Origin of the sequence: Curtobacterium sp. MCPF17_046, assembly GCF_003224295.1 — a bacterium.
Lineage (GTDB): Bacteria > Actinomycetota > Actinomycetes > Actinomycetales > Microbacteriaceae > Curtobacterium.
The window spans coordinates 1-55,391 of the sequence record NZ_QKLB01000019.1; the positions used below are offsets into that span (position 1 = coordinate 1).

Genomic DNA, 55,391 nt, shown 5'->3' on the forward strand with positions numbered 1-55,391 from the left:
CCCCCGCCCCGCCGGTGCTCGACCCGAACGCCGTCGTCCCCGACTTCCCGCCGACCCCCGAGCTGCTGCCGCCGGCTCCGACGTCGCCGAACGTCGACACGGTCCCCTTCTCGGCCGTCGCGGAGGCGCGTGCGACCGTCGCCGGGCTCGGACCGGCCGAGGCGACCGCCACACCGGCAGGCACCCCGGACCCTGCTGCGGACGGCACCGCCGCCGGCGGTCCCCGCGCCACAGCACGACACGGTGCAGCGCGTCGGAGCGCGACGGATGGCCAGGCCTCCGCCGGGGCGATGGCGATGCCCGCGGCTCCCGTGGTCGGCGCGGCGCACGCGTCCGCAGCGCCCGTCGGACCGCTCGCGGACACCGGCGACACCCGGTCCGCGGCGCCCGTGCCTGCCCCGGCAGGACCGGCCCCCACACAGTCCTGGTCGGCGACCCCCGATGCCGGGATCCTGACCGCTCCGACGGCCGGGCCGGCAGCGCGCTCCGCCGGACGTGGCGCGACCACCGCGACCCCGGCCGCCCCGCCGGCGCCCGCGTTCCCCGTCGTGCCGGCAGCAGGACAGCCGCGGTTCTCGGTGCCCGGGCTCGAACACGTCGTCGTCGAGGGCGGCGAGCCCGAGGCCGTCGGACCCATCGGGTACCGCACGCCCGCCCGCTTCGCCCGACAGCAGGCGCGCGTGATCCCGCCGGCGGTCACCGCTCCGCCGACGTTCGAGGCCGTGCTCGCCACCCCGGCGCCCACCACCGCCGCACCCTTCCCCGGTCCGGCGTCCGAGCCGCACGCCGTGGCGCCGGCCGTCCCCGCGGTCACGCGGGCCCTGCCGTCCGTCGCGCCGGCCGCAGCGGAACCGGCGAAGGCTGCTGCGTCCGACGGCGAGGCGGCCCACGCCCCGACCCCTGCCCGGGAGCACCGGAACGCCGACCGCAGCCGCGGCGCGAACACCCGTCGGGGCTTCCTGCCGAAGCGTCGTCCGGCCCAGCCGACGAAGGCGCGGTCCACCGCGGTCCCCGTCGCCGCCGGGACGACCGCGCAGCCGCAAGCCGCTCCGCCGGTGACGCCGGTGACGGGAGCCGACACGGGCCTCCAGGCCGGAACCGGTGCGTCCGCCACGCGCGCTCGACGTCCGATCGGCGCGACGCCGGGTGCCGTGCTCGGTGCCCTGGCCGGTCTCGCCACGCTCGGTCTCGCCGCCTGGTGGTTCACAGCCCCGGCGACCGTGCACGCCGTCGGCGTCCTGCTCGGTGTGCTCGCGGTCGTGGTGTCCGTGGTGACGATGCGGAACCCCGCGTCCACCTGGCAGCGGCCGGTCGCCCTGCTCGGCACCGTGCTCGGCGCGGTCGGGACCCTCGTGTTGCTCTGGGCCGTCGCGTCCGCACTCGGTGCGCCGCTGCCTGACCTGACGGGCACGGGGGCCACGCCGACGATCGCGCCCTGACCCTCCCGCTGACGGCGGGGACGACCCCCGTCACACCGCGCGGACGACGCCCCGGGAGAGGATCGCGTTCGTCAGCGCCTCGATCGGCTCGCGTTGCACGGTCGGGTTCGCGATGAGGACGTAGTCGACCGCGGGCAGGTCCGGCAGCGACAGCCGCTGCGACACCTTCACCAGGTCGGCCGGGATGAGCGAGTGCGGGAACACCGCGACGCCGATCCCCGCCCGCACCGCGGCGAGCACACCGTTCACGTCACGGGTGTTGCAGGTGATCCGCCACGTGCGCCCGGCGGCCTCGAGCGCGTCGATCGCCATCTGCCGGCTGATGCTCGGCGCCTGGTACGCGATCAGCGGCACCGGGTCGTCGGACTCGAGGGCGATGCCGTCCTGCGCCATCCACACCATCTGGTCCGAGGCGACCCTGGTGCCCTCTGCGGACTCCCCCGCCGTCCGCTTGATGAACACGAGGTCGAGCTGACCCGCGTGCACCCGTCGGAGGAGCGGCGCGGACTGGTTCACCGTCAGCTCGAGGTCGACCTGCGGGTGCAGCTTCCGGAAGTCCCGGAGGATGCGCGGCAGCTGCGTGATCGCGAGGTCGTCGGCCGCGCCGAACCGGAGGCGACCACGAGCCGCCACCCCGGAGAAGTACGCGTCCGCGGTCGCGTGCGCCGCCAGGATCGTCCGGGCGAACCCCGCCATCGCGTCGCCGTTGTCGGTGAGCCGGACCCCGCGGGTGTCCCGTGCGACGAGGGTCCGGGCGACCGCTGACTCGAGCCGGCGAACGTGTTGCGAGACGGTCGGTTGGCTGATGCCGAGACGGACGCCGGCCTGCGTGAAGCTGCTCGTCTCGGCGACGGCGAGGAAGGTCCGGAGCAGGACGGGATCGAGCACGGCGGGCCCTTCATTCGACATCGCAATGGAGTGATGCCGATCATAGGAGGATCGAATGGACCGGGAGCGGATAGTTTCGACCGGGTACCGTTCCCGCCCTCGACAGCCGGAGTCCCCCACACCGTGCGTCCGTCCCCGACGACCGTCCACCCGCCCACTGAGCCGCTCCCGATCAGCACGACACCGCCCCCGTGGCGGCGGTCCTTCATCGCGCTGTCGGTGCCGAACTTCCGGCTCTTCACCGCCACCAACCTGGTGGCGATGACGGCAGGGTGGATGCAGCGCATCGCGCAGGACTGGCTCGTGCTGCAGCTCACCGGCTCGGTCGCGCAGGTCGGCATCACGGTCGCCTGTCAGTTCGCCCCGATGCTGCTGTTCGGGCTGCTCGGCGGGGTCTTCGTCGACCGGTACTCGAAGCGCGCGCTGATGATGATCACGCAGGGCGCCTTCGCGGTGCTGTCCCTGCTGCTCGCCGTCCTCACCCTGGCCGGGGTCGTGGAGGCGTGGCACATCTGGGTGATCGCGTTCCTGGTCGGCATGGTCACCGTGATCGACAACCCGGCGCGGCAGGTGTTCGTCACCGAGATCGTCGGTCACCAGCACCTCCGCAACGCGATCAGCGTCAACTCGTCGGTGTTCCAGCTCGGCGGCATGATCGGTCCGGCGCTGTCCGGCATCCTGCTCGTCGCCGTCGGGGCCGGGTGGTCGTTCGGCATCAACGCCGCCGCCTGTGTCGCGGTGGTCGTGACGCTCGGGTTCCTCCGCGTCTCCGAACTCCACCGCACACCGCCGGCCGCGCGGGCGAAGGGGCAGCTCGTCGAGGGGCTGCGGTACGCCGCCGCGAAGCCGACGATCATCGTGCCCGTCGTCCTGCTCGCGTTCTTCTCCGTCTTCGCGCTGACGATGCCCGTGCTGTTGTCCGCCTTCGCGTCCGACGTGTACGGCGTCGGCGCCGGCGGCTACGGCCTGTTCAACTCCGCCGTCGCGGTGGGAGCGTTGACCGGCGCGGTCCTCTCCACACGACGGGCGGTGGTCCGACTTCGCACCATCGTCGGCGGGGTGTTCTGGACCGGGCTGTTGCTCGTGGTGGCCGGGTCGGCGCCGACGATCGCGCCGTTCACCGTCCTGCTCGTCGTGGTCGGCCTGTCGCAGCTGCTCTTCATGACGGCGTCGAACTCGCTCGTCCAGCTGTCCTCGAACGTCGCGATCCGCGGGCGGGTGTTGTCGCTCTACGTGCTCGTGCTGCTCGGTGGTCAGGCGATCGGCGGCCCCGTCATGGGTCAGGTCGTCGACCACTTCGGCGCGCACGTCGGGATGATGGTCGCGGGCGGCGTGCCCGCCGCGGCCGCCACGGTGATCGCGTTCGTCCTCGCCCGACGCGGCGGCCTGCACCTGGAGATGCGGATGCGTCACCACCTGCCGCTGCCGACCATCGTCGGCAACCGCTGACACCACGGGCGGCGTGCCCGCGCCGCCGGAACCGGACCGGCGCGCCAGCGGCCGGGCCGCCGTGACGGACGGGAGGCCCGTGACCAGCTGGTCACGGGCCTCCCGTCCGTCACGTGGTGACGTGGACAGCTGCGCTCAGTAGGCGACGCCGAACCGCGCCTGGTGGTGCTTCGGCTGTTCGATCTCGTCGACGACCGCGATCGCGTAGTCGGCGCCCGAGATGTCCGAGTTGCCGTCGGCGTCGGTGAGGAGCACGTCGTCCGAGGTGCGGTACGTGCCACGACGCTCCCCCGGGTTGTAGCTGCCGAAGGCGGCGGCGGGGCTGACGTAGAACCAGTCGACGTCGGTGCCACCGGCGCGGAGTGCCTCGAGGACCTGGCCGTGGCTCTTCGCCTCGCCCTTGAAGGCGTCGGGGAACTCGGCCGTGTCGTAGAGGGCCGGGCCGCCCTCGGCGACGAGCAGCGAGCCGGCGCCGCCGACGATGCCGAGGCGCGCACCGGCAGCGGCCGCGGCGTCGACGAAGTGCTGGAACCGGTCCTTCAACTCGGTGCCGTCCGACTGGACCGCGTGCAGGGCGACGATGACGACGTCCGCGTCCTTCGTGACCTCGGTGACGAAGCCGGCGTCGAACGCGTCCCCCTGCGCGAGCGTGAGGTGCTCGGCGGCGTCGAGCTTCGTGGTGTCACGCGCGACGGCGACGACCTCGTGCCCGCGGGAGAGGGCTTCGCGGACGATGGCGGACCCGGCGTACCCGGTGCCTCCGAAGACGACGATGGTGGACATGCGAGCTCCTTCGTGGTGGTGGTGCCGACGCGGTGGCGCGCCGTGCCACTCACTGTACGGGTGTTACTCTCTCCGAGTAAGTAGGCACCTCGTGGTGCGTGACGGAGGTCGGGATGAGCGCGCTCGAGTACAGCCCCTACGCGGCGGACTGCCCCTCGCGGCAGCTCCTCGACCGGATCGGGGACCGCTGGAGCGTGCTGACGATCGGCGCCCTCGCGGACGGGCCTCGTCGGTACTCCGCCATCGCCACCCGGGTGCAGGGTGTGTCGCAGAAGATGCTCACGCAGACGCTCCGGGCCCTCGAACGTGACGGCTTCGTCACCCGGACGGTCTTCCCCGAGATCCCGCCGCACGTGGAGTACGAGCTCACCGACACCGGCCGGTCGCTCCGCGCCGTGCTCGTGCCGCTCGAACAGTGGGCGATCGACCACATGGACGGCGTCGCCGAAGCGCGCTCGGGGTACGACTCCCGCTCCTGACCACACCCGGTCTGGAATCCTCGCCGACCGCGGGTGGTTGCGTGGAGGCATGCGATCGATCGTCTACTCCCAGCCCGGAACGTCCGCCGTCCTCTCCCTCGCCGACCGTCCGGTCCCCGAGCCCGGTGCCGGTGAGGTCCGCGTCCGCGTCGTCGTCTCCGGGGTGAACCCCACCGACTGGAAGGCCCGACAGGGCGGCACGTACGGCGACGGCCTGCCGTTCCCGGAGATCACGCCGAACCAGGACGGTGCCGGCGTCGTCGACGCGGTCGGCGACGGCGTCGAGGGCCTGTCCGTCGGTGACCGCGTCTGGCTGTTCATGGCCGCCGCGTCCCGCCCGACCGGCACCGCGCAGGAGCTCACCGTCGTGCCAGCCGCCCGCGTCGTCCCGCTCCCGGAGGGCGTCTCGTTCGACGTCGGTGCCAGCCTCGGCGTGCCGGCGATGACCGCGCACCGTGCGCTCACCGTGCACGAGGACGGCCCGACCCGCCTCTCGCCGGGTGCCCTGTCCGGCAAGGCCGTGCTCGTCGCCGGCGGCGCGGGGGCCGTCGGACACGCCGCGATCCAGCTCGCCAGCTGGGCCGGCGCCACCGTCGTCGCCACGGTCAGCTCGGAGGACAAGGCGGCCCTCGCCGCGGCGGCCGGGGCCCACCACACGGTGAACTACCGCGAGGACGGCGCCGCCGACCGGATCCGCTCGATCGCCCCGGACGGCGTGGACATCGTCGTCGAGGTGTCGATCCCGGCGAACGCCGACCTCGACGCTGCGGTCCTGGCGAACCACGGCGTCGTCTCGATGTACGCGGACAACGGCGGAGACGCGGCATCGATCCCGGTGCGGCCGAACATGGGCATCAACGCGCGCTACCAGTTCCTGCTGCTGTACACGATCGGCGACGCCGCCCTCGCCGCCGCTGCCGAGGACATCACCGCCGCGCTGCGCGACGGTGTACTGCCGGTCGGCGAGGAGGCCGGGCTCGCGCTGATCCGCTTCCCGCTCGAGGAGACCGCAGCAGCCCATGACGCGGTGCAGGGCGACGCGGTCGGCAAGGTGCTCATCGACGTGCAGTCGGCGGAGTAGGTCGCGCTGCGCGGTGCTCTTCGGCGCCCCGCTCCGTGGTGCGCTTCGGCACCGCACAACAGGGACCGGCTCGAACCACCGGAATCGGCGGTTCGGGCCGGTTCTCGTTGTGCCGGTCCGAGCGGCGCCGGGAGGCGCGGGGCGGCGGCGATCCGCGCCTCCCGTCCGGCGCGGGGCCGGGAAGCGCGGGGCCGTCCGAGCAGCGCCAGGAGGCGCGGGGCCGGTCCGAGCGCCACCGGGAGGCGCGGGGCGGCGGCGATCCGAGCCTCCCGTCCGGCGCGTGGTCGGGTCCGGCAGGACCGACGCAGTACGCGTTCATCGGCGGGGTTGGTAAGCAGGAGGCATGACCGACGCCGCAGCGCCCCTCCCCACACCCACGCCCGGAACCAGAGCAGTCGTCCTCGGAGGTGGTGGCGTCGCCGGCATCGCCTGGGAGCTCGGCGTCCTGTCGGCCCTCGAGGACGCCGGGGTCGACCTCGGTGCGGCGGACCTGGTGGTCGGCACGAGCGCCGGCAGCGTCGTCGGCACCTTCCTCCGCAGCGGCGGCGTGCGCGGTGCCTACGAGCAGCAGCTGAGCCCGCTCCCGACCACGTACGAAGAGCCGGCGCGCGTCGATGCCGCCGAGTTCGAGCAGCGCTTCGCGGCGGCACTGCAGGGAGCCACCTCGGAGCAGGACGCCCGTGCGCGTCTCGGAGCCGCCGCGCAGCAGATCACCTCCGGACAGAGCGACGACGAACGCGTTGCGACCTTCCGCGACACGCTGCCCACGACCGCGTGGCCGGACCGGCCCTACGCGGTGACCGCGGTGGACGCCGTCGACGGGACCTTCCGGGTGCTCCGCGCCGAGGACGGCGTGCCGCTCGAACGTGCCGTCGCCGCGAGCTGCTCCGTCCCGCTGGTCTGGTCTCCGGTGCGGATCGACGAGCATCCGTACATCGACGGCGGCATGCGCTCGTCGACCAACGCGGACGTCGCGGCCGGGTACGAGCGGGTGCTCGTGATCGCCTGCAGCCCCGAGGGGCCGTCACCGCTCGGGCCGTGGCTCGACCGTGCGGTCACCTCGTTGCGGGACGCCGGTTCGCGGGTCGAGGTCCTCGTCGCGGACGAGGCGTCGCAGCGGGCCTTCGGAACGAACTCACTGGCGCTGTCGACGCAGCGGCCGTCGGCGGAGGCCGGACGCGCGCAGGCCGAGCCGGTGGCGGAGCGCATCGGCGCGTTCTGGGCCTGAGCTGACGACCGGGCGACGAGCGACCGACGCCGGGCCGACGACCGGGCGGCGGCGGTCCTCCGCTGCCGCCCGGACCCGCCGGTCAGACGAATGCGGCCTGTCCGGTGACGGCGCGGCCGACGATGAGCGTGTTGACCTCGCGGGTGCCCTCGTACGAGTAGATGGCCTCGGCGTCGGCGAAGAACCGGGCGACGCCCTTGTCGAGGACGATGCCGTTGCCGCCCTGGACCTCGCGGCACCAGCCGACGGTCTCGCGCATCTTCGCCGTGGCGAACGCCTTCGCCATCGCCGAGTGCTCGTCGCCGCCGAGGCCCTGGTCCTGCAGCGCGGACGCCTGGGTGCACAGGGCGATCGACGCGGTGATGTTCATGAGGGACTTCACGAGCAGGTCCTGGATGAGCTGGTGCGACGCGATCGGCTTGCCGAACTGCTCGCGCTCCCGGGCGTAGCGCAGGGCGGCCTCGTAGGCGCCGACCGAGATGCCGACGGCCTGCCAGGCGACCTCGGTGCGGGTCAGGCGGAGCACCGCAGCGGTGGACCGGAACGAGTCGGCGCGCTGCAGGCGACGGGCCTCCGGGACGCGGACGTCCTCGAGGGTGATGTCGGCGTTCTGCACCGACCGGAGTGCGATCTTGTCCTCGATCTTCGTCGCGGTGAACCCCGGGGTGTCGGAGGTGACCAGGAAGCCCTTGACCTGGTTGTCCGCCTCGTCCTTCGCCCAGATGACGACGACGTCCGCGAAGGTGGCGTTGCCGATCCAGCGCTTCGAGCCGTTGAGCACCCAGGTGTCCCCCTCGCGCCGGGCGGTGGTGCGGAGGCCGCGGGCGGAGTCGCTGCCGGAGAGCGGTTCGGTCAGTCCGAACGCCCCGACGACCTCCCCGGAGGCCATGCGCGGCAACCACTCACGCTGCTGCTCGTCGCTGCCCGCGACCGCGATCGAGTTCATCGCGAGACCGGACTGCACGCCGATGAAGGTCGCGACGCCGGCGTCGACCCGACCGAGTTCGAGGGCCGCCCAGCCGCGGTACACCGCGGAGTTCTCGAACTGCCGGACGAGCGGCACGCCGGGGCCGTACATGCCGAGCTCGGCGAGCGGCGCGATGACCTGCGTCGGGAACTCGGCGCGGGCCCAGTACTCGTCCGCGATCGGCGCGACGTCGCGCTCGAGGTACTCGCGGAGCTCGCCGAGGGAGGCGCGTTCCTGGTCGGTCAGCTGCTCCTGGAACCGGTAGAAGTCGGATTCCAGCAGGGGCGTCTGCGCAGCCGTCATTGACATGACCCCAACGATGCATCATTCTCAGAAACGTTGCAAGACGACGTCGACGACTCGGGGGGAACGGTGAGCAGGCAGGCGCTCGGCGCACTGGGCTCGGCGCTCGTCCCGAGCGCGCTCGCCACCCGCCTGGAGGCCCACCCCGACGCCCAGCGCGCCTTCCGTGCCGCACGCCATGCCTTCATCGACGGGGCGCGCGTCGACATGGGTGCCCTGGCGGCGTCCCTCGGCGTCGACCGGACCTCGCTGTTCCGGTGGGTCGGCAACCGCGACCAACTGCTGTCCGAGATCCTCTGGTCGCTCGCCGTCCCGACGCTCGACGCCGCGGGCCGTGCGGCGGCACCGTCGGGAGCGGCACGCATCGTCGACGTCCTCGACCACTTCACCGCGGACCTGATCCGGGCGCCGTACTTCCGCGCGTTCCTGACCCGCGAGCCGGCCCGGGCCCTGCGACTCCTGACGACGACCGACAGCGACGTGCAGCGGCGCTTCGTCGCCGTGGTCTCGACCCTGGTCGCCGCCGAGCAGGAGTCGGGGACGTTCGACCCGGCGCCGCTCTCCCCCGACGAACTCGGTCGACTGCTCGTCCGCGTCTCGGAGTCCTTCACCTACGCGGACCTGATCTCCGGCGACACGCCCGACCCCGAGCGGGCACGCACGACGTTCGAGTACATCCTGCGCCCTGTGCGGTGACCGCCGCGGGTGGTCAGCTGCGGACGGCCGCCAGTTCCAGGTTGATGTCGTCCGGGTCCTGCACGGACAGGATCACCATGCCGGCGTCACCGAGGTCGGTCACCTCGCCGTGCTCGACACCGGCGGCGTCGAGCCGCGCGGCCGCCTCGTGCAGCTCGTCGACCGATCCGACCATGAAGCTCACGTGGTCGAGACCGACCGTGTCCGGGTCGAACCGCTGGCCGCTCGGAGCGACGGGGCGGAGGCCGAAGAGCTGGTCCCCGACGGGGAAGATGCAGCCGCCGTAGAGCCGCTCACGGTCCTCGGTGATCCCGGGCTCACCGGCGTGCTCGCTGAAGTCCATCGCGGGCTCGACGCCGAACAGCTGCTGGTAGAACGCCTTGCTGCGGGCGATGTCGGTCACGGTCACGCGGACGTGCGCCAGTGCGATGGGGCGGGCGATCGGGTCGGTCATGTGGGGCTCCTCGGGTGTCACCGGCAGGGTGGCCGGGTCGTCGTCGCTGTACGACGTGGATCCGAGGCAACGCCGGACACCTGACCGCGAGCACCGACCGTGCGGCGAGCGGACAGGTCGGGCCGACGGGCCGGTACAGCAGCGGGTCAGCGGCTCAGCGGAACCCGTCGTCGTCGGGGAAGGAGCGCGGCACACCGTGGCCCGCGCACCGGTCACGACGACGGACGCCGCGGAAGACCTCACGGACGTGCTCACCGCACCCGGTCCATGTCGCCTTCCCACACACCAGGCACTGCACCGATTCACACATGAACCTGTTGTACCGAGGGGTCGCCGAAGGCCGATCCGGACAGCGCTCACCGGCTGGCCGGGCATCATCCGCCACACTGCAGGACGGACACGGCACCGCGTGGAAGCGAGGGGCCGTGTCCGCCCGGAGGGGTCGTACTGGCGAGCAGCCGTCAGATGAGGTCGTCCGACAGGTGGTTCGGCGTCCCGAAGCGGTGCGCCGTGATGGACACCGCCTGCTCCCGGAGGAACGGCAGCATCTCGATGCGCCCGGCCTCGGTCACGGGCTCCGCGTAGACGGCGACGTCCGGCCGCCCGTCCGTCCCGACGGCGAGCGCGGCAGCGTCCCCGGCGATGAGTCGGACGCGCGTGGACGGGCCGGCAGCGATCCGGGCGGCGAACGTCTCGTCCGACTCGGTCTGCCGCACGGACTCGACGAGCGAGAGGCCTCGGAGCGCGGTGGCCACCGCTTCCGGGAGCGCGACGGCCGTGGAGACCTGGACGGCGGTGCCCGCACGGAGCGCCGCGGCGACGACCCGCACGAGGTCGTCGGTCGTGCCCTCGGCAGCCAAGCGGACGTGTACCCCCGGGAACGGCAGGTAGCGGAAGACGTTGCGCTCGGCGGAGAGTGCGGACACGTCGGCCGCGGTCCCGAACTCCGAGGTCCACGCGAGCTCGTCGGACGCGATCGCACGGTCGACCGACTCGGACTCCACACCGGTCGCCCGGACGAAGGCCGACACGTCCGACGACGGCGTCGAGCCAGCGCGGGCCACGGCGGGCTCCCAGGAGCCGAGACCGACCAGGTAGTTCACGCCGCCGGCCTTGGTGCCCGCGCCGACTGCGGACTTCTTCCACCCGCCGAACGGCTGGCGGCGGACGATCGCGCCCGTGATGCTGCGGTTCACGTAGAGGTTGCCCGCCTGGATGCGACGGAGCCACGTCCCGATCTCGCCCGGGTCGAGCGAGTGCAGGCCGGAGGTCAGGCCGTAGTCGACCTCGTTGACGATGTCGATCGCCTCGTCCAGGGTCTCCGCCACCATCACGCCGAGGATCGGGCCGAAGTACTCCGTGCGGTGGTACTCCGAACCGCGCCGGACGCCCTGCCGGACACCGGGGCTCCAGAGCTTGCCGGTCTCGTCGAGCTGCTTCGGTGCGATCGCCCAGGACTCCCCCGCGCCGAGCGTCGTCAGGCCGTCGAGCAGCTTGCCCGATGCCGGTTCGATGATCGGTCCCATCTGGGTCGTCGGGTCGGTCGGGTAGCCGACGGTCAGCGAGGACACCGCGTCGAGGAGCTGGTTGCGGAAGCGCTTGGACTTCGCGACCGAGCCGACCATGACGACCAGCGACGCGGCCGAGCACTTCTGCCCCGCGTGGCCGAAGGCCGAGGCGACGACGTCCTTCACCGCCAGGTCGAGGTCCGCCGACGGGGTCACGATGACCGCGTTCTTGCCGGAGGTCTCGGCGAGCAGCGGCAGATCCGGGCGGAAGGACCGGAACAGCTCGGCGGTCTCGTACGCGCCGGTCAGGATCACGCGGTCGACGAGCGGCGACGCGATGAGGTCCTTCCCGAGCTCGGACTCCTCGACGTCGAGGAACGCCAGGACGTCGGCCGGTGCACCGTGCGCGTCGAGGGCGGTCTCGATGACCGACGCCAGGACGGCACCACTGCGGGCGGCCGGCGGCGCGGGCTTCAGCACGACGGCGGACCCGGCGGCGAGGGCGGCCAGAGTCGAGCCAGCGGGGATCGCCACGGGGAAGTTCCACGGCGGCGTGACGAGCGTCAGCGCGGCCGGGGTGAACGACGCACCGTCGACGGTGTCGAGCGATGCGGCCAGTTCGCCGTAGAAGTGCGCGAAGTCGATCGCCTCGGAGACCTCGGGGTCGGCCTGGTCGATCGTCTTGCCGGTCTCCGACGCCATGACCTCGATGAGGGCGGCGCGGTTCGCTTCGAGGGCGTCGCCGACGGCGTGCAGGACCGCGCCGCGGGCGGCACCCGACCACGAACCCCAGGTCGTGCCCGCGGCGCGGACGCGCTGCAGGGCGGACTCGAGGGTCGTGGCGGAGGTGATCCGGGCCTCCCGGACGGCGGAGACGCCGAGCGTCGAGGTGGCGATCCGCTCGGTGATGGCGGCACCCCACTCGCGGACGGCACCGACGGACGGGTCGCTGTCCGGCGTGTTCTCGAAGTGGCCGGGGACGGGACGGTCGACGGCCGCGTACCGGTCGGCGACACGGTGCGGTGCCGGGGCGTCCAGCCCGCCGGGCAGCGCGAGCGGGGCGAGGGAGTCGCGGAACCGGGCTTCCTCGCGGGCGAAGAGCGTCGGGGACGAGGCGAGGGAGAACACCGCGGACATGAAGTTGTCCTGCGACGCGCCCTCCTCGAGGCGACGGATGAGGTAGGCGATGGCGACGTCGAACTCCCCCGGGTGCACGACCGGCGTGTAGAGGAGCAGCGAGCCGACGGTCTTCTTCACCGCGGCGGCCTGGCCCTGCGCCATGCCGAGGAGCATCTCGAACTCGATGCCGTTCCGCACACCGCGCTCACCGGCGAGGAGCCAGGCGTGTGCCACGTCGAACAGGTTGTGACCGGCGACGCCGACCCGCACGTTGGCGATGCGCTCGGGCGTGAGCGCCCAGTCGAGCACGCGCTTGTAGTTCGTGTCCGAGTCCTGCTTGGTGTGCCAGGTCGCGAGCGGCCAGCCGTGCACCGAGGCCTCGACCTGCTCCATCGGCAGGTTCGCGCCCTTGACCAGGCGCACCTTGATGTCGGCGCCCCCGCGGGCACGGCGGGCGGCGGACCACTCCTGCAGGTGCTCCATCGCGGCGAGCGCGTCGGGCAGGTACGCCTGCAGCACGATCCCCGCCTCGAGGTCGGTGAACTGCGGCTCGTCGAGGAGCTTCGTGAACACCGCGATCGTCAGGTCGAGGTCCTTGTACTCCTCCATGTCGAGGTTGATGAACTTCTTCGGCGTCGACGCTGCCGCGCGCTCGAACAGCGGCCGGAGCTGCCCGACGATGTCCTCGACGGCGTGGTCGAACGCCCACGGCGAGTGTGGGTGCACGGTCGAGGAGACCTTGATCGACACGTAGTCGACGTCGCCGCGGCTCAGCAGCGCGTGCGTGCCGGCGAGGCGGCGCGCAGCCTCGCGCTCACCGAGCACGGCCTCGCCGAGCAGGTTCACGTTGAGGCGGATGCCGTCCTGCTTGATCTTCGCGATCGCCGGACCGAGCTTCGCGTCGGTGGCGTCGACGATGAGGTGCCCGACCATGTTCCGCAGCACGCGTCGGGCAACGGGGACGACGACGCCCGGGAGGCCCGGTGCCATCCCGCCACCGAGGCGCACCAGGCCGCGGAGCGCGGCCGGCAGGAAGCCGGGTGCGTCCGGCGCGATGGCGCGGAGCTTGCGCGCGGCGACGCCGAGGTCCTCGGGGCGGACGACGCCGTCGACGAACCCGACGGCGAAGGCCAGGCCCTTCGGGTCGGCGAGGACGCCGGCGAGCTGCTTCGCGGACCCGTCGACCGGGTACGTCTCGGCCTCGGCGAGCCACTGTCGGACGAGCGCGACGGACTCGTCGGCGAGTCCGGCGGAGTCGGTGGTGGTCACATCGTCGGTCGTGGTCGCTGCGTCGTCGCGCGGCTGGACGTCGGTCATGGGTTCAGTGTGGGGCTCGCGCTTCCGGTAGCGGAAGCAACTCTTCCTGATGCATTCCGTTCAGCTGCACTACTGTTTCCCCATGCTCGACGTCCGGCGCCTCGTGCTCCTGCGGGAGCTGTCGATCCGGGGCACCGTGGCCGCCGTCGCCGAGGCGATGAACTTCACCCCGTCGGCGGTCTCGCAACAGCTGGCGGTCCTCGAGCGCGAGGCCGGTGTGCAGCTCCTCCGGAGGGCCGGACGGCGACTCCAGCTCACGCCGCAGGCCGAGGTGCTCGTGGCCGCGGCGGGCGACGTGCTCGACACGCTCGAACGGGCGCAGTCCGCCGTCGAGGCGACGCTGACCAGCGTGCAGGGACGCGTCCGGGTCGCGGTCTTCCAGTCTGCTGCGCTCGCCCTCATGCCGAACGCGCTGCGCATCATGGTCACCGAACACCCGGGCGTCCGCGTCGAGATGGTCCAGCGCGAGCCGGAGACCGCACTCAACGAGACGTGGGCGCGGGACTTCGACATGGTGATCGCTGAGCAGTACCCGGCGCACGCGGCCCCGCGCTTCCCGGGCCTGGACCGACGTGAGCTGACGACGGACGCCGTCCGGCTCGCGCTGCCGCCGGTGGACACGTCGCTGTGGCCGGTCGACTCCCTCACCGGCGCGGCCGACCTGCCGTGGGTGATGGAGCCACGAGGAACGGCGTCGCGGCACTTCGCGGAGCAGCTCTGCCGGCGCTCGGGCTTCGAACCCGACGTCCGGTACGAGACCGCCGACCTGCAGGCGCAGATCCGGTTGATCGAGTCCGGCAACGCGGTCGCGCTCATGCCGGACCTGGTCTGGGCCGGCCGGTCGACCACCTGTCGGCTGCTCGACCTGCCCGGGGACGCCGAGCGGACGATCTTCACGGCGCAGCGGACGGCGAGTTCGCTGTCCCCCGCCGTGGCAGCACTCCGGGACGCCCTGGAACGGGCTGCGGCGACCTCCCGTTCCTGAGACCATCGGAGCCGACGAGTCGGGCCCGATCGCGTGAGCATGCGTGCTGCTCGCCGCCCGGGCCGTGGTCCTGACGGCCCGTCTGCGCCGTCGTCGCGCCTGACTTCCGGAGACGAGGGCGCACCTGCAGCGGCCCGCCCTCATCTGTACGAACGCAGAGGAACCGGTGCGGGAAACCGCACGATCCGGCACGCGCACCCCCAGCTCGGGGCACTTCTGCTGTTGCGCTGCCCTCTACACCTCTCCGTCCCAATACGCTCCGATCACCCGAGGACTCTCGGCCAACTCTTGTGTTCCGGCACCCGTCCGGACTCGAAATATGGGGGAACAACCCGTGCATCGCAGCACCTCCTTCGTCCGACGCGCGTGCGCCGTCGGTACTGCCACAGCACTCATCGGCCTCACGACCGGTCTCGGCGTCATGACCGCGACGACCGCCTACGCCGACGAGGCACCGACGACCGACACGTCGGTCACCACTCCCGCCGCTCCGGGCACCGACGCCACGCCGGGCACCGACGCGACGACCACGCCGGGAGAGGCGACCGCGCCCGCCGAGCCGAGCCTCCCGACCGACGGCGCGACCAGCGCCCCCGGTGGCACCGGCGCGACCACGGGTGGTGCCGCCGCCGGGACCGGCGCCGTCACGCCGACCGCTCCGGCCACCGGCAGCGCGATGCCGACACCGACCAGCCCGAGCACCGCGAAGCCGAGCGACACCGGCCCGGCCGAGGCCGCGCCCACGGCGGCGGCATCCGCAACCGTGACGATCTCCGGCACCGCGAAGGTCGGCCAGACGCTCCGCGCGAAGCCCAAGGGCTTCACGGACCCATCCGAGCTCTCCTACAGCTGGTCGGTCGGCGGTGTCGCCACCGGCGACCAGGGCCAGTTGTACGACGTCGTCGCCGACGACGCGGGCAAGGTCGTCACCGTCACTGTTCGGAACAATCTCGAGGGACACACGGACGAGACCGCGACGGCGGACTCCGCCGTGGTCACCCAGGACCCGGTGTTCGTGGACGAGAACGGCGAGCCCGTCGAGGGCGGCACCGCCGCCGACGAGGACAGCCTGCCCCTCGAGGCAACCGCCGGTGAGGCGTTCTCGTACACGTTCCGTGCGACCGGCAGCCCCGCACCGACGTACTCGCTCGCCTGGTACTACGACGGCTACGAGGCCGACCCCGAGTACCCGGAGGACACCCCCGAGGGCCAGCTGCCCGACGGCATCACCTTCGACGCGACCACCGGCGTCCTGTCCGGCACGACCGAGTGGGCGAGCTACTACGACTTCGCCGTGACCGCGACCAGTGGGACGGCCACGACGACCCAGTACGTCGAGTTGTCGGTCGACGCCGCAGCACCCGCGGGCGTGCAGGTCATCGCCACGGACCGCGCTGACTACGAAGCGCTGTTCGGCGACGGGATGTCCATCGGCTTCCAGCTCCGAGCTGCCGCAGCAGAGGAAGAGGACTCGGGCACCATCCGGAGCTGGATCATCGGCGAGGACGGCGACATCGACACCGTCGACCTGAACTGGAGCACCGGCGCGGACGGCGGGGACCTCGACGTCGTCTTCACGCCTGGTGGTCGCCCCACCGTCGAGCAGGACGGCACGCTGCTGGTCGACGGCGGGATCGTCGACCGGTTCGGCAACGAGGTCACCGATGACGAGGGCACGCCGTCCGCGCTCACCGTCACCTCCGACGTCGCCTCCGACGTGATCACCATCGACGAGGAGTTCGGCGGCTACAACGCGGTCGACGTGACCTTCCCCGAGGCCTCGACGCACACCCTGACGGCCACCGGCGACGCGTTCGCCACGTCGTTCCCGGTCGTGGTCACCCCGACCGCGACCACCCCGGGCACCACGCCCCCGGTGTCGGCTCCCCCGGTGCTGACCCAGCCGGCAGCCGCGCCGATCGGCACCGTCCCGGTCCGCACCGCCGCGCACGGCCGACTCGCCTACACCGGTACCGACAGCACCGACGCCCTGCCCTGGGCGCTCGCCATGCTCGCCGCCGGTGCGGCACTGGTGGGCCTGCGTACCGTCCGCCGTCGCGCCCGTCGCTGACCCGGACGGGAGGCTCCTCCCGCGGCCCCGTCGATCCCTCCACGGATCGGCGGGGCCGTTCCGTTCCCGCCCCGCCCGACGGGGACGATGCGCCGGTCGTCAGGCGCCGCGGATCTCCTCGGCGCGACCGAGCAGGTCGGCGTGGAACGCGGTCTGGCTGAGGGCACTCGCGAGCAGGAAGCCCGACATCGACTCGATCCCACCGCTGAACGGCACGCGGGACGCGACCTCGAAGAGCGTCGGCCGGTCGAGTGCATCGAGCGCGTCCGCGACGTGCCGGGTCCGCTCGTCCCGGTGGTCGATGAGGACACGGGCTCGGGACACGACGTCGCGGAACCGGTACTCGTGCCCGGGGCAGACCTCGAGGTGCCCGTGGCCATCGAGCCTCGCCAGCGAGTCGAGCGCGTCACGCAGCGGGTTCGTCCTGGTCCGGCCGCCGAGTCCGACGCCGGGGTTGATCCGCGGCAGGACGTGGTCCCCGGTGAACAGGAGCCCGTCCGGCTCGTCGACGAAGCAGACGTGGCCGCCCGTGTGTCCCGGTGTCCACAGTGTGCTGATCGTCCGCCCCGGGATCGGCAACACGTCCCCGTCCGCGAGCAGCAGGTCGGCGAACGGTGCCTCCGCCGTCCCCTGCCCGATGCGGCGGCCGGTCCCCCACGCGGCCAGGACCCCGTCGAGCAGCGCGGCCGGCACGCCCCAGGTCCGCACGTCGCGGTCGTTCTGCTCGGCGTCGGTTCGCTCGTGCTCGAGCGCGCGCACCTCCGCGGCGTGCATCGCGACCGGGGCGCCGGAGCGTCGCCGCAGTGCGGCCGCGGCACCGAGGTGGTCGGCGTGCAGGTGGGTGACGGCGACGAGGGTGACGTCCTCGAGCCGGCGGCCGACGGTCCGGAACCCGTCGGACAGCACGTCGAGGGAGCCGCCGTCGGACCACCCGGGGTCGATGACCGCGAGCGCCCCGTCGCTCCCCTCGATGACGTACGCGAGCGTGGCGTCGGGCACACCGCCCCGGAAGGGGACGGCGATGGTCCAGATGCCGGGCCGGACCTCCTCGACGGGCGGGAGGGCGCCGGCGGCGAGCGCCTCGGCCTGCGCGGTGCTGACGGGCGGCGGGATCGACACGCGACAACCCTAACCAGGCGGTGCCGGCGGACCGGGCCGTGACGGGCCTCCGGGCCGGTCCCGCAGCGGGCGGGTAGACAGGCCGCATGGAGACCATCGCGCCCATGCTCGCCAAGGCCGTCGCCACCGTGCCGGACCCCGACAGCATCGCGGGCGGCCTGCGGTACGAGCCGAAGTGGGACGGCTTCCGGGGCATCGTGACGATCGACGGCGACGACGTCGAGATCGGCAGCCGCGGCGCCAAGCCGCTGACCCGGTACTTCCCGGAGCTCGTCGAGGCGTTCCGCGCCCGGTTCGGCGGCCGGGAGCACCCCGTCGTCCTCGACGGTGAGGTCGTCGTCCGCTCCGGGGTGCCGGGCAACGAGCGGCTCGACTGGGAAGCCCTGTCGCAGCGGATCCACCCCGCGGCCTCGCGGATCGCGAAGCTCTCGGTCGAGACGCCGGCGCAGTTCGTCGCCTTCGACCTGCTGCACCTCGACGGCGAGGACCTGACCGGCCGGCCGTTCGACGAGCGCCGTGCCGCGCTCGAGGAACTCGGGGCCGACCTCGCAGCCCCGCTCTTCGTCACCCGCACCACGCTCGACGTCGAGGTCGCCCGCGAGTGGCTCACGACGTTCGAGGGTGCCGGTCTCGACGGGGTCGTGGCGAAGCCGCGGTCGAAGCCGTACGAGCCGAACAAGCGCACGATGCTCAAGGTGAAGCACCACCGCGAGGCGGACGTCGTCGCCGTCGGGTACCGGGTCCACAAGAGCGGGACCGGTGTCGGGTCGCTGCTGCTCGGGCTGTACGACGACGAGGGCGAGCTGCGGATGGTCGGTGGGGTCTCCGCCTTCACGGACAAGCGGCGCCGGGAACTCGTCGACGAGTTGGAACCGCTCGTCGAGCGGGACGCGGACGGGAGGCCCGTCACCGGTGACGGGGAGCGCTCACGGTTCTCGTCCGGTCGCGACACGTCGTTCGTCCGGCTGGCACCGGAGCGCGTCCTGGAGGTCCGGTACGACCAGATGGAGGGTGACCGGTTCCGGCACACCGTGCAGTTCGCGCGGTGGCGTCCGGACCGCGAGGCGCGCTCGTGCGGGTTCGACCAGCTCGAGGTCCCGACGGCGTACGACCTCAGCGACGTCCTGTCCTGATCCGACCCTGGTCTGACAGACCGGATGTCCAATCCGCGCTCCAGAGTGATCAGTAGTTAGTCGAACTAGTGAAACTGTGGAAACATCTGAGGCACCAGGGAAACGGTGGTCGGACACCGTCTCGACACCACGGATCGGAGTGGACATGAGCAACGAGATCCTCATTCGCCGGGCGCAGCGCAGCCCCTTCAGCGAGGTCCGCGAAGCACGTCATCTGCGTGCGCTCCAGACCAGCGCGATCATCAGCGGCATCGCCGGTGTGACCGCCGCCGCGCTCGCCTTCGTCACGATCGGACTCGGCGCATGATCGTCCTGGACGGCGTGACGCAGGGCAACCGCCGCACGTGGTCGCGCCTCACCCGCCTGCACACCGCCACGGTCGGTCTGCCGCTGCAGACCTCGCGCGTCGAGGACGACGGGCTCCGCTCCGAGGACGCCTCCTCGCTCGTCTGAGGCCCCGTCCGAGCGGGCGCCGTCCCAGGGGGCGCCGTCCCAGAGGGCGCCTCAGCGGTCCGGTCAGCCCTTCTTCGCCCGGGACGGCTGGACGCGCGGCGGCTCGCCGGGCATCTTCGGGAAGTCCGGCGGGAACGGCAGCTCCCCCTCACCACGCTCCAGGTCGCGAGCCCACCACTCCAGTAGTGGATCGATGCTCCGCGACGCGGCGGACATCGTCTCCCACGGATCGCCGGTGGCAGCGAGCCGACCGGGGACGGTGCGGATCGTGAAGACGGTCGGGTCCGCGGTGTCGAGCTCCTCCCACGCGAGCGGGGTCGACACGGCAGCGTGCGGGAGCGCACGGGGGCTGTAGGCGCCGGCCATCGTCCGGTCGCGGTTCGCCTGGTTGAAGTCGACGAAGACGCGTTGCCCGCGCTCCTCCTTCCACCACGCGGTCGTCACCTGCTCGGGCATCCGCCGCTCGAGTTCCCGGGCTGCCGCGATCACGGCGTGCCGGACGTCGAGGAACTCGTACGCCGGCTCAATCGGCGCGAAGACGTGCAGGCCGCGGTTGCCGCTCGTCTTCACCCACGCCTCGAGCCCGACGTCGGCCAGGACCTTCCGCAGCTCGTGGGCCGCGGGCACCGCGTCGGAGAAGTCCGTGCCCGGTTGCGGGTCCAGGTCGATCCGGAGCTGGTCCGGGTGGTCGCTGTCCTCGGCACGGGATGCCCACGGGTGGAAGACGACGGTGTTCATCTGCGCCGCCCAGACCGCGACGGCCGGCTCGTCGACCACCAGCTGCGGGTGGCTCCGGGCGCTCGGGTAGGTGACCGTCACCGCGCGGACGTAGTCGGGCGCACCCTTCGGCGGGTTCTTCGAGAAGAACTGCTCGCCGTCGACACCGTCGGGGAAGCGCTGCAGCGAGATCGGTCGGTCGCCGTTCGCCCGGACGAAGGGCTCCCCCACGTCGACGAGGTACTGCGCCAGGTCGAGTTTCGTGATGCCGAGGTCCGGCCACAGCACGCGTGCCGGGCTGGAGATCCGGACCTCCCGGTCGCCCTCGGGTCCGGGTACGGTCAACGTCGTCGCCGGTGTCGCCATGCTGCGGAACCTACTCCCCCGCACCCGCGGAGTGCGTGCCGCGCGTCCGCACGGGCAGGATGGCACCGTGAACGCGTACCTCGGGGTCGACTTGGCGTGGGGCCTCGGGACCGAGCGTCGGGCGCCGAACGAGACCGGCCTCGCCGCCGTCGACGACGCGGGACGGGTGGTCGACGCCGGCTGGGCCCGCGGGGTCGACGCGGTCACCGCCTGGATCGCCGAGCGGCTCGGCCCCCGCACGCTCGTCGCCGTGGACGCCTCCCTCGTCGTCACGAACCCGACGGGCATGCGCCAGGTGGAACGGCAGGTCGGCCAGCGCTACGGCCCATGGAGGGTCGCCGCGAACCCGACGAGCCTCGCCTCGGCCGCGAGCGCGGGCGCCCGCCTGCTCGACCGGCTCACCGCGCTGGGCATCACCTACGTCAGCGACACCGCGAGCATGCACGACCGCAGCGGCCCGGCGGTCTTCGAGTGCTACCCGTACACGACCCTCGTCGGCGTCGAGGAGTTCGGCTACGACGACGAACGCCCCCGGTACAAGCGGCTCGACCCGTCGGTGCCCCCGGCGGTCGCCCGTCAGCGCCGCGCCGAGGCGTTCGACGAACTGGTCCGGCGCGTCCGCACGAGGCCGCTCGATCCGCCGCTCGACCTCGACGGCGATCCGCGTACCCGGGCGCTGGCGGAGCCGTCGGTGCTGCACGGACCGACGCACAAGCACCGGGAGGACCTGCTGGACGGCGTCCTCTGCGCCTGGACGGCGGCGTTCTGGGAGCGGCACGGCGACCGACGGGTGCAGGTGCTCGGAGGCGATGACTCCTTCCCGTCCGACCCGCGCGACACCGCCGGACGGCTGCCGGCCCTCGTCGCACCGGCGCGGGAGGCGCAGCGTCCCGCTCGCTAGGCTGGCCCGGTGAGCACGACGACCGAACCGCTGCGCATCGGGCTCGTCTCGCTGCACACCTCCCCCGGCGACGAACCCGGTTCCGGCGAGGTCGGCGGCATGAACGTCGTCGTCCGGCACCAGGCCGAGGCCCTGGCCGACCGCGGCCACCAGGTGGACATCATCACGCGACGCTCGTCGCCGACGCAGCCGGACTCGGTCGCGCTCGTCCCCGGCGTGTGCCTCCGGTTCCTCTCCGCCGGGCCCGCCCAGCCCGTGCCGAAGGGCGAACACGACGCCTTCATCGAACCGTTCCGACACGGGCTCGCCGCACTCGGACCGTTCGACGTGTTCCACTCGCACCACTGGTTCTCCGGTGCCGCAGCGCTCCCCGTCGCCCGTGACCGCGGCGTCCCGCACGTCCAGTCCTTCCACTCGATCGCCGCCGACGCGGAGACGCCGCTGTCCGAGGGCGAACGCCCCGAGTCCGCCGGCCGGATGGCCGGCGAGCAGCGCCTGGCCCGGGAGTCCGACGCCGTCGTCGTCGTGAGCGAGGCCGAGGCCGAGACCGTCCGCACGCGGCTCGGCGGTGATGCGTCGCGCGTGTGGATCGTCCCGCCGGGCGTGGACGGGTCGGTCTTCCGTCCGGCCGGCGTCGGTGCCCGCCGGGCGACCGTGCCGTACGTGGTCGCCGCTGCACGCGTGCAACCGCTCAAGGGCCTGGACCTGGCGATCGAGGCCCTCGCCGGCATCGACCGGGAGGCCCGTCCCACCCTCGTCATCGCCGGGGACGCGTCGAGCGAGGCCGGCGACCACGTGGCCGAACTGCGTCGGCTCGCCGAGTCGCTGGGCATCGCCGACCGGGTCACCTTCATCGGGCCGCAGTCGCGCGCCGACCTCGCCTTCCTGTTCCGTGGGGCGGCGGCCGTGCTCGTCCCGTCGCACTCGGAGACGTACGGGCTCGTGGCGCTCGAGGGATCGGCGTCCGGTGTCCCGGTCGTCGCGGCCGCTGCCGGGGGGCTGCGCGAAGCGGTGCTCGACGGCGAGACCGGGGTCGTGCTCGAGTCCCGCGACCCGGCGGTGTGGGCCGCGGAGATCCAGCGGGTGCTGACCGAGCCGGAGTACGCCGCCGCACTGTCCTCCGCGGGTCGTGAGCACGCCGAGCGGCTGAGCTGGGACCGATCGGCGGTCGGCCTGGAGCGCGTGTACCTGCGGGTGCTCGGGCGCTGAGGACGACGTGACGCCCGAGCCTGCACCGATCGACCTGGCCGCGTTCTGGACGGCGCTCGACGCGGTGCCGGCAGCGGCGGACGCCGAGCGGTTGTTCGACGGCGGCACCGGGGCTGCCGTGGGCGGGGGCGACCGCGTCGGCGCTGGTGCCGGTGCAGGCGGGGCTGGGGTGCTGCGTCGGGCGAACCTCGACCGCTACCTCCGGCGGTTCGGCCCGGCGGCCGACACGATCCTGGTCGCCGAGGCACCCGGGTGGCGCGGCATGACGAACACCGGCGTGCCCTTCACGAGCATGCGCGAACTGCAGGACCCGGACGGGCTCTTCGCCGACGTCCCGTTCGCGGTGCCCGAGGACCCGACCGCACCGTGGGAGGCGTCATCCCGCGTGGTGCACGCAGCCCTGCGCGGGTGGCACGGCCCCCTGCCGGTGCTCTGGGCGGTGTTCCCGCACCACCCGTTCGTCGCACCGGACCGGCTGACGAACCGCACACCGCGTCCGGCCGAGGTGCGGGACGGTGCTCCGGTCGCACTGGCCCTGGCCGAGGCCGTCGGGGCGCGACGCTTCGTGGCGGTCGGGCGGAAGGCGCAGGGTGCGCTGGCCGCCGCGGGCATCGACGCGATCGCGGTGCGGCACCCCGCCCAGGGCGGCGCGGCAGAGTTCACCGCGCAGCTCGCCGAGCTCCGCTGAGGGACTACGCCGAGCGCACGTCCACACCTTTGGCGGCGAGCGCCTCGGACACGTGCGCCGGCAGCGGAGCGGCGGCGTACACGATGCGCAGGGCCGGCAGGTCGATGACGTCGTCCCAGTTCTGCGGGTCGTAACGGTCGTCGGAGCCGTCCCACCCGGGGTGCACGTCCTGCAGGACCTCGAGGTCCGAGTCGACCGTCAGCTCGGTGACCAGGTCGAGCTGCGACGGCAGCAGGTCGAGGTCGTCGTAGTACGCACGCGCCCGGTCGTCCTGTCCCGGAACGTCGTCCTCGTCCACCACCGTCTCCTCGTCGTCGTCCCCGTCGTAGGGCTCGATGACGTCCAGGTCGTAGCAGAGCACGTCGAGCACGAGCAGCTTCGCGTTGAAGTCCGCGAACTCGATGGGTTCCTCGGTGGTCGTCGACTCCTCGTCCATGCAGGGAGCGTACCGAGGGGCGGCTGCACGTGCCCGACGCGCCGATTCGCCTGTGGGACTGGACAGGAAGCGGTCAGCAGGAACAGGGTGGGGCATGGCGACCACCACGAAGGCCGAACACGACGCGGGGCATCAGACCGAGCTCCGCCGTGTCATCGGTCCGAAACTCCTCCTGCTGTTCATCGTCGGCGACATCCTCGGCACCGGCGTGTACGCGCTCACCGGGCAGGTGGCCGCAGAGGTCGGCGGGGCCGCGTGGCTCCCGTTCCTCATCGCCTTCTCGGTGGCGTTGCTCACGGTGTTCTCGTACCTGGAACTCGTCACGAAGTACCCGCAGACCGCCGGTGCCGCGCTGTACGTGCACAAGGCGTTCGGCATCCACTTCGTGACGTTCATCGTCACCTTCATCGTGATGTGCTCCGGGATCACGTCGGCGTCGACGGCGTCCCGGGCCTTCGCGGCGAACCTCGGCGTCGGGTTCGGGCTCGAGCTGCCGAACGTCGTGGTGATGCTCATCGCGATGGCCTTCATGCTCGCCGTCATGGCGGTGAACTTCCGCGGTGTCAGCGAGTCTGTGAAGACGAACGTCGTGCTCACGCTCGTCGAGCTCTCGGGCCTCGTGCTCGTCATCCTCGTGGGCTTCTACGCCATCGCCGGCGGCAACGCGGACTTCTCGCGGGTCGTGATGTTCGAGACGCCGGAGGACAAGAGCCTGCTGCTCAGCGTCTCGACGGCGACCTCGCTGGCGTTCTTCGCGATGGTCGGGTTCGAGGACTCGGTGAACATGGCCGAGGAGACGAAGGACCCGTCGCGGATCTTCCCCCGCGTGATGCTGACCGGGCTCGGCATCACGGCCGTCATCTACGTCCTCGTGTCGATCTGCGCCGTGGCCGTCGTGCCGATCGGCGAGCTGGCCGGCAACGAGACGCCGCTGGTGACCGTCGTGCAGACCGCGGCCCCGGACTTCCCGATCGGGTCGATCCTGCCGTTCATCTCGATGTTCGCCGTCGCGAACACCGCGCTCATCAACATGATGATGGCGTCCCGGCTGCTGTACGGCATGAGCAAGCAGGGCGTGCTGCCGCGCTTCCTCGGCCGGGTCTCCCCCACCCGCCGGACCCCGTCGACCGCGATCGTCTTCACGACCGTCATCTCGCTGCTGCTCATCGGATGGGTCTCGCTCGACCCGGAGTCGCCGATCGTCGTGATCCTGGGCGGGACGACCTCGCTGCTGCTGCTCGCCGTCTTCGCGGTCGTGAACACCTCGGTGCTCGTGCTGCGGCGGGACCGGGTCGGACACAAGCACTTCCGGGCGGGGGTCGTCCTCCCGGTGATCGGTGTCGTGGCCTGCCTGTGGCTCGTGCTGCCGTTCTCGTCCGGTCGTGCTGCGGAGCAGTACCAGATCGCCGGCGCACTGCTCGCGCTCGGCGTCGTGCTCTGGCTGGTGACGTGGTTCACCCACGGGCGGAAGGTCGCGGACAAGGCGCCGACGGGGCTCGTGACCGAGCCGACCGCGGTGCAGCGCGACCCCCGCGACGACCACCACTGACCGAGCGGCGAGGCACGTCCCCGCTCGACGCCAGGGTGGCCCGTCGAGCGGGGACGCGCGCGGTACCGGGGTCAGCTCCGGCGGGCGGGGAGGCCGAGCGGCCCGGGGGTCCGCTCGATCGCCCGGACGGCGAGGGAGCGGACCCAGTCGAGGCGCTTGCCCGGCCAGCCGTGCACGAGGACCGTCCACTGCTCGGGCAGCGCCGACGCCCCGGCGAGCGCTCCGGCCAGTCCGCCGGTGATCGCGGCGACGGTGTCGGTGTCCCCGCCACCGCGGACGGCACGTTCGAGGGTGTCGACCACGCCGTCGCCGGAGGTGATCGCCGCCACCGCGGCCTGCAGCGACGCGACGACCCACCCGTTGCGCTCGGTGTGGTCCGCGGGCGTGGAGGCCTCGGCCTCGGCGATCCGGTCGAGCCACAGGCTCCGGCGTTCCCGCGGTAGCAGCGGCACGCCGCGACGGACGTCGAGGCGACCACGACGGATGGCGTGCCGGATCGCCACCGTCCAGAGCACGCAGGCGTCACCGGCGTCCTCCTCGTGGTGCGTCAGGTCGCTCACCCGACGGGCGGCGACGGCGAGGGGTCGCTTCGCCCCGTCGCCGAGGAACCCGAGCACGAGCGGGGTCGTCCGCATGAGCGACCCGTTGCCCGCCGACCGACCGCGCTGCTCGTGCACGGCGCGGGCTGCGGCCTTCCCGGCCTCCTCGGTGTTCGCGGTCATCCGGCCGAGGACGTCACGGGTCTGGGCGCCGACGTCGGGAGCGTCCTGCGCCCAGTCCGACCAGGCCGCGAGGAGTCGCCCGTGGGTCCTGGCCTCGTTCCAGCGCGCTCCGTTGGCGACCGCCTCGAGGACGGGGATCGCCATGCTCGTGTCGTCGGTCCACTCCCCCGGCTCCCAGCCGAACGGTCCACCACCGCGCATCTCGACGGGCTGGTCCGCGGCCAGCGGCGGGCCGAACTCGTAGGGGGCTCCGAGCGCGTCCCCGCACGCACTCGCCAGCACGGCGCCGAGCGCCCGGTCCTGCATCGCTGTGTCCATCGTTCCCTCCGCCGACCACGGTAGTGCCGCGAACCGGGGGCATGTCGGCACTCCCCACGTCCAGCGGGAGCGCTTAGCCTCTCTGTGGTGAGCGGCTCCCCGGCCGCTCGTCCCGCCCACCCCGACGGAGGAACGACCCCATGCGCCGTGCCGGCATCGCACTCGCGTCGGTCTTCGGCGTCGGTGTCGTCGCCGCCGTCATCGGGGTCATCGTCCTGGTCGTCGTCGCGGTGCACTCGCTGACCGGGATGGCGTCGTCCTCGGCGACGCCCCGGGCGCTCACCTGCCCGGCCGCACCGGCGAAGACCGTCGGCGGTGTCGTCGTGCCGGCGGGCCCGATCGGTGGCTTCTGCCAGGACCGCCTGGTGAACGCCGCCGAGGTCATCCGCGCCGCTCGCGCCCTCGGCATCGGACCGCACACGCAGGCCGTCGGTGTGATGACCGCGATCGGCGAGTCCGGGCTCGTGAACATCGACCACGGCGACGCTGCCGGACCGGACAGCCGCGGACTGTTCCAGCAGCGCGACAACGGCGCGTGGGGCACGTACGAGCAGCGGATGGACCCGTACACGGCGGCGTCGATGTTCTACGCGAAGCTCGTCAAGGTGCCCGGGTGGAAGACCATGACGCCGACGCAGATGGCGCACGCGGTGCAGGTGAACGCCGACCCCGACCACTACGCCAAGTACTGGCCGACCGCGAAGCGCGTGGTCGAGGGCCTGACCGGCGAGACCGTGCCGGACGTCGCACCCCAGGGCTAGGTCAGGCGGCCGAGTCGACGGGTTCGTCGTCGTCGAGCTCGATCATCGACGCTCCGTCCTCGTGCACGACGACCTGCCCGCGCAGCCGGACGCCGTGCTCGTCGAGGGTGCAGGCCATCGCGTCGACCCACGCCCAGTCGACGGGGAACAGCCCGCTCGCTCCCGGTCGTTCCCACGCGAGGACCACCTGTGCGGCGCCGACCTGCGCGACCACGTCCTCGACGAGTGCGCCGAAGTCCGGCACCCGGTCGTCGGGTTCGTAGGGCAGGTCGGCGACCGGCATCACCAGGTGCACGGGGAGGCCCCGTTCGCCCAGGAACAGCACCCAGCACTGTCGCCGGACGGGCGCGTCGAGGAGGGCGACGACGAGGTCCACCACGTCGGCGTCGGTTCGGACTGCGGTTCGCTCGAGTCGGTCGAGCACGTCGGTGTCTGGCATGCCCTCAGCGTCGCCGTCCGACCCGCCGACGGGCCCCTCCGATGGCCGATCTGTGGACGACCACGACGTCCGGCGGCCCTGTGCAGGAGAGCCGGTTCAGATGCCGATCGTCACCGTGCCGCCCACGACGAGCCGCGCCACGAGGAACACCACCACGACCAGCCCGAGGCCGAGCAGCGCGACCGGCCACGCCGTCCGGCGTCGGACGAGCCGGAGCACGCAGACGACGGCCGCCACCAGGAACACCAGCGCGACGAGCACCGGCCCGAGCGTCACGACCGTCCCACCGAGCCCCTCGTCGCAGCGGTTGCCCGGTGCGTCGCACGAATCGAACCCGATCGCGAGCAGCATGATCCCCCACCCGGCGGTCAGCGCGGCGAGCGCCCCGACCACCAGCAGGACGACGGAGGCGACCACGTCCGCGACGCGACGACCGCGGCGTCCACCGGACCGGGCCTCCCGGCCGTCCTGGACCGCGCCGTCCAGGACCGCGCCGTCCTGGGCTTCGCCGTCGTGCCGGGCCCCGCCGTCCGGGTGTCCCGACGTCATCGGCGGCGGCGCGTGCGGACCGACCGCAGGGCGGCCGCGAGCACGAGGACGGGGCGCAGGAGCACGCGGGCGGAGGAACGCATGGGTCCATCGTGCCTCGTCGACGGGACGCCCGTTGCCGCTACGGTCGGGGCATGGCCCGTGCGCGCGACCACGAACCCCCTGCCGCTCCCGCCACCGCAGCCGTGCTGCTCTCCGGGTTCGCCTTCCTGCAGGGGCTGATCCTGCCGGCGGAGGACGTGGGACGGCACCTCGCGATCGGGTTCCTGTTCGGCGGACTCGGTCTGCTGTCGGCGTGGCGGGCGATCCGGATCGGTCGTCGCCGACGCGCGGCTCGGCGGTGGGCATGGGCCGCAGCCGTCCTCGGGATGCTCGGCGTGGGGATGCTCGCCTACCAGGGACTCGTCATCCTCACCGGCGGCGCGCTGCCGCCGCCGTTCTGGTGGCCGTACGCGCAGCGCTGACGGGAGGCCCGGCCGGCGTCGCGAGGGCCGCCCGCCCGGCGTCCACCAGGAGCGTGCCGATCCGCCGCGGCGGGTGCAGGATGGCGGCATGGCACCGACGCCGCGATCCTCCACCCTGTTCCGCCGGAAGCCGATCGACACGATCGACGACGACGCCGGAGCCGAGGGCGGCCTGAAACGCCACCTCGGTCTGTGGCAGCTCACCGCGATCGGCATCGGCGGGATCATCGGCGCGGGCATCTTCACGCTGGCGGGGACGGTCGCGAACGGCGTCGCCGGACCCGCCGTCCTCATCAGCTTCCTGGTCGCCGGGGTCGCCAGCGCTGCGGCCGCGTTGTCGTACGCCGAGTTCGCCGGCCTCATCCCGAAGGCCGGCAGCGCCTACACGTACGGCTACGCGGTGCTCGGCGAGATCGTCGGGTGGTTCATCGGCTGGGACCTGCTGCTCGAGTACACCGCGATCGTGGCGGTGGTCGCGATCGGCATCTCCGGCTACGTGGGCTTCCTGGTCGGCCAGTTCGGCATCGACCTGCCGGCGTGGATGCTCGGCGCCCCGGGCACCGGGGACGGACACGTCGTCGACGTCTTCGCGATCCTGCTCTGCCTGCTCACCGCGTTCGTCCTGACCCGCGGCATCCGGAGCGCCGCCCGGTTCGAGTTCGTCGCGGTCGGCATCAAGGTCGCCCTCGTCGTCCTCATCGTGGTGCTCGGTGTCTTCCACATCGACAGCGCGAACTACTCGCCGTACTTCCCGTTCGGCTTCGGCGGCGTCATGACCGGTGCGGCGACCGTGTTCTTCGCCGTGTTCGGCTACGACGCGATGTCCACCGCGGCCGAGGAGTCCACCGACGCCCGGAAGCACATGCCGAAGGCGATCCTGCTCTCCCTCGGGATCTCGATGGTCCTGTACGTCCTGGCGACCCTCGTCCTGACCGGGATGCAGGACTACAAGGACATCGACCCCGCGTCCGGCTTCTCGTCAGCGTTCGCGTCGGTTGGCCTCGGCGGGATCGCGAACGTCATCGCGATCGGCGCGATCGTCGGCATCGTCACGGTCCTCGTCACCTTCATGCTCGGTGCCTCGCGCGTCTGGTTCTCGATGAGCCGCGACGGCCTCATGCCGAAGTGGTTCGCCAAGACGGACCCGAAGCGGCACGTCCCGACCCGGGTGACCTGGATCCTCGGCATCGCGTCGGCGGTCCTGGCGGGCGTGCTGCCCATCGGCGTGGTTGCCGAGCTGACGAACATCGGCATCCTGCTCGCGTTCGTGGTCGTCTGCACCGCGGTCATCGTGCTCCGCTACCGGCAGCCGGACCTCGACCGGCAGTTCCGCCTGCCGTTCATGCCCGTCGTCCCGGCGATCGGCGTCCTGGCGTCGCTGTGGCTCGTCTCGTTCCTGCAGTGGGAGACGTGGGTGCGGTTCGGGATCTGGTTCGCGATCGGGCTCGGCGTGTACTTCGGCTACTCGCGGAAGCACAGCGAGCTGGCGAAGCAGCGCTGACGTCAGTCGCGCCGGTGCTTCCCGAGCGAGGCCGTCGGCGCCGCCATCGGGTGGTTGCGGAACCACCGGAGCAGCTCGCGCGCCTTGCTCACGTCCGCGCTGGTGTCGCCGGTGAGGAAGTCGCTGAAGCCCTCGGGCGGTTCGACCTCCGTGTCCCGGCTGAAGGCCATCGACCACTCGGGGAACCGGCGGGTGTGGATGGTCTCCTCCACCAGCAGCCGGACCTCGTCGTGACGCGGGTCACCGACGATCCGGCCGTACGTCGAGAGCACTGCGTCGTGCGGCCCCTCGAGGAGCTGCATGAACCGACCTTCGCGGTGGACGAGGAGGCCGGTCAACCCGTCCTGGGTGTTCCGGACACGCGAGCGCTCCAGGACGGCGTCGAGTGCGGGACCGTCGAAGTGCTCGGTGGCCGAGCTCATGTAAACGAGTGACTGCAGCATGATGATTCATCTTCTCGTTTCCGGCGGCTCCGTGAGGTCCCCAGAACGGGGCAGAGCGTCGGGGCAGAGCGTCGGCGGGGCCTGGCACGATGTCCCTGTGCCAGCTGCTCCGATGATCGACGCCGTCGACGTCATCCGCTTCGTGGGGCCGCAGACGTTCGGGCGGGCCCGCGACGTCGTCCGCGCCGGTCTCGTCGAGGACGCCACGTGGCACGACGAGGACGGTTCGATCACCGCGACCGTCAGTGGCAGCGCGGACGACCCCTACGACGTGCAGGTCGACACGACGATCGCCCGCGGCGAGTTCGTCCGCCCCGTCCGCAGCCACTGCACGTGCCCGCTCGGCGGCGAGTGCAAGCACGTCGCCGCCGCGCTCCTCACCGTCAACGCCCGGGCCCTCGCCGCGCAGGCCGGCCCGCGGACGCAGGTGCCCAGCGCGCCGACCCCGGACTGGAGGCGCGACCTCGCCCGCCTCGCCGGTGACGACGACGACCCGGCCGGGTCCGGCACCGTTCGCGCGGCAGGTGGGATGGGCCTCCAGTTCGAACTCCGCGACGCGGTCCCGGCCCGGCTGGCAGGCCGCGCCCGTGCGGCCGGCCGCGCCCTGCCGGTCGCCTCGCGGGCGGTGCGGCTCGGCGTCCGTCCGGTGAGCCGGAGCGCGGCGGGCAACTGGGTGCGCGGACAACTGACCTGGGGTGCACTGCCCTACTCGATGAACCGCCTCGGCCTCGTGCCGGAGCAGCACGCCTGGTTCATGCAGTTCGCGGCGCTGCACCGTGCCGGACAGCTCGCCGGTCTGCCCGGGGAGAGCGACTGGATCCACCTCGACGACTTCCGCAGTCCGCTCCTCTGGCCGTTGCTGCGGCAGGCCGGGTCCCTCGGCATCGCGTTCGTGACCGGCAAGCGCGAGGGCGGGGTCGAGCTCGGCGCGGACGGCCGCGTGCTGCTCGACGCAGTCCGCACCGCCGACAGGCTCGTGATCGGCGCGAGCGCCGTGATCGACGGGCGACCGGTCGCCGAGGGTGCCGCTCGTGTCGTCGGCGACCACGGCGTGTACGCCTTCCGGGAATCGCCGGAGTTCAACGTCGCCCTCGCGCCGACACCGTCGCCCGTCCCCGAGGACCAGCGGCGGATGCTCGTCGAGGCCGCCCGGATCACCGTGCCCGCGGACGAGGTCGACGAGTTCCTGGCGGACTGGTCACCGCGCCTCCGCGGCTCGCTCGGGCTCGTCAGCTCGGACGGCTCCCTCGAGCTGCCCGAACGGACCCCGCCGGAGCTCGTGCTCACGGTGACGTTCGAGCCGGCGCGGGCTCCCCGGACGGACGACCGTGCCCACCTGCAGTGGCGGTGGAGCGTCGACGGGCGGAAGGACCCGGTGTCGCTGCACGGACCGCTGCCCGACCTCGACAGCGTGCTCGCCGCCGACGACGCTCCGGCCACGGCGGCTGCTGCCGACGAGTCGGACCCGGCCACGTCGGGGACGTCCGACGACACGGCGCAGCGGTCCGGGCCTCCCGTCCCGGACGCCGACCACGCCGAGCAGACCGTTGCACCCGAGCACCCGTCGGGGCCCGGTGGCGCACTCGGCTGGTTCGAGGACGGGACGATCGACGGCGCCGACGTCGCCGTGCTCGCCAACGAGCTGCTGCCCGCGCTGCCGGCCCACGGCGTCCGCGTCGTCGTGCAGGGCGAGCGGGTCGACTACGAGCGGTTGAGCGGCCGACCGCACATCCGCGTCACGACGATGCCGTCGGACAAGCACGACTGGTTCGACCTCGGGATCATCGTCAGCGTCAACGGCAAGGAGATCCCGTTCACGCCGCTGCTCCGGGCGCTCGCGAAACGGGACCGGCGGCTCAAGCTGGTCGACAACTCGTACCTGTCGCTCGCGGATCCGGCCTTCGACCGGCTCAAGGAGGTCATCGAGGAGGCCCGCGAGCTCGAGGAGTGGGAGCCCGACCAGCCGCTCACCGTCACGCCGTACCGGGCCGCGCTGTGGGCGGAGTTCGACCAGCTCGCCGACGAGACCGAGCACGACGAGCGGTGGCAGGAGATCGCCGGGCGCCTGCTCGACGCGACCGCGCCCGCCGACCTCGCGGTCCCGGAGACCGTCCACGCCGAGCTCCGGCCCTACCAGCGTGACGGGTACGCGTGGTTGTCGTTCCTCGTCGAGCACGGGGTCGGCGGGGTGCTCGCCGACGACATGGGCCTCGGCAAGACGTTGCAGGCACTCGCGATGATCGCCGGGCGTCGGGCAGCCGCACCGGAGGCTCCCCCGTTCCTCGTCGTCGCGCCCACGTCCGTCGTCGGCAACTGGGCCGACGAGGCGGCGAAGTTCGTGCCGTCGCTGCGGGTGACGACGATCGCCTCCACCTCGCTGAAGGACCCCGCCCGGGTCGCACGCGCGGCCGCCGCGTCGGACGTCATCGTGACCTCGTACGCCCTGCTGCGGCTCGACGCGGCCGCGTACCTCGACCTGCACTGGTCGGCGCTGCTGCTCGACGAGGCGCAGTTCGTGAAGAACCCGCAGTCGCAGACGCACCGGGTCGCCGCCGAGCTCCGCGCTCCGGTCAAGATCGCCGTGACGGGGACGCCGCTCGAGAACGGGCTGTCCGACCTCTGGGCCCTGTTCTCGATCGTCGCGCCCGGGCTGCTGTCGTCGTGGACGCGGTTCGGTGAGGACTACGTGAAGCCCCTCGCCTCACCCGAGCTCCGCGGTGCCGCCCGGAGGGAGCTCACCGGCCGGCTCCGACGACGGATCCGCCCGCTCATGCTCCGCCGGACGAAGGAGAGCGTCGCCGCGGACCTGCCCGAGAAGGTCGAACAGGTCGTCCGCGTCACTCTCGACCCTGCGCACCGCGACCTGTACGAGACGACGCTGAACCGGGAGCGGCTCAAGGTGCTCGACCTGGTCGACGACCTCGACCGCAACCGCATGATCGTCTTCCGGTCCCTCACCCTGCTCCGGATGCTCGCGCTCTCCCCCGCGCTCGTGTCCGACGACCACGACGACGTGCCGAGCGCCAAGCTGGACCTGCTGCTCGACGAACTCGAACAGCTCGCAGCGGAAGGGAGGCGCGCGCTCGTCTTCAGCCAGTTCACCTCGTTCCTCAAGATCGTCGCGACCGCCCTCGACGACCGCGGAGTCGCGTACGAGTACCTCGACGGATCCACCCGGCGCCGCGGAGCCGTCATCGACCGCTTCCGGGACGGCACCGCCCCGGCGTTCCTCATCTCGCTCAAGGCCGGCGGCTTCGGGCTCACCCTGACCGAGGCGGACACCGTGTTCGTGCTCGACCCGTGGTGGAACCCGGCCGCCGAGAACCAGGCCGTCGACCGGACGCACCGGATCGGACAGACCCGGTCGGTCACCGTCGCACGGCTCATCGCGGAGGACACCATCGAGGAGAAGGTGCTCGCGCTCGCGCAGCGGAAGGCGCAGCTGTTCGCGACGATGATCGACGACGACGCGCTGTTCGCCGAGGGGTTGAGCGCGGAGGACATCCGGTCGCTGTTGGCGTGACAGGCGACCGGGCCGCAGCGACATGCGAAGTACCGATTCCTTGGCCCCGGCCGGACCTGCTCGCTACCGTCTCGCCATGCTCCTCGCCAGCCCTGCTCCGCACACCGCCACCCGCTACTCGACCGCAGCTCCGGATGCCCGTACACCTCGGGGTGACGACGGGAGCGCCACCGGCGCCCGCCTCCGGCACACCGGCCCGGGGCGATCCGAACTCCACCTCGCCAACGGAGCCGTCGTCACGCTCCTCGGGCCGTCCGGCGCCTTCACGGGCGAGTTCGCTCCCGACCATCTGGAGCGCGTGCGGACCACGGGCGGATGCTGACGCTCGACGCCAACGTCATCATCGCCGTCACCGACGCGGAGGACGCAGCGCACGCGCGAGCGCTGGACGTCGTCGAGTCGTACGAGTGGGAGGGCTTCGCCACGACCACGCTGACACTCGCCGAGGTGCTGGTGCGCCCTGTTCGTGACGACCGGTTCGATGTGCGCCGTGATCAGGTCGAGGCGCTGGGCGTGGAACTCCTCGGTGTCGACGGTGCTGTCGTGCGGCGGATCGCCGAGCTGTGCTCGACCCATCGCCTGAGCATGCCGGACGCTGCGGTGCTCGCGGTCGCGATGGCTTCGACGGACGCGCTGGTGACCTTCGACAGACGCCTGGTACGGACAACGCGCGAACTCGGGTTCCCCGTGATCGACGGCCCGGATGACGTCACGGCGAACCCGTACGTCTGCTGCAGCGAGACGGATCCCCACAGAGAACCGGCCTGGCGGGAGCGATTCCCACCAGGCCGGTGACGGTGCAGCGGTCCGTCAGTTGCCGAGGCCGTCGATCCGCGCGATCTCGTCCGCGCTCAGCTCGAGCGTCGCCCCGGCAGCGTTCGACCGGATGCGGTCCGGGTTCGACGACTTCGGGATGACGACGAACTGGTGCGCGACGTGCCACGCGACGATGACCTGCGCGGCGTCGGCGTCGTGCGCCTGGGCGATCTCGACCAGCGTCGGGTCCTGCAGGTTGCTCGCCTTGAAGGGGCTGTAGCCCTCGAGGACGACACCCCGGTCGCGCAAGCCGTCGGCCACGGCCCGGTCGAACTCCACCGGGCTCCAGCGGATCTGGTTCACGGCCGGGGTCGCGCCAGTCGCGTCGATGAGCTCGTCGATCTGGTCGAGCGAGTAGTTGCTCACGCCGATCGCCTTCGTCAGGCCTGCCTGCTGCGCCTCGACGAGCTGCTGCCAGACGTCCGGACGGGCCTCGCCGTTCGGCGGCCAGTGCACGAGCCACAGGTCGAGGTGGTCGAGACCGAGCTGGTCGAGGCTCTCCTCGATCGTCTCCCGCACGCGGTCGGCGTTGTCCGGCGGGAGCTTCGTGGTGATGAACAGGTCCTCGCGGGCGAGGCCGGACTCGGCGATCGCCTTCCCGACACCGCGCTGGTTGCGGTACCCGGTCGCGGTGTCGATGTGGCGGTAGCCGGCCTGGAGCGCTGCGGCGACCGCGGCGGGAGCGTCGGGCTCCTCGATCTGCCAGGTGCCGAAGCCGAGGAGCGGCATCGACCCTCCGGTGACGGGTACGGACGGTTGTGCGTAGTCGGTCATGCTCCCTTGCTACGCCCGCGGTCGACGACCGGACCCAGGTGTGCGGAGCGGCGAGCCGGGAGGTGTCGGGGGCTTCCGCCAGGATCGACGAGTCCGCCGAGCACCACCAGGAGCACCACTGCACATGACGTCCCGCCGACGCCGCACCCGCACCACCGTCCAGACCTCGATCATCACCCTCGCCGTCGCCCTCGGCGTCTGGGCGCTCCTCTCGTCGGGAGTCCTCGCCAGCGGCACCGACGCCACCACCGGCGAGCCGACGAGCACCGGCACCGGCACCGGCACCGGAACAGAACCGACCATCGCGACGACGACGCGACCCACGACCGGATCGACCACCTCGGCACCGTCGGCCGATCCGGCGGAAGCGAGCCGACCCTCCAGTCCGGCCAGCGGTGACGCGGGGAGCACCGAGGCCGCCGCTGCCGCCCGTGCGACCCTTGCCACGCTCGCGGTGAAGGGGAAGGCACCCGCGACGGGCTACGACCGCGAGGCGGACTTCGGCACCGCGTGGCTCGACGTCGACCACAACGGCTGCGACACCCGGAACGACGTCCTGGCCCGCGACCTGACCGACATCGTCCGGCAGGGGCCGTGCAAGGTCATGTCCGGGAAGCTCGTCTCCCCGTACACCGGCGGCGAGGTCGCGTTCGTGCGGGGCAACACGACCTCGACCCTCGTGCAGATCGACCACGTCGTCGCGCTCGAGAACGCGTGGCGGACCGGGGCACAGCGGCTCACGCAGGACGAACGCGAGGCGCTGGCGAACGACCCGGAGAACCTGTTCGCCGTCGACGGGCATTCGAACGCGCAGAAGCGCTCGTCCGACGCCGCGACGTGGCTGCCCGCGGCGAAGGGGTTCCGCTGCGCGTACGTCGAGCACCAGATCGCGGTGAAGGCGGAGTACCGGCTCTGGGTCGTGCCGGCCGAGCGTGACGCGATGGAGCGGGTGCTCGCGAGCTGCTGAGGGGCCTCGTCGCACCGCTCCCGGTCAGACAACACCTGTAGCGTAAGTCGTGTCCGGCGGCCGCCCGTCGGACCGGACTCGCCGCCCGGTGCCGCGACCCAGCGCACCGCTTCCGGACCCCGAGCCCTTCATCGTCGAAGACCGCAGGAGGCCCTCATGACCAGCACCAGCACCACGCGTTTCACCGATCGCGTCGTCCTCATCACCGGCGGTGGCTCCGGCCTCGGCCGCGCGACCGCCGTCCGTCTCGCCGCAGAGGGTGCGAAGCTCGCGCTCGTCGACGTCTCCGAGCAGGGCCTCGAGGCGACGAAGGCCGCCGTCCTCGAAGCCGCACCCGACGCCGAGGTCCTCACCACCATCGCCGACGTCGCTGACGAGGCGCAGGTCGACGCGTACGTCGCCGCCACCCGCGAGCGCTTCGGCCGCATCGACGGCTTCTTCAACAACGCCGGCATCGAGGGCAAGCAGAACCCCACCGAGTCGTTCACCGCCGCCGAGTTCGACAAGGTCGTGTCGATCAACCTGCGCGGGGTGTTCCTCGGCCTCGAGAAGGTCCTCGCCGTGATGCGCGAGCAGGGCTCCGGCATGGTCGTCAACACCGCCAGCGTCGGTGGCATCCGCGGCGTCGGCAACCAGTCCGGCTACGCGGCCGCCAAGCACGGCGTCGTCGGCCTCACCCGGAACTCCGCCGTCGAGTACGGCCAGTACGGCATCCGCATCAACGCCATCGCCCCGGGCGCGATCTGGACGCCGATGGTGGAGAACTCGATGAAGCAGATCGACCCGGAGAACCCGCGCAAGGCCGCCGAGGAGTTCATCCAGGTCAACCCGACCAAGCGCTACGGCGAGGCGCCCGAGATCGCCGCGGTCGTCGCATTCCTGCTCTCCGATGACGCGTCGTACATCAACGCCGCAGTCGTCCCGATCGACGGCGGGCAGTCCGCCAAGTACTGACCCACGCGGGCCGGGTCACCGGGGCGCGCCTTCCTGACGGGAGGCGCGCCCCGCCCGTTCCGCCCCTCGTGCATGGCAGCATGGCCGGTGACACGACGGTGGAGGGAACGCGATGAGCGCCAACGGAACGACCGGATCCAGTTTCGGCCCGGGTGCTGAGGACGCGGTACCGAACGACGCCGGGGAGCTGCGACGGCGCATGAGCGAGTCCGCCGCGGGCTTCCTCGGCAGCGCCGCGTGGGTGCCGTGGAAGACCGACGGCGAGGACGCCGACGGCAGCGTCGCGCACGTCGTCATCCGCGAGCGCCAGTTCGTCCCGGTCTTCACCGACCCGTCGGACCTGCGGACGAGCCTCCCGGGCCTGGAAGCACGTGCGATGCCGATGGCCGAACTCGTCACCGCGCTGCCGGAGGAGTTCGGGATCGTCGTCGACCCGACCAGCGCGCAGGCGGCGAACTTCCTGCAGGCCGACGTGATTGCCGGACTGCGCGAAGGGATGCGCGGCGGCGGTCAGCTCCCGGAGTCCGACCCCGTCTGATGCCCGCGTCGCTCACGCTGCCGGAGGCGTTCGCGCTCCTGCTCGTCGCGCCGGACGGGCGGAGGATCCCCCCGGGACAGATGCTCGACGCCGGGCTCGCCGGCGCAGCGCTCGGCGACCTCGCTCTCCGAGGCACGGTCTCCCTCGAGCACAACCGGGTGATCGTCGCCAAGGCCCCGGCCCCGGGTGATCCCGCCCTCGACGGGTTCCTGACCTCGCTCGAGACAGCGCCGGCTCCGCGCCGACCCACCAGCTGGGTCTCCCGGCTCGGGAACCGCGGATTCCGGGACGCCGTCCTGAACGGGCTCGTCGCTCGCGGCGTCCTCAGTCGGGAGGAGAAACGGTTCCTCGCCGTGTTCCCGTCCGTGCGGTGGCCGGAGCGCGACGCTGGTCCCGCGGAGGCCCTGCGCGCCGAGGTCTCGGCCGTTCTGCGCGGTCAGACCGAGCCGACGCCCTTCACGACCGCGCTCATCGGCCTGCTGCAGGCGACCCGGACGCTGCGGCCCTTGTTCGGGACGCAGGACCGGGCACTGCTGCGCCGGATCACCGAGGGCGACTGGGTCGCGGCGGCGGTCCGGACCAACGTGCAGCGGGCGCAGTCGGCAGGCGGTGGGGCCGACGGGGCCGACGGCGGCGATGGCGGCGGCGGGGACGGCGGAGGAGGCGGCGGAGGCGACTGACCGGCGCGATGGCCCGGTCGTCCTGCGTCCTTCCGTGTGGCAGCATGCGGACATGGTTGAGCAACTCACCCTCCCGCAGGCGCTCGCGCTGCTGCTCGTCCGCCCGGACGGCAAGGTCGGCCTGACCGAGCAGGGCATCACCGTCGGGCTCGGTGGTGCGGTCATCGGCGAGCTCGCGCTCCGCGGGCTCCTGACGTACGAGCACCCGAACGTCATCGCCCGGAAGGCACCACTGACCGGCGATCCGCTGCTCGACGGCCCCTTCACCGAGATCGTGGCCGCACCGAAGTCGCGACGGGCCGGGTTCTGGGTGGGTCGCTTCGGCAAGAACCCACTCCGCATCGCCGTCCTCGACGGGCTGGTCGACCGGGGCATCCTCGACCGAGAAGAGCGTCGGGTCCTGGGCATCTTCCGGTCGACGGTCTACCCGGAGCGGGACGGCGGCCCGGAGAAAGCCCTCCGTGCGGGGATCGCAGACGTCCTGGAAGGGAGATTGCTTCCGACGCCGTTCACCGCCGCCCTCATCGGCCTGCTCGACGCCACCGGCACGCTCCGCAAGCAGTTCGGCAAGGTCGACCGGGTCACCGTCCGGCGCATCACCGAGGGCGACTGGGTCGCGCCGGCGGTCAAGTCGGTCCTGGCGGCGCAGGCCGCGACGACGGGCGGTGCAGGAGCGGTGTGATGCGCCGCCCGCCCGGTGAGCCTCGACGGGCCACCGCTCGGGCTGTCAGCCCCGCGGTGCCACCAGCTCGATGAACCGCGACAGCAGTGCCAGCCCCGGGATCGACGGCGGCAGCGCCGTCGTCAATGCCGGCGAGTGCACGAGGTACGCCGCCCACTTCGCCCGCGACAGCGCCACGTTGAGCCGGTTCGGCATGAGCAGGAAGTCGAGCCCGCGCGGGATGTCCGCCGCCGAGGACGCGGCCAGCGAGGTGATCGAGACCACGGCCTCCCGGCCCTGGAACAGGTCGACGGTCCCCACCTGCGTGCCGCCGAAGCCCGCCCGGTCGAGCGCGTCCCGGATGACCGCACCTTGCGCGTTGTAGGGCGCGACGACGATCACGTCCTCGTCGGTGAGCGTCCGCATGCCGTGCTCGTCCGTCCAGGTGCGGCCGACGACGTCCGCCACCAGGGCGACGACCTGCGCTGCCTCTTCCGGCGACGAGGTCGTGTTCCCCGCGTGCACGACGGGCACCGGGTGCACGCCCGGGTCGATGCCTTCGAGGTGCCGCCCGGACACCATCGACGCGAGCTGCCCGTCGTAGGACAGCCCCGACACCGCCGCGGTCAGCGCCGGCTCCATCCGCCGGGTCTTCGCGAGGAAGTACCCGAACTCCGGCGGCAACACGTGCTCGCCGTCCGCCAGCCACCCGAGCGCGGACTCGTCGACCGGCTCGGGGTGCGACCCCTGCGACACCTGGGGGAGCTGTTGCGGGTCCCCGAGCAACAGCAGACGGGAGGCGGCGATCGCGGAGGCGATGGTCGGCGCGAGGGAGAACTGCCCGGCCTCGTCGACGACGAGCAGGTCCAGGGAACGCCGGCCGATGGTCGCGTCGTTCGCGAAGGTCCACGCCGTCCCGCCGACGACTCCCCCGGTACCCGTGTCGGCGCAGGACTGCAGGAACGCGGCGATGGCGGCACCGTTCTTCACCGGGGTCCACCGTGCGGCCTCGATCTCCTCGGCGTCGGCACCGCTCTTCGGCTGCTTCACGACCCGCTCCGCCGGCACGCCAGCGGCGATGACCGCGTCGAGGAAGTTCTCGCTGGTCGCATGGGATTGCCCGACGACACCGACCCGCCAACCGTGCTCGCGCACGAGCGTCGCGACGACGTTCGACCCGACGTACGTCTTGCCGGTGCCAGGAGGCCCTTGGATCGCCAGGTACGACCGGTCCAGTCCGAGCAGGGTCGCCACCACGGCACCCACTGTGTCGTCGCCGACGACCGGCTCGAGGGTCCCGCGCGGCGGCACCCTCCGGAGCAGGTCGAGCGCCGGGTCGGGCAGCATCTCGGGCAGGGCGTCGAGCACCGCGGCGCCCCACTCGGCGATGGCCTCGGGCTGCGGCTTCGCCCGGGGCGGTGACGACGGCGCGAGCGCGACCGGGAAGTCCGCGTGCGGTTCTCCCCCGCCGACCGGCATGCGTTCGAGGAGCAACACCTCGGTGGCGTCGCCGTTGTCCCAGACCTCCAGGATCGAGGCGCGGTCCGTCGCGCCCTTCGAGCCGGGACCCGGGGCGGTGATGGACGCCGGGAGTGGGTCGTCGTAGACGAGGTGGGGTGAGCCTCCCGGCCGGAGCCGCGAGCCGGGCGCGAGCGTCCCCGACAACCGGATCTCCCGTGACAGCGAGCGGGCGCGTGGCAGCGTCGCCCAGTCCCGCTCGACGGACGCGCGCTCCACCACCAGGACGTCCCGGGTGTCGGCCCACTCGTCGACCGGGTTGCGGAGCCGGTCGAAGTGGTCCTGCCAGAACGTCTTCGCCTCGCGGCGGTGGTAGTCGATCGCGGCTGCGGCGAGCGCCAGCGCGGTCTGGTCGGGCGTGCGGTCGAGGGCGTCGACGTCGCCGATGTACTCGGTCAGCGCGACGGTCACCGGGTTCGGCTCGCGCTCGACCGGGATGGGCGGCAGGCCCTCGAGCTCGGTCGTGGTGGTGGCGTCCGGTGCGTGTTCGGCGCGCAAGTCCAGCAGCCAGTCGCGGAGGCGCAGCGTCGACCGGCAGTCGTAGGCGTTGTAGTCGGCGACCTGGTCGAGCTGCCGCTGCCCCTCGGCGGGGTCGCCGGTGCGGAGCTCCTCGATCGCGTCGACGTAGGCGGTGATGCTGTCGGCCGCGTTCGTCACCTCGCTCAGTCGGAGGTCGTCGCCCATGTACAGCGGCTCGAGCTTCTTGATCGAGTAGCTGCGGCTCCCCACGACCAGGGCCTTCCGCACGATCGGGTACAGGTCCACCAGGACGCCGGCGCGCAGCAGATCGTCCACCGCGTCCTCGCCCACCCCGTGTCGGGCGGCGAGGGACAGCAGGTGCGTCCGCTCGTACGAGGCGTAGTGGTAGATGTGCATGTCCGGGTACCGCTCTCGGCGGTCGGCGATGAACGCGAGGAAGTCCAGCAGCGCCTGGCGCTCGTCGCGGATCGTGTGCGCCCAGAACGCGCGGAACTCGGCCTGGTCATCGACGAGGCCGAACAGGTAGTCGAGGCCCCAGTGCACGCCGTCCTCGGTGTGGAGGGGGTCGCCCTCGAAGTCGAAGAAGACGTCGCCGGGATCGGGTGCCGGGATCGCGTCGAGTGCCCGTGCGTCCAGGACGTCGAAGGCCGGCCCGCGGGTCGGGCTGGCAGCGTCGCTGCTGTCGGCCGCGCGCTCCGTCTCGATCTGGAGGCTCGCCTGCCGCACCAGACGGTCGAGCGTCGTCTTCGACATGGTCGCCACCGGCGCGGTCCGGACCGCCAGGTCGTCGATCGACCGGACGCCCTGCCGGATCAGCTTCGTCCGCTGGTCGAGGCGCATGCCGGCGACGAGGACCAGGTCGCGGTGTCGCTGCACCTCCTGTTGGCAGGCGGAGCACCGGCCGCAGCTGGAGTAGCGCGGGTCGCCCCACTGCAGGGCGTCCTGTGGGTGGAGTCGCTCGTCGATCACCCGGATCAACTCCGCCCGCTGCGTGCGGTACACGGGCACGATGTCGGCCAGGTCGTGCGTGGTCGTCGTGCGGTCGCCGAGGACCAGGTGCACCTGCTGCCCGGTCGGGATGTCGTTCGCCCGCATCTGCTCGGCGTAGGCAGCAAGCTGCAGCAGGGCGCTGATCTTGGCGTGTCGGGCGAGCTTGGTGTCGTAGACCTCGTACTCACCGCGGTCGTTGCGGATGATGAAGTCCGCGAAGCCGATGAAGCCCGTGCCGTCTGCGGACGCGGGGACGTGGAACGTCGGTTGGAAGAGGACGTCGGCGCCGTCCCGCATCGCGGTTCGCGCTCGTTCGGCGGCTTCGGCGTACTGCGGTGGTGCCGGGCGGTCGAACTCCACCACGTCGTGGGTCTGCTTGAGGATCTCGAGGTGGTCGAGCTCGTGCTGGTCCCCCAGGCGGGCCGTCCGGTCGAGCATGTCGTCGTGCTCGTCGGGCAGGGGTTCGCCGCGGCCGAGCTTGGCGTCGAGGCGGCGGAGGAACGCCCACTCGCAGGTCGCCCACGTGGTGAGGTCGCTCGGGCTGAGCAGGGCTCGGCCGTCCTCGGTGATCTGCACTGCGCTCCCGTTGTCCGTGTCGATGGTGCCCTCGAACTCTAGGGGCGGCCACCGACCCGGTCAGTGAGAGCGGGCCGAGGCCGGACGAAGCAGCCCGGTCACCATGACGGCGACCGGGCGCACGCGCTCAGTACGTCTGTCGGAGCGAGTTCACCGAGAGCCGCAGCGCAGGGGCGTACGACGTGCCATTGAGCTTCGAGATCGTCCAGTGGTAGCGATCGGACCGGGTCATCACACCCCAGTCGCTCTTGCCGCACCGGTTGGTCTTCGAGCCCTTGCTCTGATCCGGCAGCAGACCGCGCTCGTCGTAGAGCGTCACGGTCGCTGAGGCGAACCCCGTCGCGTTCCCGGAGATACGGCAGCTGCTGAACGTCGTGGTCGTCCGCACAGCGTCCTTGTGCGAGTCCTGCCAGCTGCGCGAGCTCTTGCCGATCGCCGAATTGGTGAGGCGCGACGACCAGGCCCCTTCCGCGAAGGCAGGTGTCGCGGCGAAGACGGTCCCGGCCAGGGTCGTGGCGGCCACCAGCGCCAGCGCGCGGCGGTTCATCGTGCTCTTCATTCGTGTTCCTTGCTTCAGTGGCGGCTCAGCCGGAGCCGTCGTGGTCCGGGATCGGCTGACCCCAGTGGTCGCGATGCTAGTGTTCGCTGACATTTCAATGCAAGGAATCAGTGTTCATGACCATCACCCTTCGCGACCTCTCCTTCGCGCACCCGCGCAGGCCACCGCTCTTCACCGACCTCTCGCTCGATGTCCCCACCGGCAGGTCGGTCCTGCTCGGGCCGAACGGCGCCGGGAAGTCGACCCTCCTCGCACTGATCGCCGACGCTCTGCGACCACGCAGCGGCACCATCACCGTCGGCCCGGTGGGCTCGGCGTCGACGAAGGGCAACCGCCGCCGCTTCCGACAGACAGTCAGTTGGCTCCCCCAGCAGAGTGTCGCGATGCCGGGCTTGAGCGTCCGCGAGCACGTCGCCTACAGCGGCTGGCTGAAGGGCCTCACCCGGGCGGACGCATGGGACCGTGCCGAAGGAGCACTGTCAGCCGTCGATCTCGGGACGCGAGCCGATCAGCGAGCCTCGACCCTGTCCGGCGGGCAGATGCGACGCCTCGGCGTCGCTAGCGCGCTCGTCTCCGGAGCGTCCTGGCTCCTGCTCGACGAGCCGACCGCGGGGCTGGATCCCGCTCAACGCAACCGGTTCGCCCAGGTCGTGCAGGGCCTCCCGGATCACGTCTCGGTCCTGATCTCGACCCACCAGACCGACGACGTCGTGGCGACCATCGAACACGTGACGGTCCTGGTCGACGGGCGGGTGCCGTTCACCGGCACGGTCGCTGACTTCACGCGCCCCTTCGTCGGCCGGGAGCCGGCGGCTGCGGTCGTCGCCGCCTACACGCAGTTCGCGGACGGGGAGGACTGATGCGCCCGCTCGTCCCCTGGCGGAGCCGAGCCGCAGTGTGGGTGACCCTGCCAGGGCTGGCCGGAGTGGTCGGCTACACCGCGCAGTTCGGGTCCGAGACGACGGTCGTCGGATACTGGCCGGCCGCGACGGCAGCCGCTGCGATCTACCTCATCTTCTCGTGCGCGGTCGCGGCGGTCGCCGGCGCATGGGAGGGAAGGCGCTACCGATCACTGCTGATCGGCGTCAGGACCAGTAGGCGGCTGGTGTCCGCGGTCCTCGTGCAGTTGCTCTGGTCGCCGATGGCTGCCGGCCTCCTCCTGCAACTGTTCGGCGTCGCGATCGCGAGCGCGCACTCCTGGGACTCGCCGGGAGGCCCGTCCCCCGTCGTCCTGCTCGCGTACGTCGGCATCATCTTCTTCCACACCTGCCTCGGTTTCGTGTGCGGCCGCTGGCTCCCGCCGGTCGCCGGCCTGCCGGCCGCACTCCTGGTCTCGTACTGCTGGTTGGGCTTCACCTGGGCCGTCGACTCCTTCCCGCTCCGGTACCTGGCCGGGCTCACGATGTCGGACTGCTGCTCGGTCGAGACCGCGCTCGACGGCCGCCCACCCACGATCGCGCTGTTCTACAGCGTGCTCGGTGGTGCTGCACTGCTCGTCGTCGCCGTGAGCGACCGCGCCACCGGCAGTGTCATTCGCCGGCACGGGCTCCTGGTCGGGAGCGCGCTCATGGCCACGACCACGGTGCTGTCCTTGCTGGCGGGGTCGGGACTCGGAGCCAGTCCGATCGTCGAACGGCCACGGGCTGAAGCCACCTGCTCGGGGACACGGCCCACGATCTGCCTGTTCCCGGAGCAGCTGCTGCGTGCGGACCCGGAACGGGTGATCCGTTCGGCGGCGCGCAACCTCGAAGCGGCCGGAGTGTCACTCCCCGCGACGATCCGGACGAGTAACGAGCCGTCGACCTCCACGACGCTGAACATGGTCGTGCAGGTCGACATGTCCGAGGCCGATCTCGTGCACAGCATCACGACTGCGCTGCTGCCCGACACCGTCGCCAGCTACTGCGGATCCGAGCGGGACTACGACCAGCGGCTCGAGGAGGCCGCGGTCGTCGACCGATGGCTGATCGACGTCGCCTCCGTTGGGATCGTCGAACCGCGAGATGTCGAACCCGCCGTCGAGATGCAGAACCCGAGAACGCTCGCCGCCCTTGAACGCGCTCCCCTGGAGGAGCAGGTGCGCTGGATCACGCAGACGACGGACCGATTGACCGACTGTTCGGCTCGTCCGCTCCCGGTGCCGTCAGCATGAGGTGGTGGCTGCGCGTCCACCGGCTGCCGCTCGTGGTCGTCTCCGCGGTCGTGCTCACCCTGCTGTCGATCGGGTCGGGGTCGCTCTCGCTGCTGTTCCCCGCGTTGGGCGGCACCACGCCGTTCGCCTCGATCCCCGTCGCCGCGGTCCTGCCGTTGGTCCTCGCGATCATCACGACGACGTGTCTCGATCGAGCGTCTGCGCGGGCGGCAGTGCGGCGGACGGACCTGCTGGAACTCGGTGCCATCGCGCTCGTCCTCGTGCTCGTCGTCGCGGTGTCGGGCATCGCACTGGCGGCTGGTGCCGAGAGCTCTGCAGCGCTGGCGACGGTCCGCAACACCGGCACGTTCCTCGGCCTCGCACTTGTGGCTCGGGAGTGGCTCGACGCACGGCACCAGTCCGTCCCGGGCGTGGTGTACCTGTTCCACGCGGCACTGTTCGGCCGGGAGGCTCCGGGGCACCCCGCCGCCTGGGCGGGCGTTGTGACCACGAGCAGCGAGCCGGAGTACTGGGTGTTCCCGCTGGTGGTCGTCCTCGCGGCGGTGGCCCTCAGCGTGCGGAGAGTCGCCGGGCAGCGTTGAGTCGCTGCCGCGCACCAGGAGCGCCCTCACGAGCGGGCATGCGCAGTGGGCATCATCGGAACCGAGGCTCGAGCACGCGCCGATCGACGCCTGTCCTCCTAGTGTTGGAGCAATGGACGAGTACCAGGGAGTCGCGCGCCGGACATGGCGTCGGACAGCCGTCATCGTCGCCGTCGGTCTGATCGTGGGCGGGGTCTTCGGATGGCTGGTGAGCCACGGCGAGTCACTAGTGACCACGGTGTTCACGACGACAGGTTTCGCGTTCTCGCTGGGCGGCATCGCCGGCGCCTTCTCCGTCATGGCGACGAGCTTCCGCATCGCGATGAAGATGCAGGCGCCGATGCAGGGCCTCCCTCGTCCCGAGCGGCAGATGATCGGGCGAGCCATCAAGACGGGCGTTCCGGTCGAACCGGCGGGCTCCGAGCTCGGCTGGCGCGCGTTCGATCAAGCGCGGTTGATGGCGGTCTACCAGCCGCTGGCGCTCGGCCAGTTCCTGCTGCTCTACCTCGGGATCCTCGGCCCACAGTTGCCGCAGTTGATGGGTGACGAGATGTTCTCCGTCTGGCTCAGCCGCGTCCTGTGTTCGCTGCTCGTCGTGGCGGCGGTGGTGGTGACGCCGATGCTCGTGCGGAGCTCGCGGCGAGCCCGTCGATACGTCGAGGTCGCATCGGCGTCAAGTTGACCAAGCGGTCGCGGCACTGTGGCGACGCAAGTTTCTCGCCAACGGGCAGCGTGACGCCCGCGGCGGAGCGACCCTGGCCGCTGAGGGCCGCCGGGTCATGGGTGCCCGGGAGCACGACGACCCGGTCGTGACCGCACAACGCGTCGAACACGCACTCGACCGATGGCCGCCATCGCGGAGCGGAGCACTGCCGACCTCCGCCCGGTACCGTGTTCGTCGGAGGGGGAACGATGAGCAACATCAACACCTGGGGTGGAACCGTCAGGAAGGGCACTGCGACGCCGCAGTTCGTCGTGCGGCGGTCGTGGATCAGTTCGACGCTGATCCTGTGGCTCGGACTCGGAGCGTTCGGCATCGGTGTCCTCGGAGCGATCCTGCAGTCGAGCATCGCGCCGGACTCCGATGGCGCGGTGTTCGCGATGCTCATCGGTGCCAGCATCGTGGCCCTGCCCCTCGGCTTGATCCTCAACCGCAGCCGCATCACGGTCTACGACGAGCGGTACGACGTCAGGCCCGGCCTAGGGCGCAAGCGTCGCCGTGATGTGAACGACCTGGACAAACTCCGCTTCGGCCGCCAGTCGAGCCAGAACGGCACAGTCTACATCAGCCTCACGGGCTGGAACCACCAGCAGAAGAAGCAGTTCCGCATCTACACGACCCACCGCGGCTACGCCGAGTTCACCGCGTGGCTCGCGCAGCACCGTCCGGAGCAGTGGGCGAAGTGCGAGTCGCTCGGCATCCCGGACTGACCGCGATCGTGTCGGTCAGTCCGGCGTGAGCCAGGGCTCGACCCGGATCAGATCACACCACCCCGTTCCCAGGACGTCGCGGATCTCATCCGTCGGAACCGGAAGCAGTGTCCCGACGAAGGCGTCCAGCCCTGCCCCCGGTACTTCGCTGACTCGCACTTCGTACGGGAGCCAGGAGTCGGGCACTCGATCCAGGGAGTCGAACAGCCCGTCGATGTCCGACGATCGACTGCGCTCGACCGCGTCGCGACGCGCTGCCCGGCCGGCATCCCGAATCACCCGCCCGACCTTCCCGTGGTCGGGGAAGGTGTCCGGCACCTCAATCTCGACCACGTGGCGATGGTCGGCGGCCACGGCGGCCAAGTCGGGTTCGATTTCCGCCCACCAGCGCTGCGGGTCGGCGGACGGTTGCCACCGGTCTACTCCACCAGTCGGCTCAGCCACGACGACGCCGGCTCGGCGCACGAAGAACGCTTCGGCGCGCATCAGCCCCATCTGATCACACCCACTGCTCTCGGTACGTGTACAGCCACCAGCGACCGCAGGGCCTCCGGCACGAGATCGCCTTGACGCATCGGCACACCCACCGCCACCGACCCGACGGTCAGGGTGCGGGCGAGACGGAACGGAGAACCGCGCTTCTTCGTGTTGCTCTTCATGCCTCCAACTTGGCGTCGAGCAGCGATTGATGTATCAACATCACGTAACAGGCTCGTTTCGAACAGTTCATGACGCCCGTGAGGTGAACGGCATCAATCAACACCACCGTCGTCACGGGACTCAACACCCTCGCTCTCAGCGCGAGTGCGACGTAGGGTCCAGACATGACCGTCGCCGGCTCCCTCGCGATCGTCGCCGGTGTCCTCGCCGTCGCGACGGTCCTCGGCCTGCTGCTGCGCAGCAGGACCGGTCGAGCAAGCGTGGTCACTTCCCGGCCTAGCGACGCGACAACTGTGTCCGATCTCGCCAGCCGGGAGGCTTTCGGTACCGCCGCCACGCTCCTCCAGTTCTCAACGCCCACGTGCGCGCGCTGCCCCGCCACGGCGCGCCAACTCGACGCGGTCGCAGCATCCAGATCAACAGCGCCGGGTCCGGACCGCGTCCGACGACTCGAAATCGACCTCGCCGAACGACCAGATCTCGCCCGCCGCTTCGACGTGATGCAGACCCCGACCGTGCTCCTCGTGGACGGCACGCACACCGTCCGAGCCCGCTTCGGCGGACCACCCCGCCAGCCCGAACTCGTCGCCGCGCTCGACGCCGTCCTCACCGAGGAGCACTCGTGACCACCTCCCCCGCACAGTCCCGCGAAATCGACCCGCGCTCACCCCGGTTCGGCGCCGCGATCACGACGGTCCTGCTCGCGCTCGACATCGTCCTCACCCTCAACGAGAGCACTCGGACGATCGGCATCGTGCTGCTCGCCGTCATCGCCGCGCTCTTCGCCTGGGGCGGGCTCGCCGGCATCGCGCGGCACCCGTACGGCGCGGTGTTCCGCCGCCTGGTGCGCCCGCGACTCGCTACGCCCGCCGAACTCGAGGCCCCCGAGCCCCCGACGTTTGCTCAGCGGGTTGGACTCGTGGTGACTGGCGTCGCACTCGTCCTGGCACTGATCGGCGTCCCCTACGCCGCACCGGTCGGTGCTGCCGTCGCCCTGGTCGCCGCGTTCCTCAACGCTGCGTTCGATGTCTGCATCGGGTGCCTGATGTACGTCTGGCTGGTGCGGGTCGGGGTGTTCCGGGGCCGCAGCAGCGTGGCGTGACACGAGTTGAGTTCGTGTAGGACCCTCCTCCACCGGCGCTCGTCAGCTGACCGAAGATCGATACGCTCGCGGCATGTTCCTCAACGCACCGCGCGGCTTCCGTGCTCCTGCAGTGCTCGCCACTCGGAACGACATGCTGGCGACGGCAGAACGTACCCTCCCGCTCGAGGCTTGGGCGCGCAGTGTCGAGGAGAAGCGTTGCTCTGAGAAGCCGGACATCGTCCTGCCGCACTTCGACCCGGCGGAGTCCGGCATCGAGGCGCGAGTACTGCTGCTCCTCGAAGCGCCGGGCGCGAAGACCGTGCCCGGATGGGGCGGGTCCGGGTTCATCTCAGTCGACAACGACGACCCGACAGCCCACAACGTCTGGACGACTCGCAACGCTGTGGGTCTCCACGAGCACGTACTCGCTTGGAACATCGTGCCGTGGGTGCTCGGTCGCGCGTCGGTGAAGCCGACCGCTCAAGAGATCGAGCAAGGGGCGAGCGAATTGCGGGGCCTGCTGGATCTACTCCCCGAGCTCCGCGTCATCGTCCTCGCCGGGCGGAAGGCACAGGACGGTTGGGACGCCCACCTCGATCTCGAGCTCGGCGGCCGGTATCGGGCGCTCCGCACCGTGCATCCTGCCGGACAGTCGTTTGCGCAGGTCGGTGCTCGGGAACGGTTCACCAGGACGCTGACGAAGGTCGTCGAACTCGTGCGCTGAGCCCGGCGCCGGACGCTCGCGTTCAGCGGGTGCCGACAGCCTGCTCGGGCATCGTGACGAGGTCCTCCGCCCGGAGTTCCGGCCACCCGTGCAGGATCGCCCGCGACTCCTCCGGCAGCGCCGCCGCCCCTCACAGCGCCCCCTTGCCTCCGGCGATCGCCGCGACCATGACCGTGTCGTTCCCCGACCGGACCGCCGCACGAGGGCGTCCTCGAGCGAGGTCGAGAGCCGCACCGCCGCGTAGGCCGCCTGCAGCGCAGACACCACCTGCCCGTTCGTCGCGGTAAAAGCGACCGGCTCCGCGTGCTCTGCCGCGACCAGCCGCCCCGTCCACGTCCGGCGCGCCTCGGGAGGGAGCAGGTCCAATCCGCGCAGGACGTCGAGGTCGGCGTGCAGCACCGTGTCCCGGACCGCGACGCACCACAGCACCCACGCGTCCCCCGCGTCCGCCTCGTAGTGCGTAGCACCCACAATGAACGCTAGAAGCGGGAATGCGGATCAGAGTTGTCAAGGCGCGAGGACGAGGTTGCGGCTGAGAGCCACTAGTCGCGGCGACAGACTCAATCGAACCGGCCGCTCCGCTCCCCCGGAACGGGCGATATCCTGCGAGCCCTCGGCCGGTTCTCGACGCAAACTGTGTATTCTTCACCTAGAACCACTTGGCCGACCGGCCCAGGGGCAGGCCTGAACGACGCTGCGTGACTAGGGAATCATGGATTGGGACGACGACCACGACGATGACGATCTCAGAGGAGTTACTCGCGAGTTCCTGCCCGAGACTGTCATTTGGACTACCGACTGGACCACTGGCGCACTTGCGGACCAAATCGATCGGGACGTTTTCGACGTAGACCCGCCCTACCAGAGGCGATCCGTCTGGAACGACAAAAAGGCATCCTTGCTTATCGAGTCTCTAATCGTCGGCTGCCCCGTACCGCCGATCACGTTGGCGGAACTGCCCGTAAACGGCCCGCATGGTGAACAATATGTGGTCATCGATGGGAAGCAGCGATTGAGCACCCTCAAGCGCTTCATGGTCGACAAGACACTTCGCCTTACTGGCCTAGAGATTCTTCCGCAGTTCAATGGTCTCCTATTTGACGAGCTAATCTCACAACCGGAAGCCTCTCGGTTCACTAATGTACCAGTACGAACGGTCGTCTTGCGTAACTGGAAGAAAGATGAAGTCCTTCAGTTCGTATTCCATCGCCTGAATACGCAGGTAACGCCACTCTCGACGCACGAACTTAGGCGGTCCTTGCTTGCTGGCCCTTTCACAGAATATCTAGACGAACGCAGCGCGCAGAGCACGGGCATACAACGCCTACTCAACATCAGCGGGCCAGACTATAGATTACGGGACGCGGAGCTTTGGCTGCGCGCTCTCGCCTTCGTGCTACGTTCAAGTCAATATCGTGGGAACTTGAAAGCCTTTCTTGATACGACGACGCGACAGCTAAACCGGTCATGGTCTAAGCCCGAAACCCGCCGCGAAGTTTCAGAAGCCAGCGACGACATCGAACTCGCCATCGAAGCGACCTTCAGCATCTTCGGCGGCGACGCCTTCCAAAGGTATGACGTAGAGAATGGCTATTCGGGGCGCTTCAATAGAGCAATCTTTGACATCATGGTTGTGGAACTTGCGAACGAAGTGACCCGAGAACGGGCATTAGAGCAAAAGCGAGCGGTTCGTCAGGCTTTCGAGTCGCTAAGCTCCGATTCGAAATTCGCGGGCTGGATCAGCACCACGACGAAGACGCCAGTAGCCGTGCAGGGCCGACTCCAGGCATGGGGCAGCAAACTCTCTGATCTCGAGTCTTCATCTTGAAGCCAGTCATGTTGCACCGTCGAGGCCAGGCACTCCTAGAACGCGAGCTATACCTACGGGAGCGATTTCTGCTTGTCGCGCAGAAAGAAACAACCTGGACTCCGGTCCGAAGCGATAACGCGGCTGCCTACGTCGGTCTTCTACATGCGGAAGCCGAAGCATTATTAGAGTATTCCACAGAACAGCTCCTTGCTCAGGGACTAGCGGCTATTGATCATTCGCATTGCCACCCGGTACTTCTGAACGCACTGCTTTACTATGGAGCTGAGGCGCAACAGAAGCTGCAGGTGGCGGTCATACCTTCAAAATCTCAATTGATGTCAAATCCGGTGCACGTCGCGTGGGCCTGGAGAGAAAGCGGTGCCGCGGAATTCTGGGCTAAGAGGATCAAGAACAACCACGGCACGGGAGAAAAGTACATCGAACAGCTTTTGCATCCATTGGGGGTTCAACTCAACGCGAAAACCTTCGAGAAGAGCGCAGGAAATCGAGGCGTTGAGCGCTTGGTCACTTTGCCGCCAAGCCTTGCGACTGATCTACGAGAACTCGTTTCGCTCCGCGGAAGAGCCATGCATGATCGAGCATCTCGAATACAGCTCGGCGTTCGAGAAACAACGAACCTTTCGCAGATGATTCAATCTGGTAGTGCAGCTGCCCAAGCAATAGCAACAGTCGCGGGGAAGATTTCTTTGCTTTGGTAGATAGCCGCCATCTGCTACGACTACCGCTAGATATGAGATTACTTACGTTGTTACGAGCGCACGGAGATAATCACGACAACCACTCCCTCAGGTAACGCTGAACCTCGGCCATCTTGTGTCGGGCAGCGCCATTCGAATGCCCTTGAGACGGTTTGTGTCAATCGATGGGGATCGCTGAGGATGACTGAAGCTGATTAGTCAGCAACATCGCTTCATGGCCTTCACCCCATACTTGGAACCTCCCTGTATCTCTGCCCTTAACTTGAGCAGACACCTGAGGAAGTAAGGCACCACTCCGCTATTGGATACCGCGCCGATCGGGAAAGAGGGCCTAAAGTAGGCAAAGATATGTACCGCGCGTTTCTTTGCGGCTATTCGAGCACAGACTAGTTAGAAATCACAGACGACCAGGCTGACGCTTGGTATGTTCGACTTCGGATTTGTCTGCCGGCTCACCGACCGGTTCAGCAGTGGCGGAACATCCCAGGGACGACATGACGAGAGCTTGTTGGGGTGGTGGCTACGACGGGGGAGCAAACTGGTGCAACGCAGGCTCAGTCCTTGCTTTCATCCGTATCTGCTTCGGCGAGCACATTGCCTACCAAAGACTGAACGTCGATCGCGGACGGGCGGGGCCGCTCCCGGCCTTCGGCGAAAGCGAGCCGGGCGGCAGCCAGATCAGCGAGTCGCACCGCCTGGATCACGATCACACGCCGAAGTCCCGCCGAGACCTCACCTCTTTCATGTGCAACCGCGGCAACACGTGAAAGTGTATCTGCGCGCCGAGCAAGCCTAACGTCCGGGTGTTCTCGCTCTTCCCGCATGTCGGACGGGATGAGATTGAACCGATAGGACTTCGGAATTGGGACCTCCGCAGAAACGGGAGGGATTTTTTCGTTCAGGATCGCTTTATATTTAGACTGATCAATGGCGCTCAGATAAACTGAGTACTCTAACTCATTGATAGCCTGAGTTTTTTCCACTTTTGGCAGTGCTCGCGCATTTTCCGCCGGAAAAAGTTCCATTGAAGCGACTTCAAAGGGGTCAAGAATGCGATATGCGAGGGTGTCCGAACGCTGACCTGTCAGATGCCGTCTAACTCGAGTTCCGAATTGCTCCCACGTCTGCCCGACGTAGATCGGCTCGCCGTCGTAGTCATAGAAGGCGTATACGCCAATACATTGCCCCAGCTTCTTACCGGTTGTCGACTCCACTATCGCAAGAGCTTCGCTGAGTAATTTGCGAAACTCTTGCACAAAACGTGTCGGCATTGATTTCTTAGATGGAGGCTTTCGCGCCGGCACATTGTACGAGGCAATTCCGCGGCTACCCAACAGCCCTCTCCTCTTCGTTCAAATGTTCAACCTTCCTTCTTATTAGCGGCATGAGGTAGTTCCTTCCCAACCAGTCGACGGCTGGAACGGCAACCGCGTCACCAAAAGCGTAAAGAGCCTGATTCGTACGCGTCTCCTGAAGATTGAAATCACCCGCGCCCATAAGCCGCGCGTATTCAAGGGGAGTCATCCAACGCACTAATATCTCGTCGCCGCCCATCTTGACCACGGCTTGCTTGGACGAGCCGCCGCGCGCGGTTCTTAGACATCCAGAAATATCGTCTGGGCGCACTTCCCAGACCGGGATTCCCTTACGAGTGCGCCTATAGGCGGTACGATAGACGACCTGTTCTGATCGCTTCATCTCCGCTACCCTCGCTGCTTGCACCGGCGACAACGAAGCCTCGAACAAGTCGGCTCGCGATCTGTCCCACCATCGCTCGTCGCTATCCGGCATCGCTTCTACGATTGCACCAAATCCTTCAAGTAGGAGCTCAGGAGGCTTGGGAAGAGGAGCACGATGAGTTCGGAGTGTTGGATCGCTATAAACCCCTTGGAGCCACGCCGGACGCAGTTCCGAAGGAGCTGCATTCTCGGACTTCGGAGGATTTTTGGCTGCAACCAGGAATAAACGAGGCCGGGACTGTGGAACAAAGCGCCGCGCATCCAGCGTTAACACGTCGACCGAGTAGCCTAAGTCGTTGAATGCTCGCACCGCAGCCGCCAAATCATCCCCGCCGTGCGACGTTGCCAGGCCAACGACATTTTCCAAGACGGCGACTTCAGGACGGCTTTCGCCAAGGTCGCGAAGTAGGCGGATATAGTGCCAAAATGCGCTAGACTCTCCAGCGCGAAGGCCTCCTCTCGAACCCGCTAGCGACAGATCGGTGCATGGGGACGAGCCCCACGCCAATGACGCACCTTGGGGAAGTTGATCGGCCGAGACACTTGCGATGTCACCAAAGAAGAAGTCAGCATCGCCGGACGTCTCCCCGAACTGACTCCTATACATCGACATCTTGTCGCGTTCGTAGTCATTTGCCCAAGCGACCCGAAAGCCGGAAGATTCGAGCCCAAGTCGCGCGAGTCCGATGCCCGCGAAGAACTCAAGCACCCGAGGGCGGCTTGACGCTAGTTCGACGATCTCTTGCACGTGGCCAGGGTACCGTTCGATGCCGACATCCCCGGTGCCGTGCTCCATCGGCGACCGGGTGGACGGCCGATGTGCAGTGGTCGCAGCTCGTCTCCACCCTCGCGCTGAGGATCTAGACACCCCGCGATCATGGACGTGCGCGAACCCCCAAAAGAGGTGGCCGCGCCGCGAG

Annotated in this window: 54 protein-coding genes and 1 pseudogene; 36 read left to right on the forward strand and 19 right to left on the reverse strand. The window is 70.5% G+C overall.

Going from position 1 to position 55,391, the window contains the following annotated elements; translation table 11 throughout:
* Window positions 1–1,439: pseudogene (locus DEJ32_RS16345) on the forward strand (hypothetical protein); the annotation flags it as partial.
* Between the two features lie 30 nt (window positions 1,440–1,469).
* Here DEJ32_RS16345 and DEJ32_RS14120 read toward each other — a convergent pair.
* Window positions 1,470–2,327, reverse strand: coding sequence for a LysR substrate-binding domain-containing protein (locus tag DEJ32_RS14120; RefSeq protein ID WP_110826066.1), 858 nt, complete (start codon window positions 2,325–2,327; stop codon window positions 1,470–1,472).
* A gap of 123 nt (window positions 2,328–2,450) precedes the next feature.
* On the opposite strand from DEJ32_RS14120, the gene DEJ32_RS14125 reads away from it, so the two are divergent.
* Window positions 2,451–3,776: an MFS transporter gene (locus DEJ32_RS14125; protein WP_258369072.1), complete on the forward strand. Its 1,326-nt coding sequence runs from the start codon at window positions 2,451–2,453 to the stop codon at window positions 3,774–3,776.
* 135 nt (window positions 3,777–3,911) lie between these two features.
* Here the strand turns inward: DEJ32_RS14125 and DEJ32_RS14130 are convergent, their stop codons facing one another.
* Window positions 3,912–4,559: an NAD(P)-dependent oxidoreductase gene (locus DEJ32_RS14130; protein WP_110901731.1), complete on the reverse strand. Its 648-nt coding sequence runs from the start codon at window positions 4,557–4,559 to the stop codon at window positions 3,912–3,914.
* A gap of 113 nt (window positions 4,560–4,672) precedes the next feature.
* Here DEJ32_RS14130 and DEJ32_RS14135 point away from each other — a divergent pair, with 113 nt between their 5' ends.
* From DEJ32_RS14135 to DEJ32_RS14145, 3 genes are all read left to right on the forward strand, one after another.
* A complete protein-coding gene (locus tag DEJ32_RS14135) occupies window positions 4,673–5,038 on the forward strand; it encodes a helix-turn-helix domain-containing protein (protein WP_110901732.1) in 366 nt (121 codons plus the stop codon).
* 49 nt (window positions 5,039–5,087) lie between these two features.
* A complete protein-coding gene (locus DEJ32_RS14140; protein WP_110901733.1) occupies window positions 5,088–6,119 on the forward strand; it encodes an NADPH:quinone reductase in 1,032 nt (343 codons plus the stop codon).
* A gap of 343 nt (window positions 6,120–6,462) precedes the next feature.
* Window positions 6,463–7,347: a patatin-like phospholipase family protein gene (locus tag DEJ32_RS14145; RefSeq protein WP_110901734.1), complete on the forward strand. Its 885-nt coding sequence runs from the start codon at window positions 6,463–6,465 to the stop codon at window positions 7,345–7,347.
* Window positions 7,348–7,429: 82 nt separating this feature from the next.
* Here the strand turns inward: DEJ32_RS14145 and DEJ32_RS14150 are convergent, their stop codons facing one another.
* Window positions 7,430–8,623 (reverse strand): acyl-CoA dehydrogenase family protein, encoded by a 1,194-nt coding sequence (locus tag DEJ32_RS14150; protein WP_220033036.1) that lies wholly within the window; start codon window positions 8,621–8,623, stop codon window positions 7,430–7,432.
* Between the two features lie 63 nt (window positions 8,624–8,686).
* Here DEJ32_RS14150 and DEJ32_RS14155 point away from each other — a divergent pair, with 63 nt between their 5' ends.
* Window positions 8,687–9,313: a QsdR family transcriptional regulator gene (locus tag DEJ32_RS14155; protein ID WP_181420691.1), complete on the forward strand. Its 627-nt coding sequence runs from the start codon at window positions 8,687–8,689 to the stop codon at window positions 9,311–9,313.
* A 13-nt stretch (window positions 9,314–9,326) separates the two neighbouring features.
* Here DEJ32_RS14155 and DEJ32_RS14160 read toward each other — a convergent pair whose 3' ends face one another.
* On the reverse strand, window positions 9,327–9,767 hold the full coding sequence (locus DEJ32_RS14160) for a VOC family protein (RefSeq protein ID WP_110901736.1): 441 nt from the start codon (window positions 9,765–9,767) through the stop codon (window positions 9,327–9,329).
* Window positions 9,768–10,228: 461 nt separating this feature from the next.
* The gene (locus DEJ32_RS14165) at window positions 10,229–13,711 is read right to left on the reverse strand and encodes a proline dehydrogenase family protein (RefSeq protein ID WP_110901737.1); all 3,483 of its coding nucleotides are present in this window, start codon (window positions 13,709–13,711) and stop codon (window positions 10,229–10,231) included.
* A gap of 82 nt (window positions 13,712–13,793) precedes the next feature.
* On the opposite strand from DEJ32_RS14165, the gene DEJ32_RS14170 reads away from it, so the two are divergent.
* Together DEJ32_RS14170 and DEJ32_RS14175 are read left to right on the forward strand one after the other, a co-directional pair.
* Window positions 13,794–14,696 (forward strand): LysR substrate-binding domain-containing protein, encoded by a 903-nt coding sequence (locus DEJ32_RS14170; RefSeq protein ID WP_110826075.1) that lies wholly within the window; start codon window positions 13,794–13,796, stop codon window positions 14,694–14,696.
* Between the two features lie 334 nt (window positions 14,697–15,030).
* Entirely contained in the window at window positions 15,031–16,767 is a 1,737-nt protein-coding gene (locus DEJ32_RS14175; protein WP_110901738.1) for a putative Ig domain-containing protein, read from the forward strand.
* Between the two features lie 99 nt (window positions 16,768–16,866).
* Here DEJ32_RS14175 and DEJ32_RS14180 read toward each other — a convergent pair whose 3' ends face one another.
* Window positions 16,867–17,886, reverse strand: coding sequence for an MBL fold metallo-hydrolase (locus tag DEJ32_RS14180; protein WP_110901739.1), 1,020 nt, complete (start codon window positions 17,884–17,886; stop codon window positions 16,867–16,869).
* Window positions 17,887–17,972: 86 nt separating this feature from the next.
* Between DEJ32_RS14180 and DEJ32_RS14185 the strand changes: the two genes are divergently transcribed.
* The 3 genes from DEJ32_RS14185 to DEJ32_RS16355 all read left to right on the forward strand — a co-directional run bounded on the left by DEJ32_RS14185 (window position 17,973) and on the right by DEJ32_RS16355 (window position 19,472).
* Window positions 17,973–19,019 (forward strand): ATP-dependent DNA ligase, encoded by a 1,047-nt coding sequence (locus DEJ32_RS14185; protein WP_110901740.1) that lies wholly within the window; start codon window positions 17,973–17,975, stop codon window positions 19,017–19,019.
* A 145-nt stretch (window positions 19,020–19,164) separates the two neighbouring features.
* Complete coding sequence (locus tag DEJ32_RS16350; protein WP_181419599.1) at window positions 19,165–19,326, forward strand: hypothetical protein; 162 nt, start codon at window positions 19,165–19,167, stop codon at window positions 19,324–19,326.
* Entirely contained in the window at window positions 19,323–19,472 is a 150-nt protein-coding gene (locus DEJ32_RS16355) for a hypothetical protein (RefSeq protein ID WP_181419600.1), read from the forward strand. The genes DEJ32_RS16350 and DEJ32_RS16355 overlap by 4 nt, the downstream gene beginning before the upstream one ends.
* Before the next feature lie 63 nt (window positions 19,473–19,535).
* Here the strand turns inward: DEJ32_RS16355 and ligD are convergent, their stop codons facing one another.
* Window positions 19,536–20,555: a non-homologous end-joining DNA ligase gene (gene ligD, locus DEJ32_RS14190; RefSeq protein ID WP_110901741.1), complete on the reverse strand. Its 1,020-nt coding sequence runs from the start codon at window positions 20,553–20,555 to the stop codon at window positions 19,536–19,538.
* Window positions 20,556–20,622: 67 nt separating this feature from the next.
* Between ligD and DEJ32_RS14195 the strand changes: the two genes are divergently transcribed.
* Genes DEJ32_RS14195 through DEJ32_RS14205 form a run of 3 tightly spaced genes read left to right on the forward strand, consistent with a single transcriptional unit; the run spans window position 20,623 to window position 23,353 of the window.
* Entirely contained in the window at window positions 20,623–21,456 is an 834-nt protein-coding gene (locus tag DEJ32_RS14195) for a DUF429 domain-containing protein (RefSeq protein WP_181420692.1), read from the forward strand.
* Between the two features lie 9 nt (window positions 21,457–21,465).
* Window positions 21,466–22,665 carry a glycosyltransferase gene (locus DEJ32_RS14200; protein ID WP_110901742.1) on the forward strand — a complete coding sequence of 400 codons (1,200 nt, stop codon included), beginning with the start codon at window positions 21,466–21,468 and terminating at the stop codon, window positions 22,663–22,665.
* Window positions 22,666–22,672: 7 nt separating this feature from the next.
* Window positions 22,673–23,353, forward strand: a complete 681-nt coding sequence (locus tag DEJ32_RS14205) for a uracil-DNA glycosylase (protein WP_181420693.1) — start codon at window positions 22,673–22,675, stop codon at window positions 23,351–23,353.
* A gap of 4 nt (window positions 23,354–23,357) precedes the next feature.
* On the opposite strand, the gene DEJ32_RS14210 is transcribed toward DEJ32_RS14205, so the two are convergent.
* Window positions 23,358–23,789 carry a DUF6892 domain-containing protein gene (locus DEJ32_RS14210; protein ID WP_110901743.1) on the reverse strand — a complete coding sequence of 144 codons (432 nt, stop codon included), beginning with the start codon at window positions 23,787–23,789 and terminating at the stop codon, window positions 23,358–23,360.
* A 94-nt stretch (window positions 23,790–23,883) separates the two neighbouring features.
* On the opposite strand from DEJ32_RS14210, the gene DEJ32_RS14215 reads away from it, so the two are divergent.
* Entirely contained in the window at window positions 23,884–25,338 is a 1,455-nt protein-coding gene (locus tag DEJ32_RS14215; RefSeq protein WP_110826082.1) for an APC family permease, read from the forward strand.
* Between the two features lie 71 nt (window positions 25,339–25,409).
* Here DEJ32_RS14215 and DEJ32_RS14220 read toward each other — a convergent pair whose 3' ends face one another.
* A complete protein-coding gene (locus DEJ32_RS14220; protein ID WP_110901744.1) occupies window positions 25,410–26,378 on the reverse strand; it encodes an ADP-ribosylglycohydrolase family protein in 969 nt (322 codons plus the stop codon).
* A 140-nt stretch (window positions 26,379–26,518) separates the two neighbouring features.
* On the opposite strand from DEJ32_RS14220, the gene DEJ32_RS14225 reads away from it, so the two are divergent.
* Complete coding sequence (locus DEJ32_RS14225) at window positions 26,519–27,139, forward strand: hypothetical protein (protein ID WP_110901745.1); 621 nt, start codon at window positions 26,519–26,521, stop codon at window positions 27,137–27,139.
* A gap of 1 nt (window position 27,140) precedes the next feature.
* On the opposite strand, the gene DEJ32_RS14230 is transcribed toward DEJ32_RS14225, so the two are convergent.
* A complete protein-coding gene (locus DEJ32_RS14230; protein ID WP_110891448.1) occupies window positions 27,141–27,578 on the reverse strand; it encodes a hypothetical protein in 438 nt (145 codons plus the stop codon).
* A gap of 96 nt (window positions 27,579–27,674) precedes the next feature.
* Window positions 27,675–28,310 carry a DUF6264 family protein gene (locus DEJ32_RS16410; protein WP_258369082.1) on the reverse strand — a complete coding sequence of 212 codons (636 nt, stop codon included), beginning with the start codon at window positions 28,308–28,310 and terminating at the stop codon, window positions 27,675–27,677.
* Between DEJ32_RS16410 and DEJ32_RS16550 the strand changes: the two genes are divergently transcribed.
* Window positions 28,262–28,591 carry a hypothetical protein gene (locus DEJ32_RS16550; protein WP_110826087.1) on the forward strand — a complete coding sequence of 110 codons (330 nt, stop codon included), beginning with the start codon at window positions 28,262–28,264 and terminating at the stop codon, window positions 28,589–28,591. The genes DEJ32_RS16410 and DEJ32_RS16550 overlap by 49 nt on opposite strands.
* 88 nt (window positions 28,592–28,679) lie before the next feature.
* The gene (locus DEJ32_RS14245; RefSeq protein WP_110901747.1) at window positions 28,680–30,092 is read left to right on the forward strand and encodes an amino acid permease; all 1,413 of its coding nucleotides are present in this window, start codon (window positions 28,680–28,682) and stop codon (window positions 30,090–30,092) included.
* Between the two features lie 2 nt (window positions 30,093–30,094).
* Here DEJ32_RS14245 and DEJ32_RS14250 read toward each other — a convergent pair whose 3' ends face one another.
* Complete coding sequence (locus DEJ32_RS14250) at window positions 30,095–30,535, reverse strand: BLUF domain-containing protein (protein WP_110901748.1); 441 nt, start codon at window positions 30,533–30,535, stop codon at window positions 30,095–30,097.
* A 97-nt stretch (window positions 30,536–30,632) separates the two neighbouring features.
* On the opposite strand from DEJ32_RS14250, the gene DEJ32_RS14255 reads away from it, so the two are divergent.
* The 3 genes from DEJ32_RS14255 (at window position 30,633) to DEJ32_RS14265 (ending at window position 34,853) form a co-directional block, all read left to right on the forward strand.
* Entirely contained in the window at window positions 30,633–34,058 is a 3,426-nt protein-coding gene (locus tag DEJ32_RS14255) for a DEAD/DEAH box helicase (protein ID WP_181420694.1), read from the forward strand.
* Between the two features lie 76 nt (window positions 34,059–34,134).
* On the forward strand, window positions 34,135–34,380 hold the full coding sequence (locus tag DEJ32_RS14260) for a hypothetical protein (RefSeq protein ID WP_110901750.1): 246 nt from the start codon (window positions 34,135–34,137) through the stop codon (window positions 34,378–34,380).
* Complete coding sequence (locus DEJ32_RS14265) at window positions 34,374–34,853, forward strand: PIN domain-containing protein (protein WP_110891454.1); 480 nt, start codon at window positions 34,374–34,376, stop codon at window positions 34,851–34,853. The genes DEJ32_RS14260 and DEJ32_RS14265 overlap by 7 nt, the downstream gene beginning before the upstream one ends.
* A gap of 15 nt (window positions 34,854–34,868) precedes the next feature.
* Here the strand turns inward: DEJ32_RS14265 and DEJ32_RS14270 are convergent, their stop codons facing one another.
* A complete protein-coding gene (locus DEJ32_RS14270) occupies window positions 34,869–35,648 on the reverse strand; it encodes an aldo/keto reductase (protein ID WP_110891455.1) in 780 nt (259 codons plus the stop codon).
* A 124-nt stretch (window positions 35,649–35,772) separates the two neighbouring features.
* On the opposite strand from DEJ32_RS14270, the gene DEJ32_RS14275 reads away from it, so the two are divergent.
* The 5 genes from DEJ32_RS14275 to DEJ32_RS14295 all read left to right on the forward strand — a co-directional run bounded on the left by DEJ32_RS14275 (window position 35,773) and on the right by DEJ32_RS14295 (window position 39,469).
* Window positions 35,773–36,615: an HNH endonuclease family protein gene (locus DEJ32_RS14275; RefSeq protein ID WP_110901751.1), complete on the forward strand. Its 843-nt coding sequence runs from the start codon at window positions 35,773–35,775 to the stop codon at window positions 36,613–36,615.
* 156 nt (window positions 36,616–36,771) lie between these two features.
* Window positions 36,772–37,569, forward strand: a complete 798-nt coding sequence (locus tag DEJ32_RS14280; RefSeq protein ID WP_110901752.1) for an SDR family oxidoreductase — start codon at window positions 36,772–36,774, stop codon at window positions 37,567–37,569.
* Window positions 37,570–37,681: 112 nt separating this feature from the next.
* Complete coding sequence (locus DEJ32_RS14285; protein ID WP_110901753.1) at window positions 37,682–38,107, forward strand: SseB family protein; 426 nt, start codon at window positions 37,682–37,684, stop codon at window positions 38,105–38,107.
* Window positions 38,107–38,787, forward strand: a complete 681-nt coding sequence (locus DEJ32_RS14290; protein ID WP_110901754.1) for a GPP34 family phosphoprotein — start codon at window positions 38,107–38,109, stop codon at window positions 38,785–38,787. The genes DEJ32_RS14285 and DEJ32_RS14290 overlap by 1 nt, the downstream gene beginning before the upstream one ends.
* 52 nt (window positions 38,788–38,839) lie before the next feature.
* Window positions 38,840–39,469, forward strand: a complete 630-nt coding sequence (locus DEJ32_RS14295) for a GPP34 family phosphoprotein (protein WP_181420695.1) — start codon at window positions 38,840–38,842, stop codon at window positions 39,467–39,469.
* 45 nt (window positions 39,470–39,514) lie between these two features.
* Here DEJ32_RS14295 and DEJ32_RS14300 read toward each other — a convergent pair whose 3' ends face one another.
* Both DEJ32_RS14300 and DEJ32_RS14305 read right to left on the reverse strand, forming a co-directional pair.
* Window positions 39,515–43,012 (reverse strand): bifunctional RecB family nuclease/DEAD/DEAH box helicase, encoded by a 3,498-nt coding sequence (locus tag DEJ32_RS14300; protein WP_181420696.1) that lies wholly within the window; start codon window positions 43,010–43,012, stop codon window positions 39,515–39,517.
* Window positions 43,013–43,139: 127 nt separating this feature from the next.
* Window positions 43,140–43,571, reverse strand: a complete 432-nt coding sequence (locus DEJ32_RS14305) for a hypothetical protein (RefSeq protein ID WP_110901756.1) — start codon at window positions 43,569–43,571, stop codon at window positions 43,140–43,142.
* A gap of 116 nt (window positions 43,572–43,687) precedes the next feature.
* On the opposite strand from DEJ32_RS14305, the gene DEJ32_RS14310 reads away from it, so the two are divergent.
* The 5 genes from DEJ32_RS14310 to DEJ32_RS14330 all read left to right on the forward strand — a co-directional run bounded on the left by DEJ32_RS14310 (window position 43,688) and on the right by DEJ32_RS14330 (window position 47,735).
* Entirely contained in the window at window positions 43,688–44,431 is a 744-nt protein-coding gene (locus tag DEJ32_RS14310) for an ATP-binding cassette domain-containing protein (RefSeq protein WP_146234166.1), read from the forward strand.
* Between the two features lie 41 nt (window positions 44,432–44,472).
* Window positions 44,473–45,723, forward strand: a complete 1,251-nt coding sequence (locus DEJ32_RS14315; protein ID WP_146234167.1) for a hypothetical protein — start codon at window positions 44,473–44,475, stop codon at window positions 45,721–45,723.
* Window positions 45,720–46,304 (forward strand): hypothetical protein, encoded by a 585-nt coding sequence (locus tag DEJ32_RS14320; protein ID WP_110901759.1) that lies wholly within the window; start codon window positions 45,720–45,722, stop codon window positions 46,302–46,304. The genes DEJ32_RS14315 and DEJ32_RS14320 overlap by 4 nt, the downstream gene beginning before the upstream one ends.
* Before the next feature lie 112 nt (window positions 46,305–46,416).
* Window positions 46,417–46,986, forward strand: coding sequence for a hypothetical protein (locus DEJ32_RS14325; protein ID WP_110901760.1), 570 nt, complete (start codon window positions 46,417–46,419; stop codon window positions 46,984–46,986).
* Between the two features lie 230 nt (window positions 46,987–47,216).
* On the forward strand, window positions 47,217–47,735 hold the full coding sequence (locus DEJ32_RS14330) for a hypothetical protein (protein WP_110901761.1): 519 nt from the start codon (window positions 47,217–47,219) through the stop codon (window positions 47,733–47,735).
* Window positions 47,736–47,750: 15 nt separating this feature from the next.
* Here the strand turns inward: DEJ32_RS14330 and DEJ32_RS14335 are convergent, their stop codons facing one another.
* Both DEJ32_RS14335 and DEJ32_RS16555 read right to left on the reverse strand, forming a co-directional pair.
* Window positions 47,751–48,221 (reverse strand): hypothetical protein, encoded by a 471-nt coding sequence (locus tag DEJ32_RS14335; RefSeq protein ID WP_146234168.1) that lies wholly within the window; start codon window positions 48,219–48,221, stop codon window positions 47,751–47,753.
* Between the two features lie 169 nt (window positions 48,222–48,390).
* The gene (locus tag DEJ32_RS16555) at window positions 48,391–48,756 is read right to left on the reverse strand and encodes a hypothetical protein (RefSeq protein WP_258369084.1); all 366 of its coding nucleotides are present in this window, start codon (window positions 48,754–48,756) and stop codon (window positions 48,391–48,393) included.
* Between DEJ32_RS16555 and DEJ32_RS14340 the strand changes: the two genes are divergently transcribed.
* The 5 genes from DEJ32_RS14340 to DEJ32_RS16045 all read left to right on the forward strand — a co-directional run bounded on the left by DEJ32_RS14340 (window position 48,689) and on the right by DEJ32_RS16045 (window position 52,732).
* On the forward strand, window positions 48,689–49,021 hold the full coding sequence (locus DEJ32_RS14340; RefSeq protein ID WP_258369083.1) for a thioredoxin family protein: 333 nt from the start codon (window positions 48,689–48,691) through the stop codon (window positions 49,019–49,021). The two genes, DEJ32_RS16555 and DEJ32_RS14340, sit on opposite strands and share 68 nt — an antisense overlap.
* Window positions 49,018–49,497, forward strand: a complete 480-nt coding sequence (locus tag DEJ32_RS14345) for a DUF4395 domain-containing protein (protein WP_110901764.1) — start codon at window positions 49,018–49,020, stop codon at window positions 49,495–49,497. The genes DEJ32_RS14340 and DEJ32_RS14345 overlap by 4 nt, the downstream gene beginning before the upstream one ends.
* A gap of 73 nt (window positions 49,498–49,570) precedes the next feature.
* Window positions 49,571–50,203 carry a uracil-DNA glycosylase gene (locus DEJ32_RS14350; RefSeq protein WP_258369076.1) on the forward strand — a complete coding sequence of 211 codons (633 nt, stop codon included), beginning with the start codon at window positions 49,571–49,573 and terminating at the stop codon, window positions 50,201–50,203.
* A gap of 712 nt (window positions 50,204–50,915) precedes the next feature.
* Entirely contained in the window at window positions 50,916–52,031 is a 1,116-nt protein-coding gene (locus tag DEJ32_RS14355) for a DUF262 domain-containing protein (protein ID WP_110901766.1), read from the forward strand.
* Window positions 52,028–52,732, forward strand: coding sequence for a hypothetical protein (locus DEJ32_RS16045; RefSeq protein ID WP_146234169.1), 705 nt, complete (start codon window positions 52,028–52,030; stop codon window positions 52,730–52,732). Before DEJ32_RS14355 ends, DEJ32_RS16045 begins: the two co-directional genes overlap by 4 nt.
* 554 nt (window positions 52,733–53,286) lie before the next feature.
* Here DEJ32_RS16045 and DEJ32_RS14360 read toward each other — a convergent pair.
* Together DEJ32_RS14360 and DEJ32_RS14365 are read right to left on the reverse strand one after the other, a co-directional pair.
* Entirely contained in the window at window positions 53,287–54,003 is a 717-nt protein-coding gene (locus tag DEJ32_RS14360) for a GIY-YIG nuclease family protein (protein WP_181420697.1), read from the reverse strand.
* A 55-nt stretch (window positions 54,004–54,058) separates the two neighbouring features.
* Entirely contained in the window at window positions 54,059–55,219 is a 1,161-nt protein-coding gene (locus DEJ32_RS14365; RefSeq protein WP_258369079.1) for a DNA cytosine methyltransferase, read from the reverse strand.
* Window positions 55,220–55,391: the final 172 nt, after the last annotated feature.

Bases quoted from the DNA above. Each gene is read 5' to 3' on its own strand.
- DEJ32_RS14360 (WP_181420697.1), bottom strand. From the start codon at position 54,003: ATGCCGACACGTTTTGTGCAAGAGTTTCGCAAATTACTCAGCGAAGCT.
- DEJ32_RS14130 (WP_110901731.1), bottom strand. From the start codon at position 4,559: ATGTCCACCATCGTCGTCTTCGGAGGCACCGGGTACGCCGGGTCCGCC.
- DEJ32_RS14260 (WP_110901750.1), top strand. From the start codon at position 34,135: ATGCTCCTCGCCAGCCCTGCTCCGCACACCGCCACCCGCTACTCGACC.
- DEJ32_RS14325 (WP_110901760.1), top strand. From the start codon at position 46,417: ATGGACGAGTACCAGGGAGTCGCGCGCCGGACATGGCGTCGGACAGCC.
- DEJ32_RS14145 (WP_110901734.1), top strand. From the start codon at position 6,463: ATGACCGACGCCGCAGCGCCCCTCCCCACACCCACGCCCGGAACCAGA.
- DEJ32_RS14270 (WP_110891455.1), bottom strand. From the start codon at position 35,648: ATGACCGACTACGCACAACCGTCCGTACCCGTCACCGGAGGGTCGATG.
- DEJ32_RS14150 (WP_220033036.1), bottom strand. From the start codon at position 8,623: ATGTCAATGACGGCTGCGCAGACGCCCCTGCTGGAATCCGACTTCTAC.
- DEJ32_RS14335 (WP_146234168.1), bottom strand. From the start codon at position 48,221: ATGCGCGCCGAAGCGTTCTTCGTGCGCCGAGCCGGCGTCGTCGTGGCT.
- DEJ32_RS14250 (WP_110901748.1), bottom strand. From the start codon at position 30,535: ATGCTGCAGTCACTCGTTTACATGAGCTCGGCCACCGAGCACTTCGAC.
- DEJ32_RS16350 (WP_181419599.1), top strand. From the start codon at position 19,165: ATGAGCAACGAGATCCTCATTCGCCGGGCGCAGCGCAGCCCCTTCAGC.
- DEJ32_RS14350 (WP_258369076.1), top strand. From the start codon at position 49,571: ATGTTCCTCAACGCACCGCGCGGCTTCCGTGCTCCTGCAGTGCTCGCC.
- DEJ32_RS14245 (WP_110901747.1), top strand. From the start codon at position 28,680: ATGGCACCGACGCCGCGATCCTCCACCCTGTTCCGCCGGAAGCCGATC.
- DEJ32_RS14185 (WP_110901740.1), top strand. From the start codon at position 17,973: ATGGAGACCATCGCGCCCATGCTCGCCAAGGCCGTCGCCACCGTGCCG.
- DEJ32_RS16550 (WP_110826087.1), top strand. From the start codon at position 28,262: ATGGCCCGTGCGCGCGACCACGAACCCCCTGCCGCTCCCGCCACCGCA.
- DEJ32_RS14140 (WP_110901733.1), top strand. From the start codon at position 5,088: ATGCGATCGATCGTCTACTCCCAGCCCGGAACGTCCGCCGTCCTCTCC.
- DEJ32_RS14165 (WP_110901737.1), bottom strand. From the start codon at position 13,711: ATGACCGACGTCCAGCCGCGCGACGACGCAGCGACCACGACCGACGAT.
- DEJ32_RS14210 (WP_110901743.1), bottom strand. From the start codon at position 23,789: ATGGACGAGGAGTCGACGACCACCGAGGAACCCATCGAGTTCGCGGAC.
- DEJ32_RS14305 (WP_110901756.1), bottom strand. From the start codon at position 43,571: ATGAAGAGCACGATGAACCGCCGCGCGCTGGCGCTGGTGGCCGCCACG.
- DEJ32_RS14265 (WP_110891454.1), top strand. From the start codon at position 34,374: ATGCTGACGCTCGACGCCAACGTCATCATCGCCGTCACCGACGCGGAG.
- DEJ32_RS14225 (WP_110901745.1), top strand. From the start codon at position 26,519: ATGCGCCGTGCCGGCATCGCACTCGCGTCGGTCTTCGGCGTCGGTGTC.
- DEJ32_RS14330 (WP_110901761.1), top strand. From the start codon at position 47,217: ATGAGCAACATCAACACCTGGGGTGGAACCGTCAGGAAGGGCACTGCG.
- DEJ32_RS14295 (WP_181420695.1), top strand. From the start codon at position 38,840: ATGGTTGAGCAACTCACCCTCCCGCAGGCGCTCGCGCTGCTGCTCGTC.
- DEJ32_RS14170 (WP_110826075.1), top strand. From the start codon at position 13,794: ATGCTCGACGTCCGGCGCCTCGTGCTCCTGCGGGAGCTGTCGATCCGG.
- DEJ32_RS14275 (WP_110901751.1), top strand. From the start codon at position 35,773: ATGACGTCCCGCCGACGCCGCACCCGCACCACCGTCCAGACCTCGATC.
- DEJ32_RS16355 (WP_181419600.1), top strand. From the start codon at position 19,323: ATGATCGTCCTGGACGGCGTGACGCAGGGCAACCGCCGCACGTGGTCG.
- DEJ32_RS14215 (WP_110826082.1), top strand. From the start codon at position 23,884: ATGGCGACCACCACGAAGGCCGAACACGACGCGGGGCATCAGACCGAG.
- DEJ32_RS14220 (WP_110901744.1), bottom strand. From the start codon at position 26,378: ATGGACACAGCGATGCAGGACCGGGCGCTCGGCGCCGTGCTGGCGAGT.
- DEJ32_RS14135 (WP_110901732.1), top strand. From the start codon at position 4,673: ATGAGCGCGCTCGAGTACAGCCCCTACGCGGCGGACTGCCCCTCGCGG.
- DEJ32_RS14285 (WP_110901753.1), top strand. From the start codon at position 37,682: ATGAGCGCCAACGGAACGACCGGATCCAGTTTCGGCCCGGGTGCTGAG.
- ligD (WP_110901741.1), bottom strand. From the start codon at position 20,555: ATGGCGACACCGGCGACGACGTTGACCGTACCCGGACCCGAGGGCGAC.
- DEJ32_RS14290 (WP_110901754.1), top strand. From the start codon at position 38,107: ATGCCCGCGTCGCTCACGCTGCCGGAGGCGTTCGCGCTCCTGCTCGTC.
- DEJ32_RS14160 (WP_110901736.1), bottom strand. From the start codon at position 9,767: ATGACCGACCCGATCGCCCGCCCCATCGCACTGGCGCACGTCCGCGTG.
- DEJ32_RS14320 (WP_110901759.1), top strand. From the start codon at position 45,720: ATGAGGTGGTGGCTGCGCGTCCACCGGCTGCCGCTCGTGGTCGTCTCC.
- DEJ32_RS14355 (WP_110901766.1), top strand. From the start codon at position 50,916: ATGGATTGGGACGACGACCACGACGATGACGATCTCAGAGGAGTTACT.
- DEJ32_RS14230 (WP_110891448.1), bottom strand. From the start codon at position 27,578: ATGCCAGACACCGACGTGCTCGACCGACTCGAGCGAACCGCAGTCCGA.
- DEJ32_RS14310 (WP_146234166.1), top strand. From the start codon at position 43,688: ATGACCATCACCCTTCGCGACCTCTCCTTCGCGCACCCGCGCAGGCCA.
- DEJ32_RS14280 (WP_110901752.1), top strand. From the start codon at position 36,772: ATGACCAGCACCAGCACCACGCGTTTCACCGATCGCGTCGTCCTCATC.